Annotated in this window: 76 protein-coding genes and 2 tRNA genes (2 of these 78 only partly in view); 60 read left to right on the top strand and 18 right to left on the bottom strand. The window is 65.7% G+C overall.

The genetic code is table 11. The features are described 5' to 3' along the window. Positions 1–506 carry the 3' end of a choice-of-anchor G family protein gene (locus tag ACPYN9_RS00700; protein WP_424463032.1) on the top strand. Its footprint begins 844 nt before the window's first position, so the window shows 506 of its 1,350 coding nt (coding positions 845–1,350); its start codon lies beyond the left edge, outside the window; its stop codon occupies positions 504–506. A gap of 184 nt (positions 507–690) precedes the next feature. Here ACPYN9_RS00700 and ACPYN9_RS00695 read toward each other — a convergent pair whose 3' ends face one another. Beyond that, on the bottom strand, positions 691–834 hold the full coding sequence (locus ACPYN9_RS00695) for a hypothetical protein (RefSeq protein WP_424463030.1): 144 nt from the start codon (positions 832–834) through the stop codon (positions 691–693). 140 nt (positions 835–974) lie between these two features. On the opposite strand from ACPYN9_RS00695, the gene ACPYN9_RS00690 reads away from it, so the two are divergent. Then, complete coding sequence (locus ACPYN9_RS00690; protein ID WP_424463028.1) at positions 975–2,006, top strand: NADPH:quinone reductase; 1,032 nt, start codon at positions 975–977, stop codon at positions 2,004–2,006. A 63-nt stretch (positions 2,007–2,069) separates the two neighbouring features. Here ACPYN9_RS00690 and ACPYN9_RS00685 read toward each other — a convergent pair whose 3' ends face one another. The 3 genes from ACPYN9_RS00685 to ACPYN9_RS00675 all read right to left on the bottom strand — a co-directional run bounded on the left by ACPYN9_RS00685 (position 2,070) and on the right by ACPYN9_RS00675 (position 3,731). Beyond that, positions 2,070–2,933, bottom strand: a complete 864-nt coding sequence (locus ACPYN9_RS00685; RefSeq protein ID WP_424463026.1) for an SDR family NAD(P)-dependent oxidoreductase — start codon at positions 2,931–2,933, stop codon at positions 2,070–2,072. A 57-nt stretch (positions 2,934–2,990) separates the two neighbouring features. Continuing rightward, the gene (locus tag ACPYN9_RS00680) at positions 2,991–3,533 is read right to left on the bottom strand and encodes a DinB family protein (RefSeq protein WP_424463024.1); all 543 of its coding nucleotides are present in this window, start codon (positions 3,531–3,533) and stop codon (positions 2,991–2,993) included. A 123-nt stretch (positions 3,534–3,656) separates the two neighbouring features. Then, positions 3,657–3,731, bottom strand: a tRNA-Arg gene (locus tag ACPYN9_RS00675). Positions 3,732–3,878: 147 nt separating this feature from the next. Here ACPYN9_RS00675 and ACPYN9_RS00670 point away from each other — a divergent pair. From ACPYN9_RS00670 to ACPYN9_RS00660, 3 genes are read left to right on the top strand one after another with little or no spacing between them, the layout of a single operon-like run. Then, positions 3,879–8,120, top strand: a complete 4,242-nt coding sequence (locus ACPYN9_RS00670) for an AAA family ATPase (RefSeq protein ID WP_424463022.1) — start codon at positions 3,879–3,881, stop codon at positions 8,118–8,120. Then, positions 8,117–8,386, top strand: a complete 270-nt coding sequence (locus ACPYN9_RS00665; RefSeq protein WP_424463021.1) for a hypothetical protein — start codon at positions 8,117–8,119, stop codon at positions 8,384–8,386. The genes ACPYN9_RS00670 and ACPYN9_RS00665 overlap by 4 nt, the downstream gene beginning before the upstream one ends. Continuing rightward, a complete protein-coding gene (locus tag ACPYN9_RS00660; RefSeq protein WP_424463019.1) occupies positions 8,379–9,707 on the top strand; it encodes an MFS transporter in 1,329 nt (442 codons plus the stop codon). Before ACPYN9_RS00665 ends, ACPYN9_RS00660 begins: the two co-directional genes overlap by 8 nt. A gap of 194 nt (positions 9,708–9,901) precedes the next feature. On the opposite strand, the gene mscL is transcribed toward ACPYN9_RS00660, so the two are convergent. Genes mscL through ACPYN9_RS00645 form a run of 3 tightly spaced genes read right to left on the bottom strand, consistent with a single transcriptional unit; the run spans position 9,902 to position 11,329 of the window. Next, positions 9,902–10,339: a large conductance mechanosensitive channel protein MscL gene (mscL, locus tag ACPYN9_RS00655; RefSeq protein ID WP_424463017.1), complete on the bottom strand. Its 438-nt coding sequence runs from the start codon at positions 10,337–10,339 to the stop codon at positions 9,902–9,904. Between the two features lie 49 nt (positions 10,340–10,388). Continuing rightward, entirely contained in the window at positions 10,389–10,691 is a 303-nt protein-coding gene (locus tag ACPYN9_RS00650) for an FmdB family zinc ribbon protein (protein ID WP_424463015.1), read from the bottom strand. Between the two features lie 59 nt (positions 10,692–10,750). Beyond that, positions 10,751–11,329 carry a 5-formyltetrahydrofolate cyclo-ligase gene (locus ACPYN9_RS00645; protein ID WP_424463013.1) on the bottom strand — a complete coding sequence of 193 codons (579 nt, stop codon included), beginning with the start codon at positions 11,327–11,329 and terminating at the stop codon, positions 10,751–10,753. 128 nt (positions 11,330–11,457) lie between these two features. On the opposite strand from ACPYN9_RS00645, the gene ACPYN9_RS00640 reads away from it, so the two are divergent. The 4 genes from ACPYN9_RS00640 to ACPYN9_RS00625 all read left to right on the top strand — a co-directional run bounded on the left by ACPYN9_RS00640 (position 11,458) and on the right by ACPYN9_RS00625 (position 15,302). Beyond that, positions 11,458–12,381: a UTP--glucose-1-phosphate uridylyltransferase gene (locus ACPYN9_RS00640; protein WP_424463011.1), complete on the top strand. Its 924-nt coding sequence runs from the start codon at positions 11,458–11,460 to the stop codon at positions 12,379–12,381. 12 nt (positions 12,382–12,393) lie between these two features. Next, entirely contained in the window at positions 12,394–13,041 is a 648-nt protein-coding gene (locus ACPYN9_RS00635; protein ID WP_424463009.1) for a GNAT family N-acetyltransferase, read from the top strand. A gap of 163 nt (positions 13,042–13,204) precedes the next feature. Continuing rightward, a complete protein-coding gene (locus ACPYN9_RS00630) occupies positions 13,205–14,326 on the top strand; it encodes a hypothetical protein (protein ID WP_424463008.1) in 1,122 nt (373 codons plus the stop codon). Between the two features lie 43 nt (positions 14,327–14,369). Beyond that, positions 14,370–15,302, top strand: a complete 933-nt coding sequence (locus ACPYN9_RS00625; protein WP_424463006.1) for a hypothetical protein — start codon at positions 14,370–14,372, stop codon at positions 15,300–15,302. 52 nt (positions 15,303–15,354) lie between these two features. On the opposite strand, the gene ACPYN9_RS00620 is transcribed toward ACPYN9_RS00625, so the two are convergent. From ACPYN9_RS00620 to ACPYN9_RS00595, 6 genes are all read right to left on the bottom strand, one after another. Further along, positions 15,355–16,191 carry a siderophore-interacting protein gene (locus tag ACPYN9_RS00620; protein ID WP_424463005.1) on the bottom strand — a complete coding sequence of 279 codons (837 nt, stop codon included), beginning with the start codon at positions 16,189–16,191 and terminating at the stop codon, positions 15,355–15,357. Then, the gene (locus tag ACPYN9_RS00615; RefSeq protein ID WP_424463003.1) at positions 16,188–17,006 is read right to left on the bottom strand and encodes an ABC transporter ATP-binding protein; all 819 of its coding nucleotides are present in this window, start codon (positions 17,004–17,006) and stop codon (positions 16,188–16,190) included. Before ACPYN9_RS00615 ends, ACPYN9_RS00620 begins: the two co-directional genes overlap by 4 nt. 202 nt (positions 17,007–17,208) lie before the next feature. After that, positions 17,209–18,030, bottom strand: a complete 822-nt coding sequence (locus tag ACPYN9_RS00610; RefSeq protein ID WP_424463002.1) for an AraC family transcriptional regulator — start codon at positions 18,028–18,030, stop codon at positions 17,209–17,211. Positions 18,031–18,353: 323 nt separating this feature from the next. Continuing rightward, positions 18,354–19,490, bottom strand: a complete 1,137-nt coding sequence (locus tag ACPYN9_RS00605; RefSeq protein WP_424463000.1) for a tyrosine-type recombinase/integrase — start codon at positions 19,488–19,490, stop codon at positions 18,354–18,356. Further along, complete coding sequence (locus ACPYN9_RS00600; protein ID WP_424462999.1) at positions 19,454–19,870, bottom strand: ImmA/IrrE family metallo-endopeptidase; 417 nt, start codon at positions 19,868–19,870, stop codon at positions 19,454–19,456. Before ACPYN9_RS00600 ends, ACPYN9_RS00605 begins: the two co-directional genes overlap by 37 nt. After that, positions 19,842–20,348: a helix-turn-helix transcriptional regulator gene (locus tag ACPYN9_RS00595; RefSeq protein WP_424462997.1), complete on the bottom strand. Its 507-nt coding sequence runs from the start codon at positions 20,346–20,348 to the stop codon at positions 19,842–19,844. Before ACPYN9_RS00595 ends, ACPYN9_RS00600 begins: the two co-directional genes overlap by 29 nt. Before the next feature lie 66 nt (positions 20,349–20,414). Between ACPYN9_RS00595 and ACPYN9_RS00590 the strand changes: the two genes are divergently transcribed. From ACPYN9_RS00590 to ACPYN9_RS00580, 3 genes are read left to right on the top strand one after another with little or no spacing between them, the layout of a single operon-like run. Then, positions 20,415–20,636, top strand: coding sequence for a helix-turn-helix domain-containing protein (locus ACPYN9_RS00590; protein WP_424462995.1), 222 nt, complete (start codon positions 20,415–20,417; stop codon positions 20,634–20,636). Next, the gene (locus tag ACPYN9_RS00585) at positions 20,633–20,848 is read left to right on the top strand and encodes a helix-turn-helix domain-containing protein (protein WP_424462993.1); all 216 of its coding nucleotides are present in this window, start codon (positions 20,633–20,635) and stop codon (positions 20,846–20,848) included. The genes ACPYN9_RS00590 and ACPYN9_RS00585 overlap by 4 nt, the downstream gene beginning before the upstream one ends. A gap of 57 nt (positions 20,849–20,905) precedes the next feature. Continuing rightward, a complete protein-coding gene (locus ACPYN9_RS00580; RefSeq protein ID WP_424462992.1) occupies positions 20,906–21,676 on the top strand; it encodes a phage antirepressor in 771 nt (256 codons plus the stop codon). A gap of 119 nt (positions 21,677–21,795) precedes the next feature. Here the strand turns inward: ACPYN9_RS00580 and ACPYN9_RS00575 are convergent, their stop codons facing one another. After that, the gene (locus ACPYN9_RS00575) at positions 21,796–22,020 is read right to left on the bottom strand and encodes a hypothetical protein (protein WP_424462990.1); all 225 of its coding nucleotides are present in this window, start codon (positions 22,018–22,020) and stop codon (positions 21,796–21,798) included. Between the two features lie 266 nt (positions 22,021–22,286). Here ACPYN9_RS00575 and ACPYN9_RS00570 point away from each other — a divergent pair, with 266 nt between their 5' ends. From ACPYN9_RS00570 to ACPYN9_RS00380, 39 genes are all read left to right on the top strand, one after another. Continuing rightward, positions 22,287–22,439 (top strand): hypothetical protein, encoded by a 153-nt coding sequence (locus ACPYN9_RS00570; RefSeq protein ID WP_424462989.1) that lies wholly within the window; start codon positions 22,287–22,289, stop codon positions 22,437–22,439. A gap of 624 nt (positions 22,440–23,063) precedes the next feature. Further along, positions 23,064–23,408 carry a hypothetical protein gene (locus ACPYN9_RS00565; RefSeq protein WP_424462988.1) on the top strand — a complete coding sequence of 115 codons (345 nt, stop codon included), beginning with the start codon at positions 23,064–23,066 and terminating at the stop codon, positions 23,406–23,408. Next, positions 23,405–23,752, top strand: coding sequence for a hypothetical protein (locus ACPYN9_RS00560; RefSeq protein WP_424462987.1), 348 nt, complete (start codon positions 23,405–23,407; stop codon positions 23,750–23,752). The genes ACPYN9_RS00565 and ACPYN9_RS00560 overlap by 4 nt, the downstream gene beginning before the upstream one ends. 595 nt (positions 23,753–24,347) lie before the next feature. Next, the gene (locus ACPYN9_RS00555; protein ID WP_424462985.1) at positions 24,348–24,917 is read left to right on the top strand and encodes a hypothetical protein; all 570 of its coding nucleotides are present in this window, start codon (positions 24,348–24,350) and stop codon (positions 24,915–24,917) included. Further along, entirely contained in the window at positions 24,914–25,453 is a 540-nt protein-coding gene (locus ACPYN9_RS00550; RefSeq protein WP_424462983.1) for a hypothetical protein, read from the top strand. Before ACPYN9_RS00555 ends, ACPYN9_RS00550 begins: the two co-directional genes overlap by 4 nt. A 167-nt stretch (positions 25,454–25,620) precedes the next feature. Next, positions 25,621–25,887, top strand: coding sequence for a hypothetical protein (locus ACPYN9_RS00545; protein ID WP_424462981.1), 267 nt, complete (start codon positions 25,621–25,623; stop codon positions 25,885–25,887). Beyond that, positions 25,880–26,389, top strand: a complete 510-nt coding sequence (locus ACPYN9_RS00540) for a hypothetical protein (RefSeq protein WP_424462980.1) — start codon at positions 25,880–25,882, stop codon at positions 26,387–26,389. Before ACPYN9_RS00545 ends, ACPYN9_RS00540 begins: the two co-directional genes overlap by 8 nt. A 162-nt stretch (positions 26,390–26,551) precedes the next feature. Then, positions 26,552–27,448, top strand: a complete 897-nt coding sequence (locus ACPYN9_RS00535) for a YqaJ viral recombinase family protein (RefSeq protein WP_424462978.1) — start codon at positions 26,552–26,554, stop codon at positions 27,446–27,448. Beyond that, a complete protein-coding gene (locus ACPYN9_RS00530; RefSeq protein WP_424462976.1) occupies positions 27,445–28,209 on the top strand; it encodes an AAA family ATPase in 765 nt (254 codons plus the stop codon). The genes ACPYN9_RS00535 and ACPYN9_RS00530 overlap by 4 nt, the downstream gene beginning before the upstream one ends. Positions 28,210–28,363: 154 nt before the next feature. Continuing rightward, on the top strand, positions 28,364–28,864 hold the full coding sequence (locus tag ACPYN9_RS00525) for a hypothetical protein (protein ID WP_424462975.1): 501 nt from the start codon (positions 28,364–28,366) through the stop codon (positions 28,862–28,864). Continuing rightward, positions 28,861–29,091 (top strand): hypothetical protein, encoded by a 231-nt coding sequence (locus ACPYN9_RS00520; RefSeq protein ID WP_424462974.1) that lies wholly within the window; start codon positions 28,861–28,863, stop codon positions 29,089–29,091. Before ACPYN9_RS00525 ends, ACPYN9_RS00520 begins: the two co-directional genes overlap by 4 nt. Then, positions 29,039–29,713: a hypothetical protein gene (locus ACPYN9_RS00515; protein ID WP_424462972.1), complete on the top strand. Its 675-nt coding sequence runs from the start codon at positions 29,039–29,041 to the stop codon at positions 29,711–29,713. Before ACPYN9_RS00520 ends, ACPYN9_RS00515 begins: the two co-directional genes overlap by 53 nt. Next, the gene (locus tag ACPYN9_RS00510; protein ID WP_424462970.1) at positions 29,710–30,165 is read left to right on the top strand and encodes a RusA family crossover junction endodeoxyribonuclease; all 456 of its coding nucleotides are present in this window, start codon (positions 29,710–29,712) and stop codon (positions 30,163–30,165) included. Before ACPYN9_RS00515 ends, ACPYN9_RS00510 begins: the two co-directional genes overlap by 4 nt. Continuing rightward, a complete protein-coding gene (locus ACPYN9_RS00505; protein WP_424462968.1) occupies positions 30,162–30,353 on the top strand; it encodes a hypothetical protein in 192 nt (63 codons plus the stop codon). Before ACPYN9_RS00510 ends, ACPYN9_RS00505 begins: the two co-directional genes overlap by 4 nt. Next, the gene (locus ACPYN9_RS00500) at positions 30,350–30,511 is read left to right on the top strand and encodes a hypothetical protein (protein WP_424462966.1); all 162 of its coding nucleotides are present in this window, start codon (positions 30,350–30,352) and stop codon (positions 30,509–30,511) included. The genes ACPYN9_RS00505 and ACPYN9_RS00500 overlap by 4 nt, the downstream gene beginning before the upstream one ends. A gap of 53 nt (positions 30,512–30,564) precedes the next feature. Continuing rightward, positions 30,565–31,023: a hypothetical protein gene (locus ACPYN9_RS00495; RefSeq protein WP_424462964.1), complete on the top strand. Its 459-nt coding sequence runs from the start codon at positions 30,565–30,567 to the stop codon at positions 31,021–31,023. Next, positions 31,020–33,521, top strand: a complete 2,502-nt coding sequence (locus ACPYN9_RS00490) for a DNA methyltransferase (RefSeq protein WP_424462962.1) — start codon at positions 31,020–31,022, stop codon at positions 33,519–33,521. Before ACPYN9_RS00495 ends, ACPYN9_RS00490 begins: the two co-directional genes overlap by 4 nt. A 719-nt stretch (positions 33,522–34,240) precedes the next feature. Further along, positions 34,241–34,459: a hypothetical protein gene (locus ACPYN9_RS00485; protein ID WP_424462960.1), complete on the top strand. Its 219-nt coding sequence runs from the start codon at positions 34,241–34,243 to the stop codon at positions 34,457–34,459. Further along, positions 34,449–35,159: a helix-turn-helix domain-containing protein gene (locus tag ACPYN9_RS00480; protein ID WP_424462959.1), complete on the top strand. Its 711-nt coding sequence runs from the start codon at positions 34,449–34,451 to the stop codon at positions 35,157–35,159. The genes ACPYN9_RS00485 and ACPYN9_RS00480 overlap by 11 nt, the downstream gene beginning before the upstream one ends. Continuing rightward, a complete protein-coding gene (locus ACPYN9_RS00475; RefSeq protein ID WP_424462957.1) occupies positions 35,156–36,436 on the top strand; it encodes a replicative DNA helicase in 1,281 nt (426 codons plus the stop codon). Before ACPYN9_RS00480 ends, ACPYN9_RS00475 begins: the two co-directional genes overlap by 4 nt. Then, on the top strand, positions 36,433–36,591 hold the full coding sequence (locus ACPYN9_RS00470; RefSeq protein WP_424462955.1) for a hypothetical protein: 159 nt from the start codon (positions 36,433–36,435) through the stop codon (positions 36,589–36,591). The genes ACPYN9_RS00475 and ACPYN9_RS00470 overlap by 4 nt, the downstream gene beginning before the upstream one ends. Before the next feature lie 69 nt (positions 36,592–36,660). Further along, complete coding sequence (locus ACPYN9_RS00465; RefSeq protein WP_424462954.1) at positions 36,661–37,122, top strand: single-stranded DNA-binding protein; 462 nt, start codon at positions 36,661–36,663, stop codon at positions 37,120–37,122. A gap of 357 nt (positions 37,123–37,479) precedes the next feature. After that, entirely contained in the window at positions 37,480–37,929 is a 450-nt protein-coding gene (locus ACPYN9_RS00460) for a dUTP diphosphatase (RefSeq protein WP_424462952.1), read from the top strand. Next, positions 37,926–38,174: a DUF3310 domain-containing protein gene (locus ACPYN9_RS00455; RefSeq protein WP_424462950.1), complete on the top strand. Its 249-nt coding sequence runs from the start codon at positions 37,926–37,928 to the stop codon at positions 38,172–38,174. The genes ACPYN9_RS00460 and ACPYN9_RS00455 overlap by 4 nt, the downstream gene beginning before the upstream one ends. Then, a complete protein-coding gene (locus tag ACPYN9_RS00450) occupies positions 38,171–38,383 on the top strand; it encodes a hypothetical protein (RefSeq protein WP_424462949.1) in 213 nt (70 codons plus the stop codon). Before ACPYN9_RS00455 ends, ACPYN9_RS00450 begins: the two co-directional genes overlap by 4 nt. Positions 38,384–38,561: 178 nt before the next feature. Then, complete coding sequence (locus tag ACPYN9_RS00445; RefSeq protein ID WP_424462947.1) at positions 38,562–39,884, top strand: DNA cytosine methyltransferase; 1,323 nt, start codon at positions 38,562–38,564, stop codon at positions 39,882–39,884. Between the two features lie 30 nt (positions 39,885–39,914). Then, positions 39,915–40,265 (top strand): hypothetical protein, encoded by a 351-nt coding sequence (locus tag ACPYN9_RS00440; RefSeq protein ID WP_424462945.1) that lies wholly within the window; start codon positions 39,915–39,917, stop codon positions 40,263–40,265. A 230-nt stretch (positions 40,266–40,495) separates the two neighbouring features. Next, positions 40,496–40,837 carry a hypothetical protein gene (locus tag ACPYN9_RS00435; RefSeq protein WP_424462943.1) on the top strand — a complete coding sequence of 114 codons (342 nt, stop codon included), beginning with the start codon at positions 40,496–40,498 and terminating at the stop codon, positions 40,835–40,837. After that, positions 40,834–41,040 (top strand): hypothetical protein, encoded by a 207-nt coding sequence (locus tag ACPYN9_RS00430; protein ID WP_424462942.1) that lies wholly within the window; start codon positions 40,834–40,836, stop codon positions 41,038–41,040. Before ACPYN9_RS00435 ends, ACPYN9_RS00430 begins: the two co-directional genes overlap by 4 nt. Before the next feature lie 257 nt (positions 41,041–41,297). Continuing rightward, positions 41,298–41,585: a hypothetical protein gene (locus ACPYN9_RS00425; RefSeq protein ID WP_424462940.1), complete on the top strand. Its 288-nt coding sequence runs from the start codon at positions 41,298–41,300 to the stop codon at positions 41,583–41,585. A gap of 69 nt (positions 41,586–41,654) precedes the next feature. Next, a complete protein-coding gene (locus ACPYN9_RS00420; RefSeq protein WP_424462939.1) occupies positions 41,655–41,936 on the top strand; it encodes a hypothetical protein in 282 nt (93 codons plus the stop codon). Between the two features lie 142 nt (positions 41,937–42,078). Continuing rightward, the gene (locus ACPYN9_RS00415; RefSeq protein WP_424462938.1) at positions 42,079–42,291 is read left to right on the top strand and encodes a hypothetical protein; all 213 of its coding nucleotides are present in this window, start codon (positions 42,079–42,081) and stop codon (positions 42,289–42,291) included. Positions 42,292–42,365: 74 nt separating this feature from the next. Beyond that, complete coding sequence (locus ACPYN9_RS00410; protein ID WP_424462936.1) at positions 42,366–42,887, top strand: hypothetical protein; 522 nt, start codon at positions 42,366–42,368, stop codon at positions 42,885–42,887. Continuing rightward, positions 42,884–43,072, top strand: a complete 189-nt coding sequence (locus tag ACPYN9_RS00405) for a hypothetical protein (protein ID WP_424462934.1) — start codon at positions 42,884–42,886, stop codon at positions 43,070–43,072. Before ACPYN9_RS00410 ends, ACPYN9_RS00405 begins: the two co-directional genes overlap by 4 nt. Then, positions 43,069–43,329, top strand: a complete 261-nt coding sequence (locus tag ACPYN9_RS00400; RefSeq protein ID WP_424462932.1) for a hypothetical protein — start codon at positions 43,069–43,071, stop codon at positions 43,327–43,329. The genes ACPYN9_RS00405 and ACPYN9_RS00400 overlap by 4 nt, the downstream gene beginning before the upstream one ends. Positions 43,330–43,429: 100 nt before the next feature. Further along, the gene (locus ACPYN9_RS00395; protein ID WP_424462931.1) at positions 43,430–43,681 is read left to right on the top strand and encodes a hypothetical protein; all 252 of its coding nucleotides are present in this window, start codon (positions 43,430–43,432) and stop codon (positions 43,679–43,681) included. Continuing rightward, positions 43,678–44,361 carry a hypothetical protein gene (locus tag ACPYN9_RS00390; RefSeq protein ID WP_424462929.1) on the top strand — a complete coding sequence of 228 codons (684 nt, stop codon included), beginning with the start codon at positions 43,678–43,680 and terminating at the stop codon, positions 44,359–44,361. Before ACPYN9_RS00395 ends, ACPYN9_RS00390 begins: the two co-directional genes overlap by 4 nt. Continuing rightward, positions 44,358–44,558: a hypothetical protein gene (locus ACPYN9_RS00385; protein WP_424462927.1), complete on the top strand. Its 201-nt coding sequence runs from the start codon at positions 44,358–44,360 to the stop codon at positions 44,556–44,558. The genes ACPYN9_RS00390 and ACPYN9_RS00385 overlap by 4 nt, the downstream gene beginning before the upstream one ends. Before the next feature lie 310 nt (positions 44,559–44,868). Further along, positions 44,869–44,941: transfer RNA gene (locus ACPYN9_RS00380), tRNA-Trp, on the top strand. A gap of 410 nt (positions 44,942–45,351) precedes the next feature. Here the strand turns inward: ACPYN9_RS00380 and ACPYN9_RS00375 are convergent. From ACPYN9_RS00375 to ACPYN9_RS00365, 3 genes are read right to left on the bottom strand one after another with little or no spacing between them, the layout of a single operon-like run. Further along, positions 45,352–45,528: an XRE family transcriptional regulator gene (locus ACPYN9_RS00375; protein WP_424462926.1), complete on the bottom strand. Its 177-nt coding sequence runs from the start codon at positions 45,526–45,528 to the stop codon at positions 45,352–45,354. Then, the gene (locus ACPYN9_RS00370) at positions 45,525–45,662 is read right to left on the bottom strand and encodes a hypothetical protein (protein WP_424462924.1); all 138 of its coding nucleotides are present in this window, start codon (positions 45,660–45,662) and stop codon (positions 45,525–45,527) included. Before ACPYN9_RS00370 ends, ACPYN9_RS00375 begins: the two co-directional genes overlap by 4 nt. Beyond that, complete coding sequence (locus ACPYN9_RS00365) at positions 45,659–45,805, bottom strand: hypothetical protein (protein WP_424462922.1); 147 nt, start codon at positions 45,803–45,805, stop codon at positions 45,659–45,661. Before ACPYN9_RS00365 ends, ACPYN9_RS00370 begins: the two co-directional genes overlap by 4 nt. A 263-nt stretch (positions 45,806–46,068) precedes the next feature. Here ACPYN9_RS00365 and ACPYN9_RS00360 point away from each other — a divergent pair, with 263 nt between their 5' ends. From ACPYN9_RS00360 to ACPYN9_RS00350, 3 genes are read left to right on the top strand one after another with little or no spacing between them, the layout of a single operon-like run. Beyond that, positions 46,069–46,419, top strand: a complete 351-nt coding sequence (locus ACPYN9_RS00360) for a hypothetical protein (protein WP_424462920.1) — start codon at positions 46,069–46,071, stop codon at positions 46,417–46,419. Next, complete coding sequence (locus ACPYN9_RS00355; RefSeq protein ID WP_424462918.1) at positions 46,416–46,664, top strand: hypothetical protein; 249 nt, start codon at positions 46,416–46,418, stop codon at positions 46,662–46,664. The genes ACPYN9_RS00360 and ACPYN9_RS00355 overlap by 4 nt, the downstream gene beginning before the upstream one ends. Next, positions 46,657–46,794 carry a hypothetical protein gene (locus ACPYN9_RS00350; protein ID WP_424462917.1) on the top strand — a complete coding sequence of 46 codons (138 nt, stop codon included), beginning with the start codon at positions 46,657–46,659 and terminating at the stop codon, positions 46,792–46,794. The genes ACPYN9_RS00355 and ACPYN9_RS00350 overlap by 8 nt, the downstream gene beginning before the upstream one ends. A 125-nt stretch (positions 46,795–46,919) precedes the next feature. On the opposite strand, the gene ACPYN9_RS00345 is transcribed toward ACPYN9_RS00350, so the two are convergent. Beyond that, entirely contained in the window at positions 46,920–47,132 is a 213-nt protein-coding gene (locus tag ACPYN9_RS00345; protein ID WP_424462916.1) for a hypothetical protein, read from the bottom strand. A gap of 35 nt (positions 47,133–47,167) precedes the next feature. Between ACPYN9_RS00345 and ACPYN9_RS00340 the strand changes: the two genes are divergently transcribed. From ACPYN9_RS00340 to ACPYN9_RS00315, 6 genes are all read left to right on the top strand, one after another. Continuing rightward, positions 47,168–47,353, top strand: a complete 186-nt coding sequence (locus ACPYN9_RS00340; protein WP_424462914.1) for a hypothetical protein — start codon at positions 47,168–47,170, stop codon at positions 47,351–47,353. Between the two features lie 117 nt (positions 47,354–47,470). Continuing rightward, positions 47,471–48,157 (top strand): HNH endonuclease, encoded by a 687-nt coding sequence (locus ACPYN9_RS00335; protein ID WP_424462912.1) that lies wholly within the window; start codon positions 47,471–47,473, stop codon positions 48,155–48,157. 258 nt (positions 48,158–48,415) lie between these two features. Further along, positions 48,416–48,721 carry an HNH endonuclease gene (locus tag ACPYN9_RS00330; RefSeq protein WP_424462910.1) on the top strand — a complete coding sequence of 102 codons (306 nt, stop codon included), beginning with the start codon at positions 48,416–48,418 and terminating at the stop codon, positions 48,719–48,721. Between the two features lie 107 nt (positions 48,722–48,828). Then, positions 48,829–49,278 (top strand): hypothetical protein, encoded by a 450-nt coding sequence (locus tag ACPYN9_RS00325; protein ID WP_424462908.1) that lies wholly within the window; start codon positions 48,829–48,831, stop codon positions 49,276–49,278. Between the two features lie 43 nt (positions 49,279–49,321). After that, positions 49,322–51,010, top strand: coding sequence for a terminase (locus ACPYN9_RS00320; RefSeq protein ID WP_424462906.1), 1,689 nt, complete (start codon positions 49,322–49,324; stop codon positions 51,008–51,010). A 92-nt stretch (positions 51,011–51,102) separates the two neighbouring features. Then, a protein-coding gene (locus ACPYN9_RS00315; RefSeq protein ID WP_424462905.1) for a hypothetical protein crosses the window boundary here: on the top strand, positions 51,103–51,665 show its 5' end (the start). It continues 742 nt past the right edge of the window; the window shows 563 of its 1,305 coding nt (coding positions 1–563); its start codon is at positions 51,103–51,105; its stop codon lies beyond the right edge, outside the window.

The raw sequence follows: 51,665 nt of genomic DNA, 5'->3' as shown, positions 1-51,665 counted from the left end.
CGCGTCTCTTCGCCGCCCCGTACCTGCCGACCGTCCCGACCGCGCAGTTCGTCGACACTCTCGCCGAGGCGCTTGTCACCGCGCTCCTCAGCACCATCACCGTCGACATCAGAATCACCCTACTCGGGGCCACGGTGCTCCGCATCAACGGCACGCTCGCGGCCGTTGTCGCCGGGACTGCACCGATCACCCTGGCGGGCGGCCTCCTCGGTCTTGACCTCTCGTCCGTCGTCGGACAGATCGGCGCCGTGATCCGCGGCTCCGTCGTCTCGGCCGTCGTCGGAACCCTGAGCGCAACGAACGTGCTGCTGGACAACCTGTTCCTGGTGCTGCAGAACGTCATCTCGATCACCGTGAACGCGCAGGAGCTCTCGCAGACGCCCACGAGCACGACGTCCGACGCCTCCGCGCTCCGACTCAGCGTCGTGCCAGGCGTCGCAGCGGCGGGACTGCTCGACCTGCGCCTCGCTCGGGGTGCTGGCGGCACCGCGCGACGGACGCCGTAGTCCCGAGGCTCGTCACGACCTCCGTGCAGGGGGTGCTCACGCACTCCCTGCACGGAGGTTTGCCGTCTGATGGCCTCACTCGCCCAGCGGCGACGCGGGAGCGCGTGATGCCCGGGCTGCCGGTGATGCCTGGGGAGCGCGTGATGCCCGGGGTGCCAGTGATGCCTGGGGTGCCGGCGCGCCGCTACTTCGCCGAGCGGACGGAGAGCAGTTCGTAGCCTTCCGGGACCATCGCCTCGATCTTCGCCTTCGCCTCCTCGTAGGAGTCGGCTTCTGCTTCGAGCGTTTCGCTTGCGACCGGGCGGATGACGGCGATGACCTTGACCATCCGCCGATCATAGGGCGGATGCGCCCGCCACCCGGGCAGGACGCGTCACCGCCGGGCTTCCCGCCTCGCCTGGTGCCTAATGAGGATTCCGACTCGCGCGGAGGGGAATAGCTCGGGCCGCCGCCTCGCTGCACCATGGCATGAAGGCAATCGTCTACACAGCCACCGGTCCCTCCGACGTCCTCTCTCTGGTTGAGCGCGAAGCCGCCCAGCCCGGTCCCGGCGAGGTACGCGTCAGAGTCGTCGCGTCTGGGGTCAACCCCACCGACTGGAAAGCGAGGCAGGGCGGCGGCGCCGGGAGCGCGCTCGGCTTCGACGAGGTCGTGCCGAACCAGGATGGTGCCGGGGTCGTGGATGCGGTGGGTGAGGGCGTCGACGGACTGGCCGTCGGTGACCGAGTCTGGGTGTACCTCGCCGCGCACCAGCGCCCCACGGGTACTGCCCAGGAGTTCACGGTGCTTCCCGCGGACCGCGTCGTGCGTCTGCCCAAGGGCACCGGGTTCGACATCGCCGCGAGCCTCGGTGTGCCGGCCATGACGGCGCACCGAGCGCTCACGGTGCACGAGGATGGACCCGCGCGACTCGGCGTCGGCGCGCTCGCGGGCCGGACCGTGCTCGTGCACGGCGGTGCCGGAGCGGTCGGGCACGCGGCCATCCAGCTCTCCGTCTGGGCAGGCGCGACCGTGATCACTTCCGTGAGCAGCGACGAGAAAGAGGCTCTCGCGCGAGCGGCGGGCGCGCACCACGTGGTCCGCTACCCCGACGCGGCGCTCGCCGAGCGCATCCGCGACCTCGCCCCGAACGGCGTCGACCACATCGTCGAGGTCTCGCCGACGCAGAACGCCGCCCTCGACGTCGAAGTGATCGCCAATCACGGCAGCATCGCCTATTACGCGAACAACAACGGCGACAACTTCACGGTTCCGATCATCGCGAGCTTCGCGAAGAACGTCCGCTGGCAGGGGCTGCTGCTCTATACCGTGGGTCCGGATGCGCTGCACGCGGCTGCCGAGGACGTGACGGCGGCGCTCGTCGACGGCGCGCTCCCGGTAGGGGAATCGGCCGGCCTGCCGATCACGTGGTTCCCGCTCGAGCAGACCGCGGCGGCGCACGACGCCGTCGAGGGCGGCGCGGTCGGCAAGGTGCTCATCCGCGTCTCGAGCGACGACTGACCTGCGCGGAGCGACGGACGACGCACCGGTGTTGTCCGCGGGCGCGGTTCGGCGATGGGAGCGTCACCGTGGGAACCGCGAGTCTTGGGCGTAGTCGTTGAGCCTGGCGTGCAGCGCGGCGTGGGCTTGCGCGGGTGCATCGTCGCCGATGAGCAGGCGGAGTCGCTCATCGTCCGGGTCGGCGACGTGCGCGAGGATCGCTCGCGCCGCCTCTTCGGGAGCGGTCCCGCCCGCGGCCGAATTGCTGTCGGACGTCGGCTCCTCGGAGGGAGCTTCGGTCTCGTCGGACGCTGGCCACGGAACGACCGAAGTTCCGAAGAGCTTGGTGCGCAGCTCGTCGTACGCGGCGAGCGGGGCGCCGAACTGCATGCTGCCACCAGCCCAGTCGGTGCGCAGCTCGCCGGGCTCGACGAGGGTGACGCGGATCCCGAAGCCGGCGACCTCCGCCGCCATCGCCTCGCTGAACCCCTCGAGCCCCCACTTGGCGGCGTTGTAGAGCCCGAGGGTCGGCATCGTCCCGACCGCACCAACCGTCGAGATCTGCACGATGTGCCCTGAGGTGCGCTCACGCATCCCGGGCAGCACGGCTTGGCTGAGCCAGAGGGGGCCGAGCAGGTCGGTGTTCAGGATGTCCCGCGCCTCCTCCTCTGAGACTTCTTCGGCTGCGCCGATGAGCCCGTAACCCGCGTAGTTGACGAGCACATCCACGCCCCCGAACCGAGCAGTCGCCGACTCGACGGCGTCGAAGGCGCCGTCGCGGTCGCGCACGTCAAGTCGAAGTGTCAGCAGCCTCTCGTGTTCGGGGAGGGAATGGTCGCCGCGCGCGGTCGCGACGACGTTGTGGCCCGAGTCGAGCGCGGCGAGGGTGAGGGCGCGGCCGAGTCCGCGGTTCGCGCCAGTGATCAGCCAGGTCTGCGATGAGGTCATGCAGCCACGCTACGAGTGCATCCTCCGCGCACCTTGTGCCGTGCCGCGACGTCGCGGCTACTCCCCGACGCTCCCGTCGACGGCCTGTCGCAGCAGATCAGCGTGGCCATTGTGGCGCGAGTACTCCTCGACCATGTGGATGAGAATCCAGCGCAGGCGAGGGATGCGACCGTCCGCGAAGCCGTGGGCCGCCGGATGCTCTAGACCACCCTGCTGGTAAGCCCACTCGGCTGCGGTGCGTGCCCGCGCGACGGACGCCTGCCACTCGCTGAGGAGCGCGGCCGGGCTGTCCTGGGCGGCGGTGTCCCACTCCCAGTCAGGAGTCTTGGCCCAGTCGACGGAGCCCCAGGGCTCTCGTGCCGCGTCGCCGAGGAGGACCCTGTCGAACCAGTCGTCCTCGACGAACGTGAGGTGCTTGAGCAGGCCGCCGAGTGTCATCGTGCTCGGCGGCAACGTCTGCGAGAGCTGCCCGGTCGTGAGGCCGGAGACCTTCCAGGCGAGCGTGGCGCGATGGAAGTCCAGGAAGCCGTTCAGTGTCGCCCACTCGTCGTCTCCCATGGGCGGTTCTGCTCGGTTCTGCTCGTCGAAGATCGTCGTCATGTCACGCGCTTTCGGCCCATGCCCAGATTCTAGAGACCAGGCGAGCAGAGGGCGACGTCGTCTGATCGTTGCGATGCTCGGTTGCCGAATCCTCGCGAGACCACGGGAGCATGCACCCGAAACTGGTGCCCCTGGAGGGACTCGAACCCCCAACCGTTTGCTTAGGACGCAACTGCTCTTCCATTGAGCTACAGAGGCTGGCGCGACAATGCTACCGGTGCCGCGGCCTTCTGTGTGCACCGGGTGACCCGCGGCTGCCGCCGGGTCGCGAAATCCAGGCCAAGCTCGGCGCAACCCACGCGCGCCTCCACCCGCCGGCGCGCCCGGACACCTACAGTGTCACGCGTGTGGGGTCTGTTTCGTAAACGAAGTTCAGAGCCGGGCGACGCGAAGAGCGACGATCACGGCTCCGGCAAGGGTGCGCCCACAAACAACGAGACGGAGCCGATACCCGACCTGAGTCCGGTGCGCGAACGCCTCGAGCGGGAGCGTGCAGCGCGTGACGGCGACGCCCTCGACGGCGACGACAGCCTCGACCTGGGCCGCGACCACGAGGACGGGGTGCGAGCCCGCGGGAGCGACGGTCCGAGCCTCACTCGGGGCCGTTCGTGGGTTGCGGATGCGGTGGCGCACGAACGCAAGACCCACCCGGTCCCCTCGGCAGACGAGGAGGCGCTGACGGCGCTGGACCTCGAGCGGGCCGAGCAGGCGAGGGCCCTCGAAGCGGCGGTCGACGCCGCCCAGGACTCGTGGCTGCACGAGCTCGCCCAGCTGGGCGGCCCATCCCCGCTCCTCGACTTCGCTGACGAGCCGGGCACGTACGTCGAGCTGACCAGCGCGCATCCCGGCGGCATCGCCCCCTTCGCGGCGGGCAAGACCGTGCTGCTCTCGGCGCTCGTGCGTGAGAACTCCTCTTTCCGTGGTGCGAGAGACGCCGCGGATCTCATCGCGCAGAAGGGCACGGAGTTGCTCGCCGGTCGCGGCATGAGCACCATCCAGCTCGCAACGGGCTTCGCGGAGTGGACGCAGGACGGCACGCACTTCCGAGCCCCGATCTTGACCCGCACGGTCGACCTGCGCCGCGCCGGCCGCGACTACGAGTTCACTCTCAAGGGCGCGATCCGCGTCAACGCGTCGCTGGTGCGGCACCTCGCCCAGCACTTCGAGGTGCGCCTCCCGGTCGCCGAGCTCCTCGAGCTCGCGAAGTCTAACGACGCCTTCCTGCCTCAGCAGGTCTTCGACCGCACGAGGGCGCTCGGTGCCGCCATCCCGCAGTTCACCGTCTCCGCCCGCGCCGTCATCTCAAGCTTCGGCGAGGTTTCGAGCGCCATGCTGCGCGACACCAACGAGCTCGACCACCCCGTGCTGCGCGCGCTCGCGGGTGACGAAGAGGCCCGCCGCCTCGTGTCGACCCCACAGCCCGCCGAGCAGCGTCCGAGCCCAGACCGGCGGGATCCGGTCGGCGACAGGTTCCTGCTCGACGCCGACACCGAGCAGGAGCGCGTGGTTGACGCCATCGCCGCCGGCAACTCAGCCGTCATCAACACCATGCCGGGCACGGGTCTGACCCAGACCGTCATCAACGCCCTCGGGCTGCTCATCGCCGACGGCAAGCGCGTGCTCGTCGTGACGCCCCGCTCCGCCAGCATCCGCGCACTCCGTGCCCGGCTCAAGAGCGTCGGCCTCGAAGGGCTCGCGGTCACACCGCGAACGCTCCGCCGCGACGCCATCGCCGCCATCTCACGCAACGAAAAGGCCCGTAAGCCGGCCATGCACGAACTCGACGACGCACTCGTGCGCCTGCGCCACGTGCTCGCCGACTACCGGGATGCGCTCGTGCATCCAGACCCCGCGCTCGGCGTCTCCGCCCTCGACGCGCTCGAGGAGCTCTCGCGCCTCGAGCTGCGCGACCAGCCGCCCATCACGACCGCCCGCCTCGACCGCGACGCGATCGAGGCCATCGCCACCGGCCGCGACGCCGTCGCCCGCCAGCTGCGCGCAGCCGGCGAGCTCGGCCAGTTCAAGTACGGACCGGACGACTCGCCCTGGTACGGCGTCTCCTTCGAATCGACCGACGAGGCGAACCGCGCCCAGGAAGCCGCCGTCGAGCTCGACGCCGGCGTGCTCGTCGAGGTCATCGACCGCGCTCAGGAGCTCGTCGGACGCACCCGGATGCGCCCCGCCGAGACCTACGGGGAGCTTGGCATCTACCTGCGCCTGCTCCTCGACCTGCGTGAGACGCTCGACCGGTTCCGACCGGCGGTCTTCGACCACTCCCTGACCGACGTCATCCACGCCACAAACCCGAAGCGCGAAGGCAGCGACCTCACGTCGGCTCGCCGCCGCCAGCTGCGGCAGCTCGCGAAGGACTACGTCCGGCCCGGCGTCGTCGTCGAAGACCTGCACGAGTCGCTGAAGCTCGCGCAGCGCCAGCGCATCCTGTGGCACCGCTACGTCACCGACGGCTCCACGCCAACCGTGCCCACCGGCACCTCGGACGTGCGGAAGTTCCACCGCGAGGTCGCGGAGAAGCTGCGCCTGCTCGACGAGCCCCTCGTCGACGCCGGTGCCGTGTCGCTCAGCGAGCTGCCCCTCGCCGAGCTGCCGGCCCGCATCTCGGAGCTCGCAGCGGACAGCGAGGTGCTGCACAACCTCGTGGAGCGTCTCACCATCATCGAACGACTCGAGAACCTCGGACTCTCGCCGCTCCTCGAGGACCTCTCGGAGCGTCACGTCGAGGCCGACGCGCTCGGCGACGAGCTGGAGCTTGCCTGGTGGCAGTCGGTGCTCGAGGACCTCCTCGACCGGGACAAGGCGCTGCTGAACGCGAACACGCGCGTCGTCACGCGCCTCGAGAGCGACTTCCGCGTGGTCGACCAGGCGCACACCGAGCACTCCGCGGCGCAGCTCGCCTGGCAGCTCGCGGAAGCCTGGAAGGTCGCGATCGTCGACTACAGCGAGCAGGCCGACGCCCTGCGACAGCTGCTGCGTCGCCCCGGAGTGCCCTCGACGAAGCTCGCGGTCGAAGCAGGCGACGTCTCGAAGAGCATCGCGCAGCTCTGGCTGACCACGCCGTACGACGTGCCGCTCGTCAGCGACCGCATCCACTTCGACACGGTCGTGCTGGTGGATGCGGGAACCATGTCGATCGCGGAGAGCGTCGGCGCGATCCGACGCGGCGACCAGATCGTCGCGTTCGGCGACCCGGTCACCCAATACCCGACACCGTTCACGGTCGCCGTCACCCGGCCCACCGCCGACAGTACGGATACGTGGGGCCTGCGCCACGCCGACGAGATTGGCGAGTCGGTCTACTCGAGGCTCGCAGAGTTCCTGCCGGAGCACGCGCTCACGCGAAGCTACCGCGCGGGCGGCGAGGACCTCGCCGAGCTCGTCAACCGACGGTTCTACAAGGGGCGCATCCGTTCGATGCCGTGGGCTGGCACGCTGCTCGGCCACTCGAGCCTGAGCTTCTCGTTCGTCGAGAACGGCACGGGGCTGCCCGACCCGATCACCGGCGGCGTCGAATCGACGGACGCCGAAGTGAGCCGCGTCGTTGAGCTCGTCGTCGACCACGCCGTGCACCGGCCTCGCGAGTCGCTGATGGTCGTCACGGCGTCTGCCCTGCACGCCCGCAGAGTCGAGCAGGCCGTGTACTCGGCGGCGTCCCGTCGCAGCGACATCGCGGACTTCTTCACGGCTGCGCGGGGCGAGCCGTTCACGGTCACGACGATCGAGCTCGCAACCGCGCAGTCACGCGATCGGGTCATCTTCTCGATCGGCTTCGGGCGTACCCCGCACGGTCGGGTGCTGGCGAACTTCGGCGTCCTCGGCACCGAACTGGGTGAGCGCGCCCTCGCCGTCGCGATGACCCGCGCGCGCCGCTCCCTCGTGATCGTCTCGTGCATCCGCCCCGGCGAGCTCGACCCGTCGAGAATGTCGCGAGGCGTCCTCGGGCTTGCACAGATCCTCGGTGAGGCCGAGGCGCGCGAGCCGGATGCGTCGGCGTCGCGCGAGAAGCGTGGCCCGATGACGAGCGGTCCAGAGGGTGAGGCCAGCGACGGTGCAGACAGCGCGGAACGGCAGGTCGAATCGCCGCCGATGCTGCTCGATCTCGCCAACCGACTCGAGTCGTTCGGCATGACCGTCGAGCTATTCCACCGCGGCCGCATCCCGCTCGCCGCCGCGTACCGTGGCCGTGCCATCGCGATCGACACCGATGGCCTCGACCTGCAGATCGCGGGCTCGGCGGATGCGACGCTGCGCGAGACGCTGCGGTTGCGCCCCGAGTTGCTGAAGCGCCTCGGCTGGTACTACTTGCGGGTGCACTCGTTCGAGCTCTTCGCCCACCCGGAGGCTGTTGCCCGCAGGATCGCGAAGGCGCTCAAGGTTCCGCTGCCCCCGGAGATCAACTCGATCGCTGCGGGGTCCATGCAGGGAGAGCTCGGTGAGCTCGTGACCGGCGGAACGCAGACCAGCGCGAACGCGTCGGCGGGCGCGAGCGTCGGCTCGACCACGCTGCCAGACGGCAACCAACAGATCGCGATCGCTCGTCCCGGCGAGCCCGGCGGCGCGAGCCGAGCGTGAGCGGGCGAGGCGACGAGACCGAGACGGAGACGGGGACCGGCAAGCTCAGCGAGAGAAAGCGGCGCCGCCGAGTGACGACCCCGCCGCCCCCGGGGAGCGACCCGGAACCCCAGTCGGCAGACGCGCGACGGCATCCGCCCGTGCTTGCCGCCGAGGACTCACCCGCCGCCTGGGGTGACGTGCGCTACGCGGACGACCGCGCCGAGGGCTCCCGTGGACCGAACGACGACCGACTGCGCGCCGACAAGCCACCGCACTATGGCTGAGCGGGCCATCGAGCCGAACGACCCGACGGTTCCGGGCGCCGATCCCGAGCATCCGACCACTGGCCAGGTGCCGATTGTGTCGAGCAACGACGGCCCTCGGCCGCCGATCCCGGCCGAGATCTGGGTCCTGCTCGTCGCCACCTTCTTCATCGCCATCGGCTTTGCGCTCATCGTGCCGGTGCTCCCGCAGTACGCGCTGAGCTTCGGCGTTGGCGCGACCCTCGTCTCGGTCGTCGTCAGCGCGTTCGCGTTCATGCGGCTCGTCTTCGCGCCCGGGGCCGGCGCGCTCATCAACAAGCTGGGGGAGCGACGCATCTACGTCGCGGGCCTCCTCATCGTGGCCGCGTCGACGGCCGCCGTGGCCTTCGCGCAGGACTACTGGCAGCTGCTGGTTTTCCGCGGGCTGGGCGGGGTCGGCTCGGTCATGTTCACGATCTCGGCCGCCGGCATGATCGCCAGGTACTCTCCGCCGCAGATCCGCGGGCGGATCTCTGCCCTCTGGGGCGGCATCTTCCTCATCGGGAACATCGCGGGGCCGGCCGTCGGCGGCGCGCTTGCGCAGTTCGGCATCGGGGTGCCGTTCCTCGTCTATTCGGGCACACTGGTCATCGCAGCGGCCATCGTCGGCGTCATGATGGGCCGCGCGCACCGCATCACGGCACGCAAGGTCGCCGAGGAGGCCGGCCTGCACGACGCGGGCGACGACCGCGCGCCTGCGGCCCGAAAGCTCGAGCCGAAGAGCCTGCGCGAGGCGCTCCAGGACTCGGCCTACCGAGCCTCGCTCGTGTTCGGCTTCGCGAACGGCTGGGCGAACTTCGGCGTCCGCACGGCGATCCTCCCGCTGTTCGTCGCGACGAGTATCAGCCAGGAGCCGTGGGTCATCGGCGTTGTCATCGCGGTCGGCGCGGTTGGCAACGTCATCTCACTGCAGTACGCGGGCCGAAAGACCGACCGAGTCGGCCGGCGCCCGTTTATCCTGGCGGGTCTCGGCATCTCGGCGGTAGCGATGTTCGCGACCGCGTTCGCGGGCGACATCGTCACCATGCTCGTGCTCAGCTTCGTGCTCGGCCTCGGCTCCGGACTCGCGGCTCCCGCCGAACAGGCCGTGATCTCCGACATCATCGGCTACGGTCGCAGCGGCGGCCAGGTGCTCTCGACGTACCAAATGACGCAGGACGGCGGCAGCATCCTCGGCCCGATCGTCGCCGGTGTCATCGCCGACCTCTTCGGCTTCATGTGGGCCATCATCGTCTCCGCGTTCATGCTCGCGATCGCGTGCCTCTCGTGGGTCTGGGGCCGCGAGACCTTCCGCTCCGCCTGAGGCTCCGGGTCGCGCGCCGCCACGGGCCGGCCTCGCCGCATCCACTCGAGGAAAACACCTTCGTGGCGTCACGAACCTGTTCCGATCGTGTGGATGCGGCGAGAGGGTCGGGCTCGGGTGCCGAGACACAAGAACGCCGCCGGTGACCGGCGGCGTTCTCGTGCAGCGCGAGGGCTGCGGGTACTGCGACGTGCCTAGGCGCGCGTCTCCGGGCCTTCGCCCTCGAGCTTCGCCGGCGACTCCTGCTGCGCCTTGAGGAGGTCGCGGATCTCCTCGAGGAGGTCCTTCTCAGTGATGGCGGCCTCGACGGCGGGCTTCGGCTTGCCGTGGATGAGGCGGTAGCTCATGTCGTTGAGCTTGTTGATCGGAACGATGATCGCGAAGTAGACGACCGCGGCGATCAGGACGAACTGGATGATCGCGGCGATGACGGCGCCGAAGCCGATCTTGGCACCGAGGATCTCGACGTACGCGGCTGCGATGTCATCCGCGTTGAAGATGGCGGCGATGATCGGGTTGAAGATGCCATCGACGATGGCGGTGACGATGCCGGTGAATGCGGCACCGATGATGACGGCGACGGCAAGCTCGATGACGTTGCCACGCATGATGAATTCGCGGAATCCCTTCACGGGGTCCCCTTTCGTTCAGATGAGTGTGAAGTGACTCTGACGAGTCAGGTCAAGGGGCGGTCGACGCGCTGGTCGCGGTGGTGGATGCGGCTGCCGGAGCCGGAGCCGCGTCCTTCTTCTCGGCAGGCTTCGACTCGGACGCGGCGGGTGAGGAGCCGGACGACTTCTTCGCGCTGGCCGCGGAGTCGGTTCGGTAGAACCCGGATCCCTTGAAGGAGACGCCGACGGCACCGAAGACCTTGCGCAGCTTGCCTCCGCACGTGTCGCAGACGCTCAGGCTCGCGTCGGCGAAGCCCTGCTGGATGTCGAAGGCGTTGTCACATTCGGTGCAACGGTATGAGTAGGTAGGCATAATCTCGCTTTCGGGACCAGGACAGCATAAACGCGCAGGCGGGCTCGCGGGGTGCTGCGTCAGAAACGTGTGATTCCCGAGGGGGTGATCACCGCGTCGACGCGTTCGTCGTGGACTTCGCGCGGGACTGCTTCGACGACTTCTTCGTCGTACACGACCGCATAGACGGGCGGCCTGCCGGCCATCGAGCCGAGGGCGCGGTCGTAGTACCCGCGGCCCCAGCCCATTCGGTAGCCCTCGCGGTCGACGGATGCGGCAGGCACGAAGATCAGGTCGGCGTCCCCGACCGCGATGGGGCCCAGGAGTTCACCGATGGCCTCGGGGAAGCCGAGCTCGTGGGGGTGCTCGGACGCGCCGTCGGAGACCACCCAGTCGAGGAGGCCGTCTTCCCGGGTCACCGGCAGGAGCACGGTGATTCCCGCCTCACTCGCCCAGTCCAGGAACGGTCGTGTGTTCGGCTCGAATTCGCCGGCGAGGTAGCACGCGACTCGGCTCGCCCCGTGGGTCTCGACGACCTCGCTGAGGTGTCGGGAGACCCGCTTGCCCTGCTCGGCGAGGGCGAGCTCGCCCTGCGTGCGTCGCCGCTGTCGGATCTCGGCGCGCAGTGCGCGCTTCTCGGTCTTCGCGTCGGTCGCCATGCGTTCGAGCCTAGCGAAGCGCCTTTCGGCGTTCGGAAGGGTTTTTCGCCCGTGCTGGCTTTGTCGGGAAGACTCGCGGTGCGCAGTCGCGTTTCGCGAAGACATTCGCGGGCCATACGATACCGGCTATGTCCTCGCGCATTACTAAGGCCGTTATTCCTGCTGCGGGTCTCGGAACGAGATTCCTTCCCGCAACGAAAGCCATTCCGAAGGAAATGCTTCCCGTCGTCGACCGCCCTGCGATCCAGTACGTCGTCGAAGAGGCCGTTGGCGCTGGACTCTCCGATGTGCTGATGATCACGGGCCGCAACAAGACGACGCTCGAGAACCACTTCGACCGAGTGGCCGAGATCGAGGCGCTGCTCGAGGCGCGCGGAGAGACCGAAAAGCTCGCTCGGGTGCGCGACGCGACCAATCTCGCCGACGTGCACTACCTCCGCCAGGGTGACCCGCTTGGGCTTGGTCACGCGGTCCTGCGTGCGCAGCAGCACGTGGGCCAGGAACCGTTCGCCGTGCTGCTCGGCGACGACATCATGGCGGGCGGGGGCTCCTTGCTGAAGCGCATGATCGAGGTGCACGAGGCGACGGGCGCCAGCGTCGTCGCGTTGCAGGAGGTCGACCCGGCGATGATTTCCTCCTACGGGGTTGCGGCCTACGACGCCGCGTCGAGCGTCGAGGACGGCGTGCCGGGAGCGGGTCCTGACACCATCCAGATCACCGGTCTCGTCGAGAAGCCTGCGCTCGAGGACGCGCCGTCGAACTTCGCGGTGATCGGCCGCTACCTGCTGCGCCCCGAGGTGTTCTCGGTGCTTGAGCAGACGAAGCCAGGGGCCGGTGGCGAGATCCAGCTGACCGACGCCCTGCAGGTGCTTGCCGCACAGCGTGAAGAGTTGGGTGGCGTCGTCGGCGTCGTCTACCGCGAACGTCGCTTCGATACGGGCAACAAGCTCGACTACATCAAGGCGATCGTTGAGCTCGCGATCGACGACCCCAAGTTGGGGCCAGCACTCGGGCCGTGGCTGAAGCAGTTCGCCACCTCCGTGGGCGAGTAGGGCCCGCCTCCGATGAGCGCATCCGTTCCGACGCTGACGCACGGCCCGGTGTCGCTGCGTCCCATCAAGGTCCGGGATGCGCGCGAGCTGGAATCCGTGCTGCTCGCCAACCGCGAGTGGCTGCAGCCCTGGGAGGCCACCAGTCCCGGAGGGGGCGGGCGCTGGGACGTCCGAGGGGGCATCCGCTCGCTGCTTTCGCAGGCTTCGGCGCAGACGGCGTTGCCGTTCGTCATCACCTACGAGGGCCGCTTCGCAGGTCAGCTGACGGTTTCGAGCATCAGCTACGGGGCGCTGTCGTCGGCGACGCTCGGCTACTGGGTCGCGCGCGAGTTCGCGGGCAAGGGGCTCGCAACGATCGCCACGGCGATGGCGACCGACCACTGCCTCCAGGGGCTCGGGCTGCACCGGATGGAAATCTGCATCCGTCCCGAAAACGCCAAGTCGCTGCGCGTCGTCGAGAAGCTCGGTCTCAGGTACGAGGGGCTCCGGCGTCGCTACATCCACATCGACGGCGACTGGCGTGATCACTTCTGCTTCGGCGTGGTCCGCGAGGAGGTGCCGCAGGGCGTGCTGCGGCGATGGCGCGAGGGTGCAGCTGACGAGCGACTGGCTCAGGTGCCCGAGGTCGATTGGCAGCGAACGGCACAGCCCTTCCCGTGAGGTTTTACCGCAGAACCGGAAGGGTCGCGCTCACCGGTTGAACGCTCGCCGGGGTTCGTTCGCGACCTCGCTGCGGCGGCTGAGAAAGAAGTTCGGAAATCCCGAATCTGACACTCCGCGCCAATCGGCCGTCGGCGAAGCGTCCGCGCTTAATGTTGACGCCATGCAGTTCGGCAGCAGTCTCGTCCTCGCCCTGGCGGTGACGCTTTGGCTTGCCTATTTCGTGCCGACGTGGGTACGCCGACGCAATTACCTCGCGACGGAGCAGAATGCGCTGCGCATGCAGCAGGCGCTGCATTCCCTCGCGACGACGAGCGATCTCGGCGAGGCTCGCGTGCGCGCGGATGGGCGCGGGGTGAGCGAGCAGGAGCGACGCATCAAGCGCGCCAAGGCCGAGGCCGAACGCGCGGAGCGCGAGCGCGACGAGGCTGCGCGGCGAGCGCTCCCGGCGGTTTCGGTTCCGCGATCTGCCGAGGATCGGCGTCGCGCTGCTCGCGCGACGCGTCGGGGCCGACTGGTCACCTCGCTGGTCACGCTCGTCGGCCTCATCGCCGTGGGCACCGGAATCTGGCTCGGCGCCAGCAGTGGTGTCTGGTGGGTGTTGGTCGCCGGCGTTGTGACCGTGCTCGCCGGCGTCGCGGGACTGCAGCGACTCGCCCGCGTCGCCAACGCGCAGCGCCTCGCGGCCCGCGCGGCTGGGGGAGCGCAGCGAGCGCCTCGGGTCGAGCCCCGCGCCGACTCGACCATCGACTTCTCCGTGAGCGACGAGGCGGCGACTGCCGTCGTCCCCGCTCCAGAGACACAAATCACCGAGCCGATGGGCGGATGGGTGCCGGTTCCGGTCCCGAAGCCCTTGTACCTCGAACGGCAGTCGGTGGACACGCTGGCGGAGGTCGAAGCGGATGCGGGTGCCCCAGGGCGTCCAGGTCCCGATGGTCCCGGCGGCGGTGTTGAGGTCGAGAAGGTCAACCACCTCGAGCTGCTCCGTGAGGCGGCCCGTAGGTCTGAGCAGAAGATCCGCGATGCGCACGCGCAGCCCGGAATCGCCACGTTCTCGACGCGAGCGTCGGCGGCCACTCAGGGAACACAGCTGACGCAGACAGCCGCGACGAGGGCGGGGCTCGCACAGTCGTCGCCCGAGCTCAGCGAGGTCGTCCTCGACCCCATCGTCGTCGCGCCGGTGGCGAAGCGCCCGAGTCGCTGGGCCGCCATGGGGGTCATCGACGACGTCGAGCCCGGTATGGGCGACCTCGACGCGGCACTGCGACGCCGTCGAGTCGGCTAGTCGCCGCCAGGCTGCGCGCCCGATCCACTAGTGTGGTCGGATCATGGCAACACCTGCAGACGGCGACCCGTTTTCGCGCACCGACGACGCATCCATCGATGTGCCGCACGGCATCTTCACCGCGGGTGACGAAACGCTCGACCGCACTGGTGCGACGAACGCGCGCCTCCTCATCGGTGGTCCGTTCGCGCGATTCAGGGCCGCACCCGCAGCCGCCCGGGTGAGCTGGTTCGCGGCGGCCGTCGCACTGCTCGTGGTCGTCGTCGTGATCCCCGTCTCCATCGGCTCGTTCGCCTCCGTCCGCAAGGAGGCGCTCGCCGCATCCACCGCCGCACCGGCCCAGCCAGCGGTCGTCGTCCTGAGCCCCGAGACGCTGGCGGTCAGCGCGCAGGTTGATGCCCTCGAGCCCGCCTACGTCATGTCGAACGGCCTGGTCACCGACGAGTCCAAGACGACAATGGGTGACCTGTTGGCGACCGCACGAGACCAGATCGACGCCAACGACGCGGCTGCGGCGTCGTCGACCATGCAGTCTGCCGTGGCCTACTTCGTGTCCGAGTACTCACAGCGCGTCGCGACGGCTGCCGAGACCCAGGTTGAGGAATACGAGCAGTCTGAGTGGGAGACCGATGAGCGGCTCGCCGAGCTCATCGAGATTGTTCGCGCGAACGCGCAAGGCCAGGACCTGACCGCACTCGTTGCGGCAGTGATCGAGATCCCGCAGGTCGTGGGCGACGCCAGGGCTGAGCACTTCGGGAACCGGCGCACGTACGTCCCGCCGGCCCCGACGACCGCCGCTCCGGCCCCCTCAGCGCCCTCCGCGACGCAACCGCCCGCCACGCAGGCTCCCCAGATGACGCAGGCTCCGGCCCCAACCCAGGCCCCTGAGCCTGAGCCGCAGCCCACCAGGGCACCGCAGCCAGAGCCGCAGCCGACGGGCGGCCCCAACTTCACCTCCGCCCCCAACGGCGACTAAGTCGGGCCCGTTCCGCATCCATCGCTCGAGTTCCGGGCGGTGCGGGGCGCGGTCAGCTCTCGGCGCTGCCGAGCTTCCAATAGCCGGAGAAGGTGACGGAGCTCGGCGGCAGGTCGCACTGTCGAACAAGGTGCCTGCGGATTGTCTTGACCGTCGTCGATTCGCCGGCGACCCAGGCGTAGAACGATCCGGAGATCTCCGCCGCGACAGCCCAGGCGTCGATTGCCTGTGTGAGGCGCTCGCCGTAGGGAAGTTCGCCGCGCACGAGCCAGGTGACCACGACGTCGGTGTTTCCGGCAGGCATCGGCACGCAGTCGGCCGCCGTGGGGACTTCGAGGAAGACGCTGGCTGCAGAGGTCTCCGGGAGGGTTTGGAGGATGTTCCTGACGGCTGGCAGGCCCGACTCGTCGGCAGCGAGCAGAAGCCGACGGGCGCCGCGCGGCTGGAAGTCCATGCCGCCGGTGGAGTCCTCGGCGCGGACATCGGGTCCGACAACGATCAGCTCATCACCGGGCCGGGCCGACGCGGCCCATGCGGTCGCCGGACCAGCTGGCTCGTGGAGCACGAAGTCGATGTCGATCTCGCGTTCGTCGGGGCGCACCGCGCTCGGTGTGTACGTGCGGATGGGGTTGCGCTCGGCGTCGGCGAGGGAGCGCCACCGGGAGTACCAGTCGTTCAGGGATGGCGGCGGTGAGTCTTTGATGCCGAAGTCGCCGTAGGAGCCGTCAGCGTGCTGGAGGACCAGTTTGATGCGGTGGTCGTTGCCGTGCGGGGCGAAGTGCTCGAGCTTGTCACCGCCGAGGGTGATCCTCACGTAGCTGGGCGAGACCTGCGCGACCCGCTTGACCTTGGTGACGAACGGGGGAAAGGGCGTGTGCTGGGTGCTCATGCCGGTACTGCGGCGTGCTCGTGGTGCACAATGGCAGCCCGCGCGAGGGGAACGACCAATGGCGTGCCGGTCTCCGGGTCTGGCACGATGCGGGCGCGCACGCCGAAGACGTCGGCGACGAGCTGCTCGGTGACGACGCTGGTCGGGGGGCCCTCTGCCACGAGCTCGCCCGTTTTGAGCGCGATGAGGTGCGTCGCGTAGCGCGCTGCCTGGTTGAGGTCGTGCAGCACGGCGATGAGGGTCTTGCCCTGTCGGTGCAGTTCCGCGCAGAGCTCGAGTACATCGATCTGGTGGGCGAGGTCGAGGTAGGTGGTGGGCTCGTCGAGCAGCACGACGGGCGTGTCCTGGGCCAAGACCATGGCGATCCACACCCGCTGTCGCTGACCTCCGGAGAGCTCGTCGACGCTGCGCTCGGCCAGCTCGGTCAGTCCCGTGCGTTCGAGCGCATCCTCGACGGCCCGGTCATCGTCGTGGGACCAGCGTCGCAGGAGCCCTTGGTGCGGGTGCCGTCCGCGGGAGACGAGGTCGGCGACCGTGATGGTGTCTGGAGCGATCGAGGTCTGGGGGAGGAGGCCCACGCGCCTGGCGAGTTCCTTCGCCTTGAGCGTGCGGATGTCGGTGGCGTCGAGGAGGACCTGCCCGCTGGCCGCTGGGAGGAGCCGCGCAAGCGACCGCAGCAGCGTCGACTTGCCGCAGGCGTTCGGTCCAACGATGACGGTGAAGGAGCCGGAGGGAATGGTGACCTCGAGGTTCTCGAGGATCGTGCGCTGATCGTAAGCGACCGTCAGCTCAGCGGCCCGGAGCTCGCCGCTCATGCTGCCTCACGCGAGGAAGCGCCGACCGCGCCCGTGCATGTGCGTGGGAACACCTCGCGAGAGGTGATCGCTGGGTGGTGTCGCATGGGTGGTACCAACTTCATCGTGCATCAGACGAACGCAGGCAAGGCTTGCCTTGGTCCAGTATTCCACGATCTGCTGGTCGGCGGCGAGGGCCTCGGCTCGCCGTGTGACGATCTGGTCAGGTTGCGAGCGCGTGCGCCCGATACTGGCCGGGAGTCACGTCGAGGACGCGCCTGAAGGCATCGATGAACGTGCTCGTCTGCGCGTAGCCCAGCGTGCTTGCGACCAGCGCGACGCTTGCGCCCTCTGAGAGCTGCTCGAGCGCCGACTGAACTCGCAGGAGCTGGCGCCAGCTGTGGAACGACACTCCGGTTTCGTTCTGGAAGATGCGGGCGAGCGTCTTGCTGCTGAACTCGAGCGATTCCGCCCAGTCCTCCAGCGATCGCCGATCGCCGGGTTCCGTCGTGAGGGCCTCGGTGATGGGCAGGATGCGACTGTCGCGGGGCATGCGCACGCGCAGGTCGTGCTCGGCCGGCGTGAGGTTGTCGAAGAGGACCCGCTCGATGTTCCGCCGCTGGACTTGGGTGAGGTCTGCCGCCCGCAGGCGGGCGAGGAGCTCGTGGAGCAGCGGCGTGACCGTGACGCCATAGGCGTCCCGTGGCCGCAGGAAGGACTCTCGCTCTGAGAAGAAGGTCGCCTGGAACTCGCAGTGGGCCGAGGTGCGACTGGTGTGCAACGTGTCGGCTGGCACCCAGACTGCGAAGTGTGGCGGAACGACCCACACGCTGCGCTCGACCACCAATTTCATGATCCCCCGTCGGACGGAGAGCAGCTGGCTGACGGGATGCGCGTGGGGCTCCCATTCGAGCGGCTGCCCGTGCTCGCGGGGTGAACGCGTGGTCGCGGCCGGGAGCAACGCGGGAGGCGGCGAGATGTCGGCCTCGAGGACCAGGGTGTGGGAGTCTCGTTGCCACGTTGGCAGCAGTCCGGCGGTGCGCATAGTCCGTCATGGTACACATTCTCGGACCGTTCCAACCATTGCAGTATGCGTAGTCAAGAAGCTCATGCCAATTCTCTGATTTCAAGCCGCTTTTTTGAGCGTTTCCCGACAAGGAAGCTTCGTGCCAGGCCGAGGGGGAGGATGAAAGATGTGGGGCGCATCGGTTTTGTGGTCAGACACGCCTGGTGGTAATGTTTCGGTTCGTCAGGGCCTATGGCGCAGTTGGTAGCGCGCCTCGTTCGCATCGAGAATCCGGTCTTCGGGTCACATCAGGGCTAGTCATGATCCTTCGGGCGTGACCGGCCCTTTTTCTTTGCCTAGCGTCACATCGTTGGGCGTAGTCGGGTTTCACCGGAAACGGCTCTGCCCACCGCCTGCCCACCAGGTTTCCGCATCGCCGCGAGAATCTGAGAACGGTTCGTTTCCGCGAGATGCGCGTACCTCTGAGTGGTCGACGGGTCCATGTGTCCTAGCAGCCGCCCGACCTCAGCAAGTGAAACGCCATCTTGTAGAAGCCAAGACGCGTACGTGTGCCGCAGGTCGTGCACGCGGACATGACCAACATCCGCGCGCGCCACCGCTGGTGCCCACACGCGTTTCGTCCAGGTCGCCACATCCATCACGCCACCGAGTACGCCGTAGAAGACCAGCGCGCCCTCGCATCTGCCTGCTGAGTGTCGATACCCGCACGTCAACTCGCGTTGCAACTGCGGCTTGAGTGACTCCAGCACCCAGTCCGGCACCGGAACTTCCCGAATCCGCTTGCCCTTGGGGTACGGATTGATCGCCCGGGTCTTGCCCACCCAAGCGTCGATGACACGCACGTTCCCTCGCTTCCGGTCAAGACGGGTCGTGTGCAAGCCGGCGAGTTCTCCCCAGCGCACGCCTGTGCCGACGAGGAAGTTCGCGACGGCGAGGTCGCCGCCCTTGAGCTCGTCCGCGATTGCCGCGAACTCTTCGCGAGTGAGGTATCGCTCCGCGGATACGCGCTGCCGCTCGATCTTCACTCGAGCTACTGGGTTCGTTGCGATCAGGCCAGCGTCGACAGCACCTGACATGGACACTGAGAGCACGTTCGCGTACCTGTGGATGGTGGATGGCGCGCGACCTTCCTTGCGCATCTCCGCTGTCCACTTTCGGATCTCGTGCGGTGTGATGTTGCCAAGCTCGATCTTCCCGAACCGGGGGAGGAGCCTGCCGTCGCGGATGTAGACCTCGTCTTTGAGGGTTGCGGCCGACGCCGAACGGGTCGGCCACCACTCTTCGCACCACTCCGCCCATGTCATCCGAGCGCCCTTAGGGTCGATCCACCCGTGCCGCCGCGACTTGGCTTCCTCTTCGGCGGCATCTCGCAGCGCTTCACTCTTCGCCGTGTAGATGCCGGGGATCGTGCGCTTCACGCCGTCAGCGTCACGGTAGCGGCCTATATAGCCACCCTTCCGTTTCTCTGCGAAAGCCATTGTCTTCCCTCCGGAAGTGCTAGGTAGGTGTCGAGGATGCGAGGGGTCACCTGTAGTTCCCGGCACCAGATTCCCGGGTCAGGTGAGAACGCCGCGATGTGTGTGAGGTGTTCGGCGGTGATGAGGTGCGTGGCGGCCCAGCGGTCAGCTTGGCGCTCTTGCTTGGGTGTCGATGTCGTGTGGCCCATGCATGCATGTCCGAGTTCGTGGGCAAGGATGCATCGGTCTTGGATGGGCGGCATGCCTGATCGAAGGATGATCAGGTGCCACGGCGCGTGCCATCGCCCAGGTTCGGGCTGGTCTTCCTCCCACACCACGGGGATGCGGAGGCGGATGGCATGCGCGTACGGGTCATACGGTGTCCGGGTCCAGTTGTTCATGGGTGTCGTCGTCTCCTGCTGCGAAGGGCGTGACGACAGCATCGTCGGAACCACCGACATTCGACACGGCTTCGCTCATGAGCATCGCCGTGATGCGGTTAACGACGACAAGGCGGCGACCCTTGGGGATCTGCCCGAGCATCGCGCCGATCATGCCGAGGTACTGCTCGACGTCGTGGTCTGGCGCATCGTCATTGGTCGGGATGCCGAGGACGACGTACACCTTGCGGAGAACATCTTCCTGCGGCGCGTAGACGCCGTTCTCCATGTTCGAGATGGTGCGGCGGTGCACATTGGCGGCCTCCGCGAGTTCGGTCTGAGTAAGTCCCGCGTCAATACGCGCCGACTTGACCTTGCGCCCAAGTTCGAGCCGCTGTTCAGGCGATGCCCCGGCGAGCCGAATTGGTGACATTTTTTCTTTTTCCCATCTGTCCCGGTAGTTACGGGAAAAACCTAGCAGGTTTTGACCATGGAGCACAACGTCAGGGTGAAATCTGTTCACGCCTGGTCGACAGCGTGAACAGCAGCGCGTAGTGTGATGTTCATGATGAACAGCAATGACGCAGACAACTCGGCGGGCGCAGCCCTCCGAGTCCTGCGGATCAAAGCTGGGCTGACTCTCGCCGATATTGCGGTACGTGCGGACACCTCGGAGTCGTACCTCTCCAATGTCGAGCGAGGCAAGGCTGACGGGTCCAGGGCGTACTTCGCCAAGGTCACCGAGGTCATCGTCGATGCATTCAAGGAAACGCGAGCCGCATCGTGACGTACCTCACCGTCGATGAAGCTGCCGAGGAATATCGGCGTCACCCAGACACGATCCGCAAGGCCCTCAAGTCGGGAGAACTCCAAGGCCACCAGCGCGTTCCGCGCGGCAAGTGGCTGACGAAGCCCGAGTGGGTGGACGAATGGCTAGAAGGCCCCCGTCGCCCCACGCTCGCGGCACTCCGAGCGCAGAAGCGCTCGCGAGGCCGCTGACCCAAACGAAAAGGCCCGACGCGCCAACGTCGGACCCAGACAAGGAAGGCAATCAGAATGCCGAACCCCATCGACCAGCAGACTACAGCACTCGACCTGTTCAACTACAAGGGCATCGAGATCCGGACCGCACTCATCGACGACGCGATCTGGTTCGTCGCCGCCGACGTGGCACGAGTCCTCGGATACCGCGAGGCATACGACCTCACCCGCAACCTCGACGACGACGAGAAGGGTCCGCAGAATGTGCGGACCCCTGGCGGCGAGCAGACCCTCACCGTCATCTCGGAAGCCGGCCTCTACTCGGCCATCATCCGGAGCCGCATCGAGTCGGCTAAGCCGTTCCGCCGCTGGATCACACACGAGGTCATCCCCGCCATCCGCAAGACCGGCTCGTACGGGATCGCGGAGCTCACCGGCCCGGAACTCATGGCCCGTGCGCTCCTCGAAGCCGCATCGACGATCGAGGCTCGCGACAACCGCATCGCTGAACTCGAACCCGCCGCGACCTCATGGGACAAGCTCGCATCCGCTTCCGGCGACTACAGCGCTCGTGACGCCGCGCAGGTGCTCTCCCGTGGTGGTGTGCAGATCGGGCAGAACCGTCTCTTCAAGTGGCTCCGCGAGAACAAGTGGATCGACGCGACCAGTCGCCCCTACCAGCGGTTCGTTGACCAGGGGCTGATCTCGGAGCGCATCCGTTCGTTCCGCATCGTCCGCACCAACGGGGAAGAGCAGCTCGCACCGCCTCAGGTGCGCATCACGGCGAAGGGCATTGACGCCATCCGCCGCGCACTCGCGCCCGCAACAGCACAAATCGAGGCATGACCATGGCAATCTCTACGAGCACCCAGTGGGAACGCGACGACCGTCGCGACGCGCTGTTGGAACGCATCGCGACGGCAGTGGAAACGCTCGCCGCAAACGCGCCGAGGAAGGGTGACGCTCTACGCGTCTACCGGGCTCCCGCTCGTGTCGAACAGGACGAACGGCACGTTGGCATTGATGTTCAGGACGGCAACCCCGTCCGGGGTGTCGATCCGGAAGAGAGTGCTGTTGAGTCCAGCTTCGGCGGCGGAGCGGAGGCCGTCGAGGACGCGGGCTTCGAGGGACTCAGCGGTTTCGTCAGCGGTGATGAAGTCTCGTCCGTCGTAGCGGATGGCGGCGGGCATGGTTCTCCTTCGGTTGGTGGCTCGGGGGCTGGCACTCCCGATGTCGTTACGCCAAGCGTAGGAGACGCTGCCGGTCCGGGGGTTCCTTCTTCGACCGGGCCGGCAGCACCTTCGGTTTGGGAGAGCGGATATCCGCGCGAGACGCCTCGGTCTGTCGGTGGCCGCGTTTGGCTCGGGAAAACTTGCCTGACTCCGGAGGAAGCTATGCACCTCGCTGGTGGGTTGTCCGCTCGTGCAGTCGTGGCTTCTGAGCATGGGAGGAAGTCGTGACCCGCCCCACTCGTCTGGCCCGCACCGTCTTGGTCGCGTCCCTGGTCCTGGTTGTCGTCTCTGCCGTCTTCCCTCCGATGTTCCCGATCGTGGCCATGTCTGCCGTGTTCGCGACTCTCGCTTACCTGAACAACCGGGAGCGTGTGTGATGCGTCTCCTCCTCGTGGCGGTCGTCGCCTACTTCCTGTCCGGCCCGTGTCGGGTGGTGTGGCGGGAGTGACCCCGGAAGCCTGGCAGTTCGCGACCGCCCTGACCTTGGGCGTGTGCCTCGTCCTGATCTCTCTCCCTGGCCTGTTGGGCCGCAACAAGTAGCACCTATCTGACCGTCACGGTCACTGCCTTCCCGGGTCAAGCCGGGTGGGTGGGCTGGTTTCGTGCACCCAAAAACGGGTGCCACGGGCCTTGAACAACCTCATATAGCCCCTCGCGGAAAGCGTTTGAAGCGTCGTCCAGCCTGACCTCCGGGTCGATATGGAGCAGCCGATGAGCAATCCCGGTATCCAGCACGCGAGTGGGCATGTCAAAGATCCGGAGGTATGTCCCTCCGGTGAAAACCAAGCGCGTAGCTGGCCCTTCTGTGGTGCCCCTCAGGGGTTGAACGAGCACGAGGCGCGCATTTCACACGCATGTAGCTGGCCCTTCGGGGTGCCCGTGGCGGGCTAAGCGAGCACGAGGCATGCAGCGGCGGCACAGGAACCCCGAGCGGGTGTGCTTCCACCGGGGATCGGCACCCCGGCGTCGCACGGAAGAACAACGACGACATGGAGGTCGCAATGACGACAACGAAGTTTGATCCAGTGGAGGGCAAGGACTACAGCGTCTGCTCCACGTGCGGCGAGACGTTCGCCACGGAGGCGCTCTCGGACGAGCATCTGCGGCTCACCGGGCCGCGCACGAATCCGGGTGTCTCGCGCAGTCACAGCGTGAGCATCAGGAACCCGAGCAGGGAGAACCGCATCCGCAACCGGCTCGACGACATCGTTGATGAAGCCGTGCGGGAAGCGACGGGGCAGTTCTGGGATCTCGTGAACGCCGACCACGTGACGGCGGAGGAAGTCACGAAGGCGCTGGTTTTCCATGACGACTTCGGCGACACGTGGCGCGAGGAACAGGCATGAACCGCCGCTCTCTCCTCTCCGCTTGGTCTGTCCCGGTGGTTGCTGTGGCGGTTGCGGCCCCGTTGGCGGCAGCGTCGGTGCGGAAGTCGATGGTGTGCGTGGATACGGCGGGCACGTACGAGATCAACGGCAACATTCTGACGATCCGGTACCGGGTCGCGCCGGACATCTACGAGGTCAACGCTCGCGGCAGTGGCTGGTCGAAGTCCTACGGCACGAACTACGGCACCGCACCCAAACGCGGGGCCACGTACTGGGAGATCGAACTCCCCGGCCCGCCGACGTGGATTCAGTGCCATGGGTTCAACGCGCACTACGGCGAGAGCAGCTGTCCCGTGCGGTGACAACAGGTTTCTCGTGGCCGGGCTGTGCAGGGCGTGGCACGGCATGGCAGGTCTCGGCTTTCAGGGGTGCGTCTGACTAATCGCACACACGCTGGTGATGGTCGCAGTTCGGTGGTTCGACTCCACCGACCGGCGCTGTCGAGGCACGCCAAGGCTTGGCGAGGCACGGTATGGCACCGCATGGCATGGAAGTGGCGATGGTCTTCGCTGGGGTTCGATTCCCCGGGTCACGCGCTCACGGCGTGGCCAGGCTGGGCCAGGCAGGGTTCGGCAGGACTTGGGCGCTTCGGCGCGGTTGGGTGAACGGTTCACGGGGAGGTTCGATTCCTCCCGCACCCGCTCCCGAAAGGGAAATCAGGGCGAGCCTAGGTTTGGCACGGCGGGGCGCGGCAAGGCGCGCCAAGGCATGGATACGTCAGGACGGCATACACGCGGGGTTCGAGTCCCCGGCTGGCGCTGCTCGAAAGAGCAAATCGAATCGTGGCAGGGCTGGGTATGGCGTGACAACGCGTGCCTGGGCATGGCGCGGCAACGCAAGGAGAAGGCCCCGCGAGTTACCGCTCGCGGGGCCTCAATCACAAGAAAAGAGAATCTCATGCAGAAATTCGTTATCGAGCTTACCGGGACCGCCCCGATCCTCATGCACAATTCCCGTCTGGCAGACAAGCTCGACCCGATCACCAAGGCCAAGGCTCTCGTGTCCGCGAAGAAGCGGAAGACGGAAGAAGACGACCTCGAATTGAGCCGTCTCGAGTTCCTCGGTGGTCTCTACTTCGATCAGACGGTCGGCCCGTACCTCCCCGGCGACAACATCTTCAAGTCGCTCGTCGAAGCTGCCCGCAAGTCGAAGCAAGGCAAGCAGGTCGAGCAGGGGCTGTTCATCACAACCAACGAGAACCCCCTCATCTACGACGGCCCGCGCGGCATCGACGGGCTGTGGGCCGACCAGAACTTCGTGTTCCGCCGCACCGTGAAGCAGCAGATGAGCCGCATCACCCGCACCCGCCCGATCTTCACCGAGTGGTCCACGGAAGTGGAGGGTGCGTTCGACCCGAACGTGCTCGACAAGAAGGACGTGGAGAACTTCGCGCAGATCGCCGGCGCATACATCGGCGTCGGTGACTGGCGTCCCCGATACGGGCGCTTCGAGGCGGTCGTGAAGTGAGCTTCGAAAAGGTCGGGGAGAAGTCGCGGCGGGAGCTCGCGCTCGACGTGCTGAGGCTCCACAGCCCCGGTGATGTTGTCGCGTACAACGAACTCGCGGAAGCGCTCGGCGTGGACCCCGACGACGAACGAGTCGTCGTGCAAGCCGCCGTCCGGAACGCCGCGATCGAGTTCCTCGACGTGGACCTGCACGCCGTCGAGGCGGTCCAGAACCAGGGGTACCGCATCGTGCGTGCCGACGAACACGTACGCCTCGCGCACAAGCTCCAGAAGCGCTCCACCCGAGCGCTCAAGCGGGGTCGCAAGACGGTGCAGAAGGTCGACATGAACGGCATGGACCCGAACTTGCGCCGTGTGGTCGAAGCCACCGGGCAGGCGTTCGCGTTGCAGATCGACTTCAACCGCCGCATGGACGTGCGCCAGACGAACATCGAGAAGGCCGTCGTGTCCGTCGCCAAGAAACAGGAACGCTCCGACGCGGAAATCGCGGAGCTGCAAGAACGTCTCGCACGCCTCGAAAAGAGCCGCGAGAGCTAAGAGCCTCCCCAAGCATGGCTGGGCAAGTCATGGCTAGGCACGCCGAGGCAGGGCCAGGCAGGGCATGGAACCGCTTCGGCGGTCGGAGCGAGCGTGAAGGCGTCTACCCGGTTCGAGTCCGGGCGTTCCGCTGACCCATCCAATACATCTAAACGAAAGGGACACCGATGTCCACTCCAACTCTCGCCATCCCAGGTTCCCTCATGCGCGGCGAACCCGGCAAAATGCGCCGCCGTCACTGCGACCGATGCGACGTGCCCCTGGGAGGCACGCACGGCATGCTCTGCTCGCCCTGCGTCGCCGACATCATCACGTCCTGCCACGCGAAAACGGCACCCATCATGGAACGCCTCACCGCCGAATACGACGGGCCAGCGACGACCAAGAACCGGCGCATCCGAGCCGCCACGGCTGCCGAGGTGTGGTGTGGCTAAGCCGAAGTCCCCAACCGCGTGGTTTCGGCGGGCGGCGGAGGAATGCGGGGGCCGGAAGGTCGTATCCACACCAACCACGGAATCGTGGCAGTTCCCGGACGGGGGCTGGTTCACGCACCACAAGAACCACAAATGGGGAGCCACCGGCGTCACCGTCCGCAAAATTCAGGAGCGGTACGCGAAACCCCACGACGAATACCACCTCGGCGTGAAACGCCCCGGGAAACCCGACATGGACATGAAGCGGTTGCAGACCACAACCCACGCCATCGCGAGGTGGTCGCAGATGCGGGCACAAGCGGGCCTCGACTACCGCGACTTGATTCTGACCCTGCAAACCCCTGAACGCGTCGTCTGGTCGGAGAAGCACGAGTCGTGGCTGTGGGTGCGGGACATGCTCGCGATCCCCGTCGTCGAAGTCGGTGCACGCCTGGTCGTGAAGACCGTCCTGTGGACGAGCAACGAACTGTGGGAGCAGCACCCGAGGGGCGACCGTGGCTAGGTCCAGCGGCCAGATGCGGTCCTGGAACACGGCCATACGCGACTGCGACTGCGGCTTCCACGGCCTCATCGAAATCGAGTCCGACCCGGAAGTCGGGGAAGCGTACTGGGACTGCCCCGACTGCGAACACGCGGGCCGAGACAAGGAACGAACGGAGTACCTATGACGCTGATCCGAGTCGACGTGACCCCGGACACCCCCGAGTGGCTCGAGGAGCGCAAAGGCAGCGTTGGTGCGTCGCAGGCAGGACCAATCATCGGCCTCTCCGAGTTCGGCGAAACCCCGCTGAGTGTGTACCTGTCGAAGATAGGGCGGGGAATTCCGTTCGACCCGACACTCGCGTACGTCACTCACGCCGCAGAACCGCTCATCGACGGATGGGTGCGAGAGTTTCACCCCGAACTCGGAACGATCGAGCCGGGATACATGGCCCGCAACTCCGACCACCCATGGCTGCACGCCACGTTCGACCGTGTCCTGCTCAGGCCGGACGGGAAGCGCGTGCCTTTGCAGTTCAAGACCTCATCACCGTTCATGCGCGACAAATGGGACAAGGGGCCGCTCCCGCAATACCTCGCGCAAGAAGACGTGGAGTGCCTCGTGCTCGACGCCGACGAGGCGATCCTCGTCGTCTGGCACTACGGCACCGACTTCGAGATCTACCGACTCAAGCCGGACCGGGAACGGCAGCTCGCACTGAGCGCCGCCGCGAAGGATCTCATGGAGCGCGTCGCTGAGCGTCGACCGCCGGCGGCTTCCCTCGGCGATGACCTCGCCGCCCTCTACCCGCAGTCGCTCGAGAAGGCAATCACTGCCGACACTGACGCGTTCGACGCGTGGGCGATGTTGGTCGAGACATCCATCTTCAAGCGTCAAGCGGTCGCGGAGTTCGACGAGCAGATCGCCGACGCGAAGTTCCAACTCGAAGAGTTCATGCGCGACGCGACGCACCTCATCGACCCCAACAACTCGACCCTTCTGCACACGTGGAAGGAAGACAAGAACGGCAACCGGCGTCACTTCACGCCGAAGAAAGAAGAACAGAGGTTCAAGAGATGACACTCACTACACGCAAGCCGTCCGGGAAGCCGTCGTGGCCCGCGCTGCTCATCGCTGGTCAGGAGAAGACGGGGAAGTCGTGGGCGTGCGCTCAGGCGTCCGCTTCGCCTCGCATCGGTCGCACCCTGTGGGTGGGGATCGGGGAGACGGACCCGGACGAGTACGGCTCGATCCCGGGTGCGGATTTCGAGATCGTTGAGCACAACGGCACGGTCGCGGACATCATCCGTGTCTTGTCCGAGGTCGCATCGCTTCCGCATGATCCGGAGAAGCCGACGCTGCTGGTCGTGGATTCCATGACGAAGTTGTGGGAGCAGTGCTCGCAGTGGGCGCAGACCACGGCCAACAGTCGCGCGAAGAACGGCGCTGAGGGCGTCGTGACGATGGATCTTTGGAACCGGGCGAAGAAGTACCACTCGCATGCGGTGCAGGCGATCCTCGCGCACAACGGGCCGTCGCTCATGACTGCTCGTCTGGAAGCGGTCACCGTCATGGACGACCGGGGCAAGCCGACACCGATCAAGGCGGACAAGATCAAGTCGGAGAAGGGCCTCCCGTACGAGGTCGACGGCGTGATCGAGATGCCGGAGCGCGGGCAGGTGTTCATCACGGGCGTCCGCTCGGTGGCCCTGCAACTGCCGGAGCGGAAGGCGTTCCCGGGGTTCACCGTCGACGGACTGTGGGAGGCGATGGGCCTCGAGAACACGGCTCCGCGTCAGGTCGCGGCTTCGGCTGAGGAGAACACGGAGACCACCTCATGACCCGCTTCGTGAAGTTCCTCGCGTTCATCGTCACGTCGTCTCAACTGTTGGCGAGTGTGCGGATCGGGAAAAGGAAGGGAGGAAGGCTGTGAACGAATACACGGCAAGCAACGGGGTGAAGGTCTACCAGCACGCGTCAGACGGAAGTTCGCGCATGTCGGTCCGAGACGACAACCCGCGCCAGGTTGCCGGACACGTCACGCCACAGGCGATCCGGACCTACCTAGATCCTCGACAGGTTGAAGGTCTCCGCGAGTTTTTCCAGGCCCAGGCTGACGAAAGGCTCGACCGGTGGCGTGACCCGGAGCAGCCGGAACGTGTGGTCTACAGGTATGGCGACGATCGCCTCCTGATCCTGGACGAAACGGACGGTGATCACTGGATGGCGCATTTCATCGAGGGCGGACTGCATACGGAGGTTGGCGATGCAGAGTCGACTGTCGCCGCATGGCTCGCCGCTCACCCGGAGCCGAAGCCCTGGCAGGACGCGGAGCCCGGCGAACTGTGGTCGGTGACCACGGCCAACCAGGAGGACGTGCGCTGTTTCGTTGTCCACAACGAGCCGATCTCGTTCGTCACGACCGACGACACGCACCACTTCCTGGACGCGATCGTGTCCGCTCACCGCATCTATCCGCCCGCGGACCCGTCATGACGGGTCTCACGGAGCGCCACGAGGTGCAGGCAGCTCGGGATGACATGCGTGTCGCGAAAGCCCGCCTCGCGGTGGTGTCGGATCTCGTGGGGCAGTCGCAAGCGAAGTACGAGGCGACGCACGAGATCCTGCGGGCGTCACAAGCCGTCATCGATGCCGCGGGCCATTCCCTCGATGCCCTCGACCGGGCGCTACAACTCAACGAACAGGAGGAAGAACGTGGCTGAATACACGCCGACCATCGCAGACCTCAAAGAGGCGTACGTCCAGTTCTGTACATGGAAGCGAGAGCCAACCTGCGGACGAGTCCAGGCAGAGACCGAGTTCGAGGCTGCGATGACCGACGAGCGCGCGAAGCGACCCGACCGGGAGCACCTGAGGACTGTGGCGGAGCAGCGGTACGACTACCTCTCTCCCCGCCCCCGGGCTGAGTCCATTGACGATTTCATGGCTGGCGTGGACGTTGTGCTTGCCGAACTCGCCGAGCTTGCCCTCGAACCCGATGCCCGCGAGGAACCGAAGGCCCCGAAGATCGAGAACCTGGAGATCATCGGAGGGTGGCTCGTGGAGCGCGGCGTGCATCCGGGCGAGTACCCTGCCGGCGCGGCCTACGGGATGCTTCCCGACAGCGACGCTGAGCCGCTCATGGACCTCTCCAAGATCCCGGGGTGGCCCGAGGCCCGCGAGGTCACCGATCTGAAGGCAGAGCTGCTGAAGCTCGCGTCCGAGGAGTCCTGGTGTGGGGAATGCACGCTCGCGGACGACGTGGAGAAGTTGCTCCTGAGTGCGGATGAGTACGCGGCGCTCATCTCGGATCGTGAGGAAGCGCGACGGAAGGCTAGGCGATGAAACCACCTAACCATTCCGCGCCGTCTTCGCCGCCCGAACCGTTCCCGGTTCCGGGCGGTGTTTCGTTTTCGGTGGTCGGTCGTCCTGCCCCTCAGGGGTCGAAGCGTGCGGTTCGTCCGGGGGTGATGGTGGAGATGTCGAAGTACGTGAAGCCGTGGCGTCGGGACGTGGAGGCCGCGGGGAAAGAGGCTGTCGGTGACGGCTGGACGCCGTTGGATGGGGCGCTGCTGTTGGACGTGGTGTTCGTGCAGGTCCGCCCCAAGTCGGCCCCGAAGGATCGCGTGCACCCGACCGTCGCACCCGATCTGTCGAAGCTCGTGCGCTCCACGGAAGATGCCCTCACGACCGCCGGGATTATCCGCGACGACGCCCGAATCACCGACCTCCACGCTTACAAGCGCTACGACGACTGGTCCGGCGCGATCATCACAATTCGGGAGGTGACCGCATGACCCGCAAGCACGTATCGCAGCCGGTGTGGGCGTGGCACTGCGACTCGTGCGGCAGGCCCGAGTTCGAGCTTTCGTTCACGCAGTCCGGGCTACCCACTCCAGACGAGATGCGCGAACGCGGCTGGCACGTCGCGGACCTGTACGGCGACGCTTGCCCCGATTGCCAGGAAGGAAAGGTGACCGCATGAGACCCGAGATTCGCAAGCGCAACGGCGAATGGCAAGCCACCTGGCAGACGGAAACCGGGGAGTACACGGTGGTCGGGGACTGGTCGGATGTCATGTACGAAGCCGACCGGGCCGTCATCTTCTGGCGGTTCGCGAACATCGCGGAAGCCTGCTCGTGAGGGTGGACGCGACCCCTGCCCGTGACCATGCGTTGTCGTTGCTCGCTGGCGGCATGACGTGGTCTGCGATCGCTGACGCGGCGGGGTTGCCGTTGTCGACGGTGTTCACGTTGCAGCGGGTGAGGAAGTGCACGGTCGAGACGGAAGCCGCCGTGCTGGGGGTGCGCTTGAACTTGTTCGCGACGAAGCGTATCCCTGCTGCGGGCACGAAGCGCCGCGTCGAAGGGCTCGCGCTCCTCGGATGGTCGAAGCAGGCCATCGCCGACGAAGCGGGAGTGTCCAGAGAGTCCCTCGTAGCGGCATGCACGGGCAGGAACCAGTTCGTGCGCCCCTGGCTCGCCCACAGCGTCGCGAAGGCCACAGGCAGGCTCCTGACGCGCACACCCACCGAAACGCGACGCGTCGTCTCGCGGAGCATCTCCGACGCCAAGGCGAAAGGGTACGTGCCCCTCATGGCGTGGGAATCGCTTGACGACCCGACAGAGAAACCGAAAGGAGTGGTGGCCGCATGAGCGACTACGAACAGTTCTTGCACGGCAAGGTGGCATTCGAGAAGCACTACGGCTTCGACGTGCCAGAGAGTGATGTGAACCCGATCCTCAAGGATCACCAGGCGGCTATTGTCCGTTGGGCGGTCAAGGGTGGCAGGCGGGCAATCTTCGCCGCGTTCGGACTTGGGAAGTCCGTCATGCAACTCGAAGCACTACGCCTCATCCTCGCAGCAAGAGGTGGTTCCGCCCTGATTGTCGCGCCGCTCGGTGTGCGCGGCGAGTTCAAACGCGACGGGCGAATGCTCGGCATCGAAACGAAGTTCGTGAAGCGCACCAGCGAGCTCGACGGGCCCGGCGTGTACGTCACGAACTACGAGAGCGTGAGGGACGGCAAGCTGGACGTCTCCGGCTTCACGGCCGTCAGCCTCGACGAAGCATCAGTGCTCCGATCGTTCGGGTCGAAGACCTACCAGTCGTTCCTCACCATGTTCGATGGGATCGAGTTCCGATTCGTCGCCACGGCAACGCCCTCACCGAATCGCTACAAAGAGCTGATCCATTACGCCGGATATCTCGGCGTCATGGACACCGGCGCGGCGCTCACCCGATGGTTCCAGCGAGACTCGACGAAGGCCAACAATCTCACCTTGTACCCGCACAAGGTGCAGGAGTTCCACCTGTGGCTGTCGACGTGGGCGATCTTCCTACAGTCGCCGGCCGATCTTGGTTTCGACGCGACCGGTTACAGCCTCCCACCGCTCGAAGTCCAATGGGAGGAAGTGCAAACGCAGCTGCTCTCCGATCAGACCGACCGGGACGGCCAGGCCCTGATGTTCAAGGACTCCGCGCTGTCCCTCAAGGATGCGGCGCGAGAGAAGCGCGACACGATACCGGCGCGCATCGAGCGGATGCTCGGAATCCTCGACACCTACGATCCGCTCGATCAAGTCGTGATCTGGTGCGACCTGAACTCCGAACAGGACGCAATCGAAAAAGCCCTCGCCTCGCGGGGGCTTTCGTACTCCTCCGTGCACGGATCACTCGAGGACGACGAGAAGGAACGCCGCATCGACGAATGGCGCGACGGGAAAACCGTGGCGCTCATCGGCAAGCCAGTGATGCTCGGACAAGGCCTCAACCTGCAGCAGTGCAACAAGGCCGTGTTCGTGGGCGTCACCTACAAGTTCAACGACGCCATTCAGGCAGTGCACCGCATCCAACGCTTCGGGCAAACCCGGACCTGCGATGTGCGGTTCATCTACGCCGACTCCGAACGTGGAGTTGTCGAAGAGCTGCAACGCAAATGGCAACAGCATGAAGGGCTGACAGAGAAGATGACCGACATCATCAGGGAGCACGGCCTGAACCGTTCGGACGTGGCCGAAATCCTCACCCGCTCGATGGGCGTCGAACGGCTCGAAGCGTCCGGAGAGGGCTGGACGCTCGCGCACAACGATTCCGTGGTGGAGCTGCGCGACCACATCGACGAGAACAGCCTTGATCTGGTCGTCACATCCATCCCGTTCGCCAACCACTACGAGTACACGCCCAGCTACAACGACTTCGGACACACCGACAACAACGACCACTTCTGGGCGCAGATGGACTTCCTCACGCCTGGCCTGTGGAACGCGTTGAAGCCGGGCCGCATCTACGCCTGCCACGTGAAGGACCGCATCAACTTCGGCAACGTGACCGGCGCGGGCATCCCCACGGTTTCCCCGTTCCACGTCGAGGCGATCCAGCACGGCATCAAGCATGGCTTCGACTACATGGGCATGATCACCGTCGTTACCGACGTGGTGAGGGAGAACAACCAGACATATCGCCTCGGCTGGTCGGAAATGGCGAAGGACGGCACGAAGATGGGCGCGGGGTCACCCGAGTACATTCTCCTGTTCCACAAGCCGCAGAGCGACCGATCAAAGGGGTACGCGGACACTCCTGTCACGAAAGACAAGGGCGAGTACACCCGGGCGCGTTGGCAAGTCGACGCGCACGCGTTCTGGCGTTCGTCGGGGGATCGCCCAATCACGCCGGAAGAGCTCGCGGCGTTGCCGGTCGAGGACCGATCGAGGGTGTTCACGGATCAGACGCTCAAGCAAGTGTACGACTACGAATCCCACATCAAGGTAGGCGAGGCGTTGGATGCGCGAGGTGCACTCCCGGCAACGTTCATGTCGCTCGCGCCGGGGTCTTGGCACCCGGAAGTGTGGCACGACGTGAATCGGATGCTCACCCTGAACGGGGAGCAGGTGCGCCGCAACGTCCAGATGCATGTCTGCCCCCTGCAGTTCGACATTGTTGACCGTCTGATCGAGCGGTACTCGAACCCGGGGGACCTGGTTTATGACCCGTTCATGGGGCTCGGCACGGTCGCAGTGCGCGCGATGAAGGCCGGTCGACGTGCTCGCGGGTCCGAGCTGAACCCCGGGTACTGGGCGGATTCAGTGAAGTACGCGGAGGCAGAAGAGCGGAAGCATGCGATGCCGTCCCTGTTCGATCTGGATGCAGCGTGACCGCCTACCCGAAGCCCGTCAAGCGTGCTCGTCGCCCGTCGACGATGCCTCGCAAGCTCGTGCAGCAGGTCATCGACCGGGACGGTGGGGCGTGCGTCCACAACGGGCGCACCTGCACCGGGATCGCGACGGTCGCTGACCATCGCGCGAACCGAGGCGTCGGGGGAGCAGCAGTCCTGAACTGTGCCAGCAACCTCGTCGCGTCCTGTGTGCTCTGCAACAACGGCAAAGAAGACGCGCACGGGGAACACCGTCAGGAGTTGGTGAGGCGCGGCATTCGCGTCATCCCCGACAGCACCCACGCGAAGACCCTAATCCGCGCTCAATCAACGCCCGTCCAATACCCGGACGGGCGATGGTGGCTTCTCACCCCGGACGGGTCGCGGGAACCGACAGAAGGACCAAGAGAGGAGGTGTGAATAGTCCACATGTTCGATCCGCAACCTTCAACCATCGCTTCAACCCACTTGTCCACAGGCGCTTCCCCGCCAGATCAGGGCGGGACGTGGAGCGCGGCGGATTCTGTCCACTCGTTATCCACAGCGACACGCCGCGTTGCACACAGGTTTCCACAGCGTTATCCACAGGCCTTCGTCCGGCCATTACCGCACTTCATCGACGCTGTGTTCTAGTGGAATCGAAGCAAGCAAAAGCCCTCCCGGCGTCGCCTGCGAAACGAAAGACCGGGAGGGCTCAGGTGATCAAGAAAGGACTCAATCGTGATTGAGGCTACCAACGCACGTTCGTCGACGCTGAAAAACGCGGCCATCAAGCATCTTCGTCTCGCCGCTCAGGATGTGATGGATGCGGAGGAGATGCGCATCCGCTACGCCGGTCTGGCGCACGGACACGGGCTGACCTACGCGGAGATCGGTGAGGCGCTCATGTTGCCCGCGAGCAAAGCGGAGGAGATGGTCGAGGCCGCACATGTCATATAAGGCCGTGAACTGGGCGTGGGATCTCGACATCAAGGCGACCGAGAAGATGATCCTCGTGGCCCTCGCTGACATGGCCGACGAGCAGTTCTCATGCTTCCCAGGGCAGGAGAAGTTGGCGCGTATGACGGGGAACTCGGAACGCACGGTGCGACGCGTGGTGCAGTCGCTCGAGGGCATGGGGCTGGTCGAGCGGGCGCACCGCCGTCGCCCGGACGGGCGCAAGACTTCCGACCGGTACTACCTACAGGTCGGAACTTCACCGGCCATTTTGTCAGGTGACAAATTGTCACCGGACAACGACGACCGACTTCACCGGACAAACGCGTCATCCACTCCTCTTATAGAACCATCAGTTGAATCGTCCGATTTGGATAGATCTTCGATAGTCGAGAAGCCGCTGTACTCGGACACGTTCGAGACGTGGTGGAAGCTCTACCCACGCCGAGAGGCGAAGGGCGACGCGTTCAGGGCTTGGGAGCAGCTCCGGGAGTCGAAGCACAAGCCGACGTTTGAGGTGCTGTGCGCTGGTGCTCGCGACTACGCGCTGAGAACGGCTACGCAGGAGCAGAAGTACAAGCAGCTCCCCGGCGGATGGATTCGGGCTCGGCGGTGGGAGGACGAAGCGCCCACGCCCGCGGAAGCGGCTGGCACGCCAGCCCGGAAGGTAAAGAAGTTCCAGCGACGGGAGGAAGACGAGTGATCGGCGACGAACTGGCGGAACGTTCAGTGCTCGGGTCGGTGATGCTGGACCGAGGCGCGATGGATACCTGCGGCGAGCTGCTGACGGTGGATGACTTCTACGTCCCGAAGCACAGCCTCATGTGGGAGGCGATCCTGCGGGTCTGGCGGCGCGGCGACGCGGTCGATGTGATCACTGTCGGGCAGGAGCTTGGCGCAGACATCGAGCGGGCGGGCGGGGTCACTTACCCGCACGAGCTCACTGGGGATGTGGTCACGTTCGCGTCTGCCGGTTTCCACGCGGAGATCGTCGCGAACCTCGCGGTGAAGCGGCGGCTCGGTGAGGCGGGGGACAGCATCAAGTACCTCGCGGAATCGGACGGTGACCCGGTCGTGCTCGTCGAGAAGGCGCGAGCGGCCCTGGACGGTATCGCCAGGGAACAAGCGCGGGTGCGGTGGATCTCGGACATCATGCCTGACGCGCTCGCCCGCCTGACAGCGAAGGACACGTTCGTTGAGACGCCTTGGCCGACGTTGAACGTAGCGCTCGGCGGGTTGCGTCCCGGGTGCGTGTACGTGGTTGCTGCTCGCCCCGGCGTCGGGAAGACGGTCATCGCCGCGCAGCTCGCGGTGGCTCTCGCGGAGACGGGCACGGTCGCGTTCTCGTCGCTCGAGATGTCCGACATCGAGCTTGTCCACCGCATGATGTCGGAACGCCTCGACATTCCGGTAGGCAGGCTCAAAGACGCTCGGCTGCGTGAATCGGACTGGGCGAAGGTCACCGAGAACCGGGACCGCATGGACGAACTCCGCATCGCGATCGACGACCGCGCCGAGGTCAGGCCGGAACACGTCAGGGAGTTCGCCCGGGCTGTCGGTAGGAACGGCAACCTCGCCGGGGTAGTCGTCGACTACCTGCAACTCATGGCTGCGGAGAAAGCCGAGAACCGACAGCAGGCGGTGTCGGAGTTCTCCCGGCAGATGAAGATCATGGCGAAGACACTCAAGGTGCCGGTCGTGATGCTGTCGCAGCTGAACCGCGGCCTCGAGGGACGAGCGGATGGTATCCCCAGGCTGTCGGACCTGCGGGAATCGGGGGCAATCGAGCAGGACGCCGACTGCATCATCCTGCTCCGCCGTGAAGGGGAGTCTCCGAACGAGCGCATCATCCTCGACGTTGCGAAGAACCGACACGGCGAAACCGGCGAAGTCGAACTCGGATGGAACGGCCCTATGTCGCGCGCTCAGGAGTTGCAGTGGGGTGGCGGACCGCCGCCTATCGAAGCGTGGCAGTCGTGACCGCCATCGAGAAGATCGCGGCGCTCGTGAAGCTCCGCAAGTCGGACCGGGAGATCGCGGCGATCCTCGGCTGGCCGGTGTCGTCGGTCGCGAACATGCGCCGTGCCGCTGGCATCAAACGGAAACCGGGTCGAGGGCATCTCGACACGCAGTAACCCAACCCCGTCACGCACCTGTGGCGGGGTTCTTTTGACGCCCCAAGACGGGGCAGGAACGGACAGAACATGTCACGAGCACGCATTGAAATCGAGGGCTACACGGCCCGAGACGCTGAACTGAAGCACACGCAGAACGGACAGGCGTTCCTGAACGTCAGCGTCGGGCACACGCCGTCGAGGTACGACGAGCAGGCCCGCAAGTGGGAAGACACAGGCGAGACGCTCTGGGTGCAGGCCACCCTGTGGGGTTCGATCGCTGAGCTGTACGCGGCGGTGCTCCCCAAGGGCACGTTCGTTCGCGTGAGCGGGTACGCGGAGTTCAAGACGTGGGAATCGAACGGCAAGTCCGGGTCGAACATCGTCGTGAAGCAGGCCACGGTCGGCCTCATGCCGGAGAAGCAGGACAAGGGCGGCGGCGGTCAGCGTCAACAGTCGGACCCGGGAGCATTCCAGGGCGGTCAGGCTTCCGGGTGGGCGACACCGGGGCAGGGCGGCGCTACCGACGACTTCCAGACACCCCCATTCTGAAAGGCGGAGTGATGCGTCAAGGAACTCTGTCCGCGTCGTACGCCCCGGAGACGGTGGATCGCCGCAACTACGGGAGCCGGTGCTGCGCCCGGTGTAAGTCGCCGTACAACTGCGGCAATGACCAGTGCCGGTGTCATGTCGCGGACCCGCCGTGCGGGACGTGTGGGCTGCCGTCCTCGATGGCGTGCGCGTGTGGTCGTGCTGCTCGGATCGCTGCGCTCCGGAAGGCGACCGGCCAGAAGGCGTTCTAAGCGCCTCAATTCTCCCAACGGGTTCGTGGGCCTCCTCGGCCTGCTAGCCCGTCATTTCGTCAACCACGCCCCGATTTGGGGCATCCCAGTGCGAAGGAGGCGACCCATGTCGCTGTTCATTGTCCCTGACGGCATCAACGCGCCGTCGAAAGCCCACCCGGGTGACGCCGGGTACGACATCGAGTCCCGCGAAGACAAATGGTTGAACCCTGGCGAAGCGGCTGAGTTCTCCACGGGTGTCCGCGTGAACCTCCCCGAAGGGTGGCGCGGCGACATTCGCCCCCGGTCCGGGTTGGCGCGCGACTACCGCATCGACGTGCTCGCCGGAGTCATCGACCAGGGGTACACGGGGGAAATCATCGTCCTCCTCATCAACCACGGCAAGGTCGCGTTCCACGCCAGGAAGGGGCAGCGGATCGCGCAAATCGTGTTCACCGAGAACGCCGTCTACACGGAACCCGAACGACACCCACTACCGGGGCACGAGCAGACCATGCGCGACCTCGGGAACCTCAGCATCCGCGGGTCGGCGGGGTTCGGGAGTAGTGGGCGGTGAGTGACGCAATCAACCCGGGCCACTACAAGGGTTTCTCGAACGGTGCAGAGGTGATCGACATCACCGAGCACCTGCCGTTCAACTCCGGGAACGCAGTGAAGTACCTCGCGAGGGCCGGACGCAAAGACCCAGCCAAGCATCTCGAGGATCTCGAGAAAGCGCGGTGGTACGTCGACCGTGAGATTGAGCGTGTGCGGCCCGTCGCGAGGCCCAGGGGCGATCTCGGTGGATCGAGTGGCTCGTGACCCGCTACGGGGTACTCCTGTCGTGCGCGTCCGAGATGGTCGAGCCGGGGCTGGTGGCCGAGTACCCGGATGCGTACGCGGCGACGAAAGCGAAGATCGCGGCGAGCGTCAACGGCATCCAGGGCATCGTCTGCAGCAACGACGGCGGCGGGTGGAAAACCCTCGGTGACCACCTGTCGCCGCGTGAGTGGTTGGCGCAGTTCCAATGACCGACACGAGATCTGAGCGCGGTCGCGAGGCTCGTCGTCGTCGGGCTGTTGAGCGGGAGGAGACAGCCGAGGAACGCCGGAGAGCTCGGCTCGGGATTTTCCCGTGGCCTGCCGGTTGGCCGAAACCACCCACCTGGGACGTGCCAGGGACCGCGAAACCGAAACGGAGGAGACGGAGATGACACCTTGGACAATCGGCGGCGGCTTCGAAGGCTATGGAGGACTAACCCTCGGAGTCAGCCGAGCCCTCGCCCGGTTCGGCATCAAGACGAAGCTCATCTGGTACTCGGAGTTCGACCCGAACCCGTCACGCATCATGGCGCACAACTACCCAGGCATTCCCAACCTGGGGGACATCACGCAAATCGACTGGTCGACGGTTGCAAGGCCGACTGTCTTCACGGCGGGATTTCCGTGCCAAGACCTCAGCCTGGCGGGCAGGCGCGCAGGCATGCGCCCCGGCACCCGCTCCGGGCTCTGGTCCGACACGCTCAACGCAATCAAGCAACTCCAACCCCGACTGGTGGTGATCGAAAATGTTCGCGGACTCCTCTCCGGCTGCGCCGAATCTGATCTGGAACCCTGCCCGGGATGTGTGGGAGACGGCGACCACCGACCTGTTCTCCGAGCACTCGGACGTGTTCTCGGGGACCTGGCCGACCTCGGGTTCGATGCGGAGTGGGGGGGCATTGAAGCGTCAGCCGTTGGCGCGCCCCACCGCCGCTTCCGTGTCTTCGTCGTCGCGTGGAAGCAAGGAACTCTCCCTGAACTCGCCAGCGAGCTCGGGCGGAGCTTCACTGAGTCGCCTCTTCTGATGGAGCCGCCTGCCTTGTTCCGCACGCCGATGGCTGACGAGGACGGGGGAGGGCCGCTGCATCCGGACACGGCGCGGGAGCGGGGGCAGACCCTCCGCCTGACCGGGCAGGTGCTGGCCATGACCGGCGACCTCCTCCCGACACCTTCGGCATCCGTTGCGAACGACGGCGAGGGTACGGAAACGTGGTTGGCGCGTCGGGAGCAGGTGAAGGCGAAAGGGATCAACGGGAACGGCATGGGGATGCCCTTGTCGATCGCCGTCCAATTGCTGCCCACGCCGGATGCGTACGCGGGATCACGCGGCGGGTCGCAAGACCCTGACAAGCGCCGAGCGGGTGGGCACACGGTGTCACTGCAAGACGTGACCGAGCAGAAGCCGGAAGCGTTTGGCGACTACCAGCCGGCGATCAATCGCTGGCAGTCCGTCATCGGTCGCCCTGCACCGTCGCCCACCTCGCAGAGTGTCAAAGGCAAACCGCAGCTCGACCCGCCGTTCGTGGAGTTCCTCATGGGGCTCGACGCGGGATGGGTCACGTCGCCGGGAATCTGGGATGACATGGACATGACCGCGCCAGCGGTTCGGAACGCGAAGCTCAAAGCCCTCGGAAATGGCGTTGTTCCGCAACAGGCGGCGGAAGCCGTCACTCGTTTGCTCGACCGGGCATTCGACTCTCTCGCGGCGTAGTTCGCCGCCCCACGAAAGGAACAACAACCGATGAATGAACCAATCGACCACGCGGCGGAAGCGCGCACCGCGCTCGCCTACGCCGACGAGCAATTCGAGAACGGGGACGACGAGGTAGCCGCTGGCGCATGTGCTCTCGCCGCAGCCCACGCCGCCCTCGCCCTCGCAGCCGCTCAGGACCGCGCGAACGAACTCAAGCGCATCGAGATCCTCGTCGCGCTGTCCTACGGTGGCGGGTACAAAAACCCGGACGCCAGCTCGACATCGGCGGAAGTTGCCGCGTGGGATGAGCTGCACGACCCGGGCGTCGAAGGCTACCCGCTTGCCCCGTCCATCGCTCGTTCTCTCGGCCTGGGAGGTGAGAGCGATGGGGATGTTTGACAGCATGATCGCTTCGGACGGAAGCGACTGGCAGACGAAGGCGCTGGGTCGCGGACTTCACCGGTACAACATCGGGGACAAGGTGCCCGTTCCTGTCCGCGACTGCCAACTCGAAGTCCTGGGCGATTCCGGCATGAGGTGGGCGACAGTCCGCGGTGGAGCACTCGCCGCGGTCCCTCAGCTACGAGACCCCAATTTACCCGGCATCCGCTATACGGGAGGGGCTGACGATGACGACGAGTGATTTCATCGACCGCGCGAAGCTCGAAGCCCTGGCAGAGGAGCATTCCAAGCAAGATGCGAACTGGCATGCGCGAGAGCTCGCCCGTGCCGCGTTCCTCGCTGGTGCTGCCGCGTACGCAGCCCTCCTCGACGCCGAGACGACCGAGGAATGGGGCGTGGTGTTCATGGCCGACGATCCCAGCCGCGTATCCCAGGAGGATGGACTCGTACCGCACACCGAGGAATCCGCTCGGGCCAAGGCTGCCCGAATGCCGAGAACGTACGAGGCCGCGGTGGTCTCCCGCCGTGTCACCCCGTGGCTTCCATCTGAGGGAGGCGAGAAGCCGTGAGCGAGAAGATCGAACCGGGGACCATCTGGGAGCGGCGGACGGGTTGGAAAGACCCGCTCCCTCGCGTGCAGGTCAAGAGCATCTCGGGTGGCCGCGTCTTCTGGGTTGCCTACGAGCGAGGGCGTCGTGAACCGAAGCGGGGAAGTATCTGGGTTTCGAACTGGCACGGTAGCTACAAGTTCGTGGGAGCATGCGATGTCTGAGTCCTTGCGTGACCGGGTAGCGCGCGTGCTGGCGGAGGCAGACGGCCACGACTGGGCCAAGGTTCACCGCTGGGCTCTCTACCGCACCGAGACCCTACGGCGGGCGGACGCTCTGATCGCGGCGGGCCTCGTGTACGCGCCTCTCCGTGATTCTGAAGCGGTCGAGCGCATCGGGGATCGGGTGGGGCCGAATGACCCGGGCCTCGCGAATCGGCTGTGGGCGTGCGCTGGCGCACTGAGGTTGAGGGAGGCTCCTCGTGAAGCTCTCTGACGCCCGCCTCGCGGGGCTCGAATCGCTCGTCGAGCGGAGAGCGAAGGCTGATGGGACGTTGATGCTTCACGTCTCGGAGGTCGCCGCGCTGCTCACTGAGGTGCGCGATTCGCGTGCTCTGCTGGAGCCAATTCCGGAGCCGTGCGGCGACGAACGCTACTCGTGGGACGTGTTCCGGCCCGAGCAGATGGACGCCTACTACCTGACCTGTGACGAGGTCGGCGACCACGACAAGCACAGGGACCACGAGACGGGCGGCACCTGGCCCGTCTAGTCGCACCACCACATCATCCAGGCCCATCGCATCCCAGCGGTGGGCCTCACGCATAGGAAGGCAAGACACATGCCCGAATTAGAAAAGTGCAGCCGATGCGGGGAGGAGGCTGAGACGCGCGACAACATCCTCGGGACCACGTTCTGGGGGAGCATCCAGCACGAGACGGAAACGGTCATCACGAAGCGCCTCCGCATCCTCAACCACTACTACAAGCACACCGAGACCGAGAACCGCATGATGGTCGCCGACGACAAGATGGCGCTCTGCGGCGACTGCTCGAACCTCCTCATCGCACGGTTCCTGCAAGGCAGGTCGGTGCCAGCGATACAGGGCAAAGAGTCATGGTGATCCGCGCCGTCTCCTCCACCCCGTTCCCGTGCGGCATCCCGACGACGTGCGTGGTGTGCCACGGCCAAATCATCCCGGACCAACTCATGGTCTGGGTGATGCCGAACCACGAGGGCGCTCACTGGCACCACGAGGAGGTGAAATGAAGCCCGAACGCATGGACCGCATGAGTCTCATTACCGTCCTCATCAGCATCATCTTCGAAATCAGGAGGCACATCTCCGGCGGGTGCGAACTCTGCGATTGGCGCGGCAAGTGGCGCATCTGGGAGCCCACCTGCATCTGGGATGAAGGCTGGCATGACATGAAAGCCCACCCACTGAATGGTCGCGTCGAGCGCTCCAAGCGCCGCTGACCGCCACCCACTCACCTCCCGCCCTTCCCTGGGTTGGGAGGTTTCGCTTTACCCCAGGAAGGAAGAGACAAGACATGGACGACAGCGAGAGGGCACCGCACGTGTTCCTCAACGGGCAGCCGTTTGGCATCGTCGGCGACGGTTTCGAGTTCGGAGCCGAGATCGAAGACTTGGCACCCATCAAGACCGGGTTCACCACATCGGCGACGTTTACCACCCAGATAAGCGGTGACCTACACGCGGCGCTGTTCGGCATCCCAGTGCACGCCCTACCCCGTGAGGAAAGCCCAACCATCAAGCGTTGGCACGAACGGGCGGACCGACACCTGCGGCTCTACACGCGCCCGTCAGAGCGCTACTACCCGGACGAGAAGCCAGGGCACGCTATCGCGATCGACGAGGTCAACGAACTCGGGAACGTCACGAAACGCATCTACATACCCGAGGCGCACATCGAACGCCTCAAGGGCAACGAGTTCGAGATCACCACGGCCCGGTCATGGGTGAACTGGACGCCCCACCTCGCGGCCCGATGCCTTATACGCGCCATCCGCCATCCGCGCGCGCTTATCAACACACTCAGGAGCAACCCATGACCCTCCCCGAGAACCGGAAGCCGGAAGCCCTCGAGAAGAACGAAGTCCGCGAAGTGGAAGGCGTCGTCCTCATCGAGCGGCTCAGCAAACGCACCATCCAAATCATCATCCCCGGCGGGCGGAAACTCACCATCCGCTCCGGGGCACCCATCTGGGCATACGAAGGGCCGGAGGAAGACGAATGAGCCGAGGGCAGAAGGCGCGGACGGTCGAGAACTTCCCGCGCATGACAAACCGAGCCGCGGGGCGCAGGTTCCGCCGCATCCGACGCGCATTCCGTGAGGGGCAACGCAACACGGGCGGCTTGGTCGTCGTCCGGCCCCCACTGAACGGCCCCGAGGATCACATCATGTGGACGTGGATGAGTGCCGAGCACGCCGCGTCCCGTTACTCGTTTCGGCAAGCGTTTGTGCTCGGCATGGACACATCGGAGGACGAATGAGAACCCTATGGCGGCGACTCACTCGCCGCGACCACCGCGACTACTGGGCGGGCTACTTCGACGGGATCGAGGAAGCCCGCCTCAGACGCTTGGAGGGACGATGAAGCGGAAGATCAGCAAAGCGTACAAGCGGCTTTCAGGGCAGATTGAGCTGGACAAACTCAAGCCGGGGGCGGTTGTGCTCGATGACTTCGGGCACGCATGGCAGAGCGCGCTGCGTCACGGGCCAGTCGGCAACGCCTACCCCACGGGATACTGGTACCGGGCATACGACGGAGACGATGCGAGCGAGACCAGCACCCACGACCTGTCCTGGCGTGGTCCCTTCACGCTCATATGGGAGGGCAAATGACCTTTCACGCGTGCATCACCTACTCCGAACCTGACCTCCGCACCTGTCAGATCGCGGGCCAGCACGAGCCGCAGTGCGATGGGCGAGAGTACCGGTGGTCGAACGACGCGCAGGACGACCTCGCCACCGGGGAACCGTGTGGGGGTTGCGAGCCCAAGCCCGCGATCCGCGGCCACGTGTGCGGCTCCTGCTACGGCCGCATCATGCGCGCCTTCGAGGACGTACCCGAATGGCTGAAGCTCACCGACGGCATCCTCACCACTGCCCGGCAGGAAACCGGGGGAGGGCCCGCGCTCGGGTTCGTGCCCTTCACCGCGTTGGAGATGGACCGCGCGGAAGTCGTGGACATGCTCGACGGGGCAACGAAAGACGACGTGGACCGGTGGGTGGCATCACCCAAGGGAGCGGCGCACGCCGTCCGCACCGCCTCCGTCATCCGATCCGCCATGACGAAGCACACCGTCCGCATCGAGCAAGAGAACCTCGACCGTTCACGCTGCCCGAACTGCCAGAAGCTCACCCTCGTCAGGCTTCCGCCCCGCCTGCCGTTCACGCCCGACCTCATCAAATGCCGAGACACCAACTGCGGGTACAAAGCCGACGCCGAAGAGAACGCGCTCCTCGCGTTCCGCGAACTCGACCAGAAACCCGCACCGAAGGAGGCAACATCGCCAGCATGATCGAAGGCCAGCACGGGGCCTGGATCACCGTGCAGGAAGCCGCTCAGCTCGCGAAGCGCACCAAGTGGACCATTCACCGGTGGATCGAGAAGGGGCGCGTGAGGGCGCAACCTGGCCCGGATGGGGTGCAGCGCGTGTGGGGAGCGGACGTGCTGACCGCAGAATCCACGGTGAAACGCGGAAGGCCTCGCAAATAATGCGCCAAATGTGCTACATTCATCAGTAGATGGTCAAGGACTCTGTCCGGAAGTCATCGCAACGCTTCTCACGCGAAAGGGTCGGTGTCCTACGGGGCATCGGCCCTTTTCGTGTTTCTGGACGCCCCGGCAGGCCGCATGAGGAACTCTGCGCAACGTCGGCTGGCACATAGGCGGGACTTCGCATACCCCGCCGCCGAATACGAGCTCTTGCCGGTGAGACGCACAACCGGCACTCAAGCATGCAGTGCCAACGTCGTGAGCGCGTGCACCCGGTGGTCACAGCCGGAGCGTGGGAAGTGTGGCACTTATGGTCGTAGCTCAGATGGCAGAGCGCCCGTCTCCAAAACGGGAGGCCGCAGGTTCGATCCCTGTCGACTATGCAATGTGGGTGCGGCCTCATGAAGGGCTCACGCCTGGCTGCTACTTGCAAGGCCCACAGAAGCCCTCAGGCGTCCCGAGCTTCGTCGGCTCTGGCGTAACGAACGTGAACTGACACGGGCCTGAGGCAAGTTCTAGTTCCTCGTCGTCCTCCGGGACCGGCGGGGCTTTTCTTCCCGCTCGTAGCCTCAGGCTCACAGGTCGGGATCGACGGGCCGTTCTTGGGCGGTCGGTGTCCTGGCCGTCCCGCACCAGGCGTCACAACGCGGGCACACTTCATCGGCTTATCCAGATACGCGGACCGCATCTGAGAAATCCGATAGCCTTCCCTGCTCCACCGCAGCCCACGCATCTCCACGTCCCGCCCTTCGTGGCGAGCCAACACACAGTAGACGCGGCGAGAGCAGGGAACCTACCTCCACCGGCCCTGCCCGGGTCGCCCCTCGTTCCACACGTCGATGGTCTCCGGCAGCCACCCACGAGTGGTGCCGATCATCGCGTCGGGCTCGGGGAGCTTGTACCGGGAGAGCGTCGACTGTTGCACGCCGATGCGTTCCGCGACTTCCTTCCTGGATAGGTAGACGATCACTGCTCGCGCCGACGTTCCATGATGAATGCCACGACACCTGCCGCTGCGCACACGCCGATCAAGGCGGGGAGCGGGATGGCGGTGAAGCTCGTCGCTATGACCTCACCGATGATGGAAAAGACCTCAGGGATCATCGCTTTCGTTCCTTCCGGGTTGAGCCAATTATGACGAGCGCCGCCGCGACGACGTTCAACCCCGCCACGATGGGAAGTGTGCTGAACGCGACCGCCGCACCGATGAGGGCGACCGCGACTGCCAGGTAATGCCAAATGGTCATGGTGTGTTGGATGAAATACTGGGGGATGAGGCCCGAGCTACTTGGTTTAGCTCGGGCCTCCCCGCTTACTTCTCTCGGCGCTTGGTGAGCGCTTCGATGAGGTCTGCGGTTGCTTTGATCACTGCGGCGATTGCTGTGATGATCGCGGCGATCCCGACCAGTTCGTTCATCCTTCCTCCTCTCTGTTGTTATGTGTCTATCGTACATCACGGGGATGCATGATGCAAAGTGAACTGAGTCGGCTTGCGGCAGGGAGAACCACGATGACGGCACCTTGGCGAGAGCGGCTTCAATACCTCGCTAACCTCCCCGGCGGTTGGTACGACGGCGACGGGGTCAAGATCTCGAAGCTCGCCGTCACTACGACCGAGCTGATCATGACGGCGCTCGACAAGCTCGACTACCCGCCAGGCAACCTCTTCCCGATTCCGGACGGCGGCATCTCGGGCGAGTGGACAGACAACAAGAACGTCCGCACCTTCGAGGTGATGAACGACGGGAACATCGAACTCTTCGACCTCGGCGACTACGAGGCCGGCGAGCTCGACGACATCGAGACCCGGGACGTGCGGGTCGCCGTCGACTACATCGCCCGCACTCAGGAGGCATCGTGAGCGCTGAGACCCTGCAAGCCGTGGAAGACGCGATCGCGGACCACATCCGCGATGAACGCCCTGGGATGCTGCTCACCGACTGGCAGGCCATCGTCTGCGGTATCCCCGCCGAAGCCGTCGACGCCAGCCACCGGGCGTACAAGCGCATCGCGCCGCCGGACATGGCAAACCACGTCGCCCGCGGCCTCAACGAGATGATGCTCGACGCCACCGCCGACCACTTCGAACCTGTCGACGATGACTGACATCTTCCACGTCCTCCCCCTCGGCGCCGAGGACGCGCACTCCATCACGGAACCCTGCCCCTGCAACCCCGACATGACAGCCAAGGGCGACCACTGGATCGCCCGCCACAACGACGTGGAGGACGCATGAACGACCTCTGGCACTGCAAGCACTGCGACGAGGCGTTCGTCGTGTCCTCACTCCGTGAACAGCACGAACTCCGGTGCACGCGTGGATGACGAAGACGACGGTCAGAGCATCGGGCGAGGAAGCGACTACGCCTGACGGGCACGTTCGAGCGCAAGGCTGATGCCGCGGCGGGACAAGCCAGTGGCGGTCATGATCGCCTGCCACGAAGCGCCAGCGTTCTTCGCTTGCAGTACCTCGTAGTCGCAGTAGCGGGCTTGATCATCGAGGTCCTTGGCCCGCACGGCGCGCTTCACGAACGCGGCTGTCAGCGGCCCCATGTCGACGTCCTTCTTCCCCATAGAAAGATTCTACCTAGTAGACGAATCGGGGCGACATGGTCAAGCGCACCGACCTCGCATGGGGCGAACTCCGAACCGACTCAGGCGTCCTTATCCACGCCGGCGTCATCGACCCGCACACGCACGACTTCGGCGACGGCTGCACACCAGCACTCGACAGAGTCGCACTCGTGCTCACCGTGAAGTACCCGTACCGAGACAACGTCGTCAGCGAGAGGTAGAATAAACCTACGAACAAAGTGACCCCGCGCTGCGCTAACAGCCGGGGTCGTGACCAACTCGAGTGAGGAGTTGATGTGTCCAATCCTACGTGCCGCGCCCCCGGATGTCACAAGGCTGTGGAGATCAAGAAGTCGGGCCTATGCCGCACCGACTACGCGCTGTGGAAACGAACCGGCGGACTCGAACTAGCCGTAACGCGTCGCTCGAAACACCTTGACACAGCGACGCACAAGTCCTGCGTCAAGTGCGAGAAGCTCATGCCACGCGAGGATTTCTATCGGTCATCCAAAGCGAAAGACGGACGCCGCGGTGAGTGCAAGCCATGCATGAAGGCCATCAACCGCCAGAGCTACTACAACAACCACGAGGCGAACATCGCACGCCAACGGGAAGTTGAGGCTAGCCCCGAGCGGCGCGCATACGTCCTTGAGTACAGGAAGACCTGGATTCCAGCGCACCGCGAGCGGGCAGCCGACCTCGTCGCGATCCGGCGCGCCAGGATACGAGAAGCCACCATCGACGACGGCATCACCCTCCGCGCGCTCCGAGAGCGGTACGGCTCCGACTGCTACTTCTGTGGCGAGACAACACGCTTCGGCACTGACTGCGTAGGGAAGCGCGACCCCCTCATGGCGAGCATCGAGCACTTGCAACCACTGTGCCGCGGCGGAGCGCACTCCTGGGAGAACGTTCGGATCGCATGCCTGCGGTGCAACATCTCCAAGAACAAGAAAACCGAAGCCGAGTTCATGGCCTACCGAGCGGCGGTGGCTCTCGGACGAACAAGGGCGAGGGGTCACTAACTAGCCGCCCCTGGTAAACGCCCCCGGGGCAATAACCCACGGGGGTCAACCAAGGCACCCCTGCCACCCCGGGGCCGGCATCCCTACGCGGCTAGGGGTTTCCGCGCCGCGGTGGCCACGACCATCGACACGTCGTTGGTGGCCAACCGAGCACTTTCGATCGGCGCAGCGCGACCAGGCTGAACGACGCAAGAACATGTGAGGCGACGGCACGGCGGCCGCTCACAACCAGTGTTGGCCCATCGCAGGGAGTAGCGCATGCAGTCGAGACGGCCAGGAAACACATCCTGGTCAGGCAGCCGGCAATCGTTCCCCAAAGCGAAACGCGCAGCGATCCTCAAGCGCGACAACCACCGATGCCAACTCCGCTACGACGGATGCATCGGAACCGCAACCGAAGCAGACCACATTCGCAACGTCGCGAACGGCGGAGACGACAGCAAAGAGAACGGGCAAGCAGTCTGCGTTCCATGCCACAAGGTGAAGACCAAGCGTGAACAGCAAGAAGGCATCGCGAAGCGTTCACGCTACCGACCCAAGGCACAGCACCCTGGACTCGGATAGGGGCCACCACCCCCTCCCACCCCTCCACGGGCTTACTACCGGCTTAGTGCCTGACAGTGTGTACAGATTTCGAACTTTCCACGCGCGTGCGCGAGTAGGGGGTGCTCATGAGCCTTCGGGGTGCCCCTCAGAAGGAGGGTGCGAGGAACCGGAACGCGAAGGTCAATGAGCAGGTTTCGTTCCCTGACGTGCCGTATACGGGTCCGAGGCCGGATCTTCCCGAGCATCGCACTGTCCAGTACGTCTCGAAGGAAGACGGGTTGGTCACGGAGCACGTCACCATCTCGGATATGACGCAGTCGTGGTGGTCGGCGCTGACTGTGCTCCCGCACTGCGTTGCGTGGCGTGATTCGGATTGGTCGTTCGCTCTGGCGACTGCGTTGATCGCTGACGCGGTGTTCGCGGGCGATAACACGCGGGCTGCGGAGTTGCGGACGCGTGAGACGCAGATGTGGGCGACGGCGGATTCGAGGCGCACGAACAAGATCACTTACTCCCCGGTGACTGCGGAGTCGTCTTCGGAGGTCGCGAACATTGAGGACTATCGAGAGCTCTGAGCGGCTTCCTGGGTATCGCGTTGACCCGTTGACTGGCGCATTCGTGACGGTGCCTTGGCCGGCTGAGCCGGATGCGAAGTCCGCGATCGTTCGGTCGTCGCTGGGGCCGGATCTGATCGATTGGGCTGAGTGGCGCACCGACGAGCCTGGGCTGACTGACTACCTGACGGGTCGCCCGTGGCGGTTCACGCCGGGGCAGAAGAAGTTCATCCTGCTCTGGTACTCGTTCGACGAGCATGGTCGGTTCGTGTACCGGTCGGGCGTGAAGCGTGGCGCGAAGGGCACAGGCAAGGACCCGTTCGGCGCGGCGATGTGCAACCTCGAGCTCGTGGGGCGTTCGCAGCTGGTGCGGAACGATGATGGCTCGTTCGAGGGCATGCGTCATCTGCTGCCGTTGGTGCAGATCGCGTCGAACTCGGAAGCTCAGTCGAAGGACATGCTTCGCATCGCGAACGCCATGTTCAGTTCGGAGACGCGCGACTACTTCGGCATCGACTGTGGGGAGACGCGCACGATCCTGCGGGATGGTGGGCGCACTGAGGTGTTGACGGCGTCGGAGAAGTCCTCTGAGGGCGACCCGGCGACGTTCATTGCTCTGAACGAGTCGCACCACATGACGGAGTCCTCTGGCGGTCACAAGATCGCTGAGGTTGCTCGCCGAAACGTGGGGAAGTCGCCGGCGACGTTGCAGGCCCGCTTGTGCGAGTTCACGAACGCGCACCGGCAGGGCATGGACTCGGTCGCTGAGCGGTCGTTCGATGCTTGGCAGAAGCAGATCTCTGGCATGTTCCCGGGACTGCGTCAGGACATCCTCTACGACTCAGTTGAGGCTGACCCGTCGATGCGCTTGCATGTTGATGAGGAACGTCGCGCTGGCCTCGAGCAGGCGTACTCGGATGCGGCGTGGGCCGATCTGGATCGTCTCGAGGCGGAGGCGCTGGACCCTCGCACGTCCCCTGGTGACTCGATTCGCTTCTACTTCAACGGCATCGCTGCGGCGGAGGACTCGTGGATTGATCCGCGCAAGTTCGACGCGCTCGCTGACGACCAGATGGGGCTAGGCGACGGCGACCAGATTGCGATGTTCCTCGACTGCTCGAAGTCGTCGGACGCGACGGGGCTTGTGGCCTGCCGCCTCTCCGATGGTGCAGTCTTCGTCCTCGGCGTGTGGCAGCGTCCGCACGGTGACCGGGGTACTGGTTGGCTCGCTCCTCGCGAGGAGGTCGACGCGGAGGTCCGTGCCGCGTTCGCTCGGTTCAAAGTGACATGGTTTGGGGTGGACCCATCACCGGCGACTGACGACGCGGACGAAGCCCTGTACTGGAAAGCCGCGATCGATGCTTGGCACCGCGATTTCCGCGACAAAGTCAAGGTCTGGGCGACTCCCGGGACGGGCGGCAACGCGGTCATGTTCGACATGCGTATGTCCGCCTCTGGCGGGGCGAAACGCAACCAACTGTTCACGGAGGTTGCGATGCTCACAGCCAACGAGATCGACGACGAGGGCGCTTTCAAGCATGACGGCAACCCCGCGTTGAGGGTGCACGCGCACAACGCGAAGCGCCGCCCGAACCAGTGGGGTTTCACGCTCGGCAAGGTGTCCCGCGATTCGAAGAAGCTCGTCGACCTGGCCGTGTGCCTCGTCGGCGCGCGAATGGGGCGCGGCATCGCACTGAACAGCGGCAAGGTCCGTAAAGAGACGCGGGAGCGCAGGAAGGCGGTGATCCTTTGATCGGGAGCAACCCTGAACTGGCTCTGGACCACGCTGACGCGAATCTCCTGGGAGAGCTTCTCCGTGTGTGGGCTGCGAAGCGACCCCGCAACATGGAACGGACTGTCTACTACGACGGCGAAGCGGCGCTCAAGGATTTCGGCATTTCACTTCCGCCGCAGATGCGCGGTGTCGCTGCTGCGCTCGGGTGGAGCACGAAGGGTGTCAACGCACTCACGGATCGTTCGAAGTTCGAGGGGTTCGTGTCGCCGGTCGGCACGGAGGACCCGTTCGGGCTCGACGAGGTGCTGTATGACAACCGGTTCATGGTGGAGTTCCCGCAGGCGAAGGTGTCTTCGGCGGTTCATGGTTGCTCGTTCCTCACGGTCAGTCGCGGCGACGTTCAGTCGGGGGAGCCTGGCGTTCTGATCCTCGCCCGCGCGGCTGAGGACTCTGCGGCTATCTGGGACCGCCGCCGCCGTGCACTGAGAGGGTTCCTCTCGGTCGCTGACGTGGACGATCAGGGCAACGCGTCGCTGCTTGTCCTGTACACGCCCGACAAGGTCGCGACGCTTACCCGTGGAGTCCGCGGCTGGTCTGTTGAGGTGCAGAAGAACCCGCTTGGACGGGTGACGGTCGCGCCGCTTCCCTATCGGGCCGAGCTCAAGCGCCCCTT

It is taken from the genome of Pseudoclavibacter helvolus (assembly GCF_049707175.1).
Taxonomy (GTDB): domain Bacteria; phylum Actinomycetota; class Actinomycetes; order Actinomycetales; family Microbacteriaceae; genus Pseudoclavibacter; species Pseudoclavibacter helvolus_A.
Note: the sequence above shows the minus strand (reverse complement) of the source record. Positions and strands in the feature narration are given on the sequence as shown.

Coding starts and splice junctions, on each gene's coding strand:
- ACPYN9_RS00695 (WP_424463030.1), bottom strand. CDS start 834: ATGGTCAAGGTCATCGCCGTCATCCGCCCGGTCGCAAGCGAAACGCTC.
- ACPYN9_RS00690 (WP_424463028.1), top strand. CDS start 975: ATGAAGGCAATCGTCTACACAGCCACCGGTCCCTCCGACGTCCTCTCT.
- ACPYN9_RS00685 (WP_424463026.1), bottom strand. CDS start 2,933: ATGACCTCATCGCAGACCTGGCTGATCACTGGCGCGAACCGCGGACTC.
- ACPYN9_RS00680 (WP_424463024.1), bottom strand. CDS start 3,533: ATGACGACGATCTTCGACGAGCAGAACCGAGCAGAACCGCCCATGGGA.
- ACPYN9_RS00660 (WP_424463019.1), top strand. CDS start 8,379: ATGGCTGAGCGGGCCATCGAGCCGAACGACCCGACGGTTCCGGGCGCC.
- ACPYN9_RS00650 (WP_424463015.1), bottom strand. CDS start 10,691: ATGCCTACCTACTCATACCGTTGCACCGAATGTGACAACGCCTTCGAC.
- ACPYN9_RS00645 (WP_424463013.1), bottom strand. CDS start 11,329: ATGGCGACCGACGCGAAGACCGAGAAGCGCGCACTGCGCGCCGAGATC.
- ACPYN9_RS00640 (WP_424463011.1), top strand. CDS start 11,458: ATGTCCTCGCGCATTACTAAGGCCGTTATTCCTGCTGCGGGTCTCGGA.
- ACPYN9_RS00635 (WP_424463009.1), top strand. CDS start 12,394: ATGAGCGCATCCGTTCCGACGCTGACGCACGGCCCGGTGTCGCTGCGT.
- ACPYN9_RS00630 (WP_424463008.1), top strand. CDS start 13,205: ATGCAGTTCGGCAGCAGTCTCGTCCTCGCCCTGGCGGTGACGCTTTGG.
- ACPYN9_RS00625 (WP_424463006.1), top strand. CDS start 14,370: ATGGCAACACCTGCAGACGGCGACCCGTTTTCGCGCACCGACGACGCA.
- ACPYN9_RS00620 (WP_424463005.1), bottom strand. CDS start 16,191: ATGAGCACCCAGCACACGCCCTTTCCCCCGTTCGTCACCAAGGTCAAG.
- ACPYN9_RS00615 (WP_424463003.1), bottom strand. CDS start 17,006: ATGAGCGGCGAGCTCCGGGCCGCTGAGCTGACGGTCGCTTACGATCAG.
- ACPYN9_RS00610 (WP_424463002.1), bottom strand. CDS start 18,030: ATGCGCACCGCCGGACTGCTGCCAACGTGGCAACGAGACTCCCACACC.
- ACPYN9_RS00605 (WP_424463000.1), bottom strand. CDS start 19,490: ATGGCTTTCGCAGAGAAACGGAAGGGTGGCTATATAGGCCGCTACCGT.
- ACPYN9_RS00600 (WP_424462999.1), bottom strand. CDS start 19,870: ATGAACAACTGGACCCGGACACCGTATGACCCGTACGCGCATGCCATC.
- ACPYN9_RS00590 (WP_424462995.1), top strand. CDS start 20,415: ATGATGAACAGCAATGACGCAGACAACTCGGCGGGCGCAGCCCTCCGA.
- ACPYN9_RS00580 (WP_424462992.1), top strand. CDS start 20,906: ATGCCGAACCCCATCGACCAGCAGACTACAGCACTCGACCTGTTCAAC.
- ACPYN9_RS00575 (WP_424462990.1), bottom strand. CDS start 22,020: ATGCCCGCCGCCATCCGCTACGACGGACGAGACTTCATCACCGCTGAC.
- ACPYN9_RS00565 (WP_424462988.1), top strand. CDS start 23,064: ATGACGACAACGAAGTTTGATCCAGTGGAGGGCAAGGACTACAGCGTC.
- ACPYN9_RS00560 (WP_424462987.1), top strand. CDS start 23,405: ATGAACCGCCGCTCTCTCCTCTCCGCTTGGTCTGTCCCGGTGGTTGCT.
- ACPYN9_RS00555 (WP_424462985.1), top strand. CDS start 24,348: ATGCAGAAATTCGTTATCGAGCTTACCGGGACCGCCCCGATCCTCATG.
- ACPYN9_RS00545 (WP_424462981.1), top strand. CDS start 25,621: ATGTCCACTCCAACTCTCGCCATCCCAGGTTCCCTCATGCGCGGCGAA.
- ACPYN9_RS00535 (WP_424462978.1), top strand. CDS start 26,552: ATGACGCTGATCCGAGTCGACGTGACCCCGGACACCCCCGAGTGGCTC.
- ACPYN9_RS00530 (WP_424462976.1), top strand. CDS start 27,445: ATGACACTCACTACACGCAAGCCGTCCGGGAAGCCGTCGTGGCCCGCG.
- ACPYN9_RS00525 (WP_424462975.1), top strand. CDS start 28,364: ATGTCGGTCCGAGACGACAACCCGCGCCAGGTTGCCGGACACGTCACG.
- ACPYN9_RS00520 (WP_424462974.1), top strand. CDS start 28,861: ATGACGGGTCTCACGGAGCGCCACGAGGTGCAGGCAGCTCGGGATGAC.
- ACPYN9_RS00515 (WP_424462972.1), top strand. CDS start 29,039: ATGCCCTCGACCGGGCGCTACAACTCAACGAACAGGAGGAAGAACGTG.
- ACPYN9_RS00510 (WP_424462970.1), top strand. CDS start 29,710: ATGAAACCACCTAACCATTCCGCGCCGTCTTCGCCGCCCGAACCGTTC.
- ACPYN9_RS00505 (WP_424462968.1), top strand. CDS start 30,162: ATGACCCGCAAGCACGTATCGCAGCCGGTGTGGGCGTGGCACTGCGAC.
- ACPYN9_RS00500 (WP_424462966.1), top strand. CDS start 30,350: ATGAGACCCGAGATTCGCAAGCGCAACGGCGAATGGCAAGCCACCTGG.
- ACPYN9_RS00495 (WP_424462964.1), top strand. CDS start 30,565: ATGACGTGGTCTGCGATCGCTGACGCGGCGGGGTTGCCGTTGTCGACG.
- ACPYN9_RS00490 (WP_424462962.1), top strand. CDS start 31,020: ATGAGCGACTACGAACAGTTCTTGCACGGCAAGGTGGCATTCGAGAAG.
- ACPYN9_RS00480 (WP_424462959.1), top strand. CDS start 34,449: ATGTCATATAAGGCCGTGAACTGGGCGTGGGATCTCGACATCAAGGCG.
- ACPYN9_RS00465 (WP_424462954.1), top strand. CDS start 36,661: ATGTCACGAGCACGCATTGAAATCGAGGGCTACACGGCCCGAGACGCT.
- ACPYN9_RS00460 (WP_424462952.1), top strand. CDS start 37,480: ATGTCGCTGTTCATTGTCCCTGACGGCATCAACGCGCCGTCGAAAGCC.
- ACPYN9_RS00445 (WP_424462947.1), top strand. CDS start 38,562: ATGACACCTTGGACAATCGGCGGCGGCTTCGAAGGCTATGGAGGACTA.
- ACPYN9_RS00440 (WP_424462945.1), top strand. CDS start 39,915: ATGAATGAACCAATCGACCACGCGGCGGAAGCGCGCACCGCGCTCGCC.
- ACPYN9_RS00435 (WP_424462943.1), top strand. CDS start 40,496: ATGACGACGAGTGATTTCATCGACCGCGCGAAGCTCGAAGCCCTGGCA.
- ACPYN9_RS00420 (WP_424462939.1), top strand. CDS start 41,655: ATGCCCGAATTAGAAAAGTGCAGCCGATGCGGGGAGGAGGCTGAGACG.
- ACPYN9_RS00415 (WP_424462938.1), top strand. CDS start 42,079: ATGAAGCCCGAACGCATGGACCGCATGAGTCTCATTACCGTCCTCATC.
- ACPYN9_RS00410 (WP_424462936.1), top strand. CDS start 42,366: ATGGACGACAGCGAGAGGGCACCGCACGTGTTCCTCAACGGGCAGCCG.
- ACPYN9_RS00405 (WP_424462934.1), top strand. CDS start 42,884: ATGACCCTCCCCGAGAACCGGAAGCCGGAAGCCCTCGAGAAGAACGAA.
- ACPYN9_RS00400 (WP_424462932.1), top strand. CDS start 43,069: ATGAGCCGAGGGCAGAAGGCGCGGACGGTCGAGAACTTCCCGCGCATG.
- ACPYN9_RS00395 (WP_424462931.1), top strand. CDS start 43,430: ATGAAGCGGAAGATCAGCAAAGCGTACAAGCGGCTTTCAGGGCAGATT.
- ACPYN9_RS00390 (WP_424462929.1), top strand. CDS start 43,678: ATGACCTTTCACGCGTGCATCACCTACTCCGAACCTGACCTCCGCACC.
- ACPYN9_RS00385 (WP_424462927.1), top strand. CDS start 44,358: ATGATCGAAGGCCAGCACGGGGCCTGGATCACCGTGCAGGAAGCCGCT.
- ACPYN9_RS00370 (WP_424462924.1), bottom strand. CDS start 45,662: ATGATCCCTGAGGTCTTTTCCATCATCGGTGAGGTCATAGCGACGAGC.
- ACPYN9_RS00365 (WP_424462922.1), bottom strand. CDS start 45,805: ATGACCATTTGGCATTACCTGGCAGTCGCGGTCGCCCTCATCGGTGCG.
- ACPYN9_RS00360 (WP_424462920.1), top strand. CDS start 46,069: ATGACGGCACCTTGGCGAGAGCGGCTTCAATACCTCGCTAACCTCCCC.
- ACPYN9_RS00350 (WP_424462917.1), top strand. CDS start 46,657: ATGACTGACATCTTCCACGTCCTCCCCCTCGGCGCCGAGGACGCGCAC.
- ACPYN9_RS00345 (WP_424462916.1), bottom strand. CDS start 47,132: ATGGGGAAGAAGGACGTCGACATGGGGCCGCTGACAGCCGCGTTCGTG.
- ACPYN9_RS00340 (WP_424462914.1), top strand. CDS start 47,168: ATGGTCAAGCGCACCGACCTCGCATGGGGCGAACTCCGAACCGACTCA.
- ACPYN9_RS00330 (WP_424462910.1), top strand. CDS start 48,416: ATGCAGTCGAGACGGCCAGGAAACACATCCTGGTCAGGCAGCCGGCAA.
- ACPYN9_RS00325 (WP_424462908.1), top strand. CDS start 48,829: ATGAGCCTTCGGGGTGCCCCTCAGAAGGAGGGTGCGAGGAACCGGAAC.